This window comes from Mesorhizobium sp. WSM4976, from assembly GCF_029625685.1.
In the GTDB taxonomy this organism is placed as follows: Bacteria; Pseudomonadota; Alphaproteobacteria; order Rhizobiales; family Rhizobiaceae; genus Mesorhizobium.
The window spans coordinates 112,275-165,545 of sequence record NZ_JARTVT010000011.1 but is presented as its reverse complement, the minus strand read 5'-3'; the positions used below and the strand labels follow the sequence as shown (position 1 = coordinate 165,545).

Here is a 53,271-nt window from a genome sequence, read left to right as displayed (position 1 = left end):
TCAGGCGTCCGGTCATGGCATGGCCAGGCGCGCTGATGCCACAGTGGCTGAATTTGTGGCGGAGGCAAGGCGGCACGACCAACTGCCTGTGATAAGATCGGCGGCAGCGAGGGACTTTGGAATGCATCTTTTTCCATTGGCGGCGACCGCATATCTGGCCTGTGCCGCGGCTGCGCTTGCCGCGGACAAGACTGTTCACGACAAGACCGTTCACGATAAGGAACACGGCTTTTCGCTGACATATCCCGAGGAATGGGCGAGCGAAACCGCCTTTGACAATACCATTCCGGCTCAAGATCAAATCCGGCGAAAAAGGCCTGACCTGCAGGGTATCGCAAAATGCCTACGACCCGACCGCCCCGGACAATCCGCCTGATGTCAGGGCGTTCATGGAGAAAGACTGGCAGATTAGCAACTGGCAGACCACGGTAGGCGTGGCTTATCGATCGGCCAGCTTCAGCCAGGACAGGCTGGCGCATTTCCCGGACGGCTACCCGGTGCGGATCGCCGACATGGACTTCCACTATGCCGATAAGAACGTCAGCTTCTACGGCCATTCCCGCATCGCGCTGACGCTGCGCAGCTCGCATTACGGCTTCATCGATTGCGGGGTCACGGGCGACAGCGCCGACGAGGCGGCGCGCACATGGGCGCCGCTTGCGGATCAGGCCGACAAGATCGTGAACTCGTTCGTGCTCGACGCGGATTAGACGAAAAGACCGCGTTCCCGCTCCACCGCCTTGGTGATGAAGTTGGCGACCAGCTGGACGCGGCGCAGCGGCCGCACCGATTCGTGATAGACCAGCCAGTAGGCGCGCCGGATGGGCGCGACGATGTCGACCGGCACCAGCTCCGGCATCGAACGGGCGACGAAAGTGTGCAGGATGCCGATCCCGGCTCCGGAGCGCACCGCTTCGGCCTGGCCGAGCGCCGAGGAGATCGCGAAGCTGGTGCGCCATTCGGGGCTGAACTCGGCGGCATAGTCGAGCGAGGGGCTGACGATGAGGTCCGGCACATAGCCAATCAGGGTGTGCCGGGAGAGTTCCGCCGGCGTTCTGGGCAGGCCGTTGGCCTCCGCATAGGCGCGGGACGCGAAGAGGCCGAGCGTATAGTCGACCAGCTTGCCCGCCACCAGCCGGCCTTCAGTCGGCCGTTCGACGGTGATCGCGATATCGGCTTCGCGCCTGGACAGCGAGAAGGAGCGCGGCACCGGCACCAGCTGGATGGTGAGCTCGCGGTGAAGCGCGGTGATCTCTCCCAGGCGCTTTGCCAGGAAGGCGACGCCAAATCCGTCGGGCGCGCCGATGCGAACGGTTCCCGAAACATCGTCGCCCTCGCCGGCAATGGTCGCGCGCGCGGCGATCATATCGCCTTCCATGCGCTCGGCGATGTCTAGGAAGCGCTCGCCGGCCGGCGTCAACTCGCTGCCGGTGGTCAGACGGCGGAAGAGTTTTGTGCGCAGCGCCTCCTCGAGCGCGGCGATGCGGCGAGAGACGGTCGCGTGGTTGAGCTCCAGGCGCTTGGCCGCGCCGAGGATCTGGCCGGCACGCGCCACGGCGAGGAAGATGCGGACGTCATCCCAGTTCATAGGAAATCCCCCGGCGACAGGCGCACCTGCCATTTGCGACAATTAATGCACGCTCCGCTGTTGCTGTCTATTTTCCGCACAACGGTTGCGTTTTGGCTCGCGTTGCCATCGCCGCCACAAAGGCGGACAATGGCATCATCACCAAGATCAGGGAGAGAAACATGATCGAATACGGTCATTTCATCGGCGGCAAGCGCGTCGCCGGCACCAGCGGGCGCAAGCAGGATGTGATGCAGCCGATGGACGGCTCCGTGCGCGGCACGGTGGCGCTCGCCTCGCAGGCGGAACTGCGCGCCGCGGTCGAGAACGCCAAGGCCGCGCAGCCGAAATGGGCAGCCACCAACCCGCAGCGCCGCGTGCGCGTGCTGATGAAGTTCCTCGAACTGGTCCAGCGCGACTATGACGAGCTGGCCGACATCCTGGCGCGCGAGCACGGCAAGACCATCGCCGATGCGCGCGGCGACATCCAGCGCGGCCTTGAAGTGGTCGAGGTCTGCATCGGCGCGCCACATATGATGAAGGGCGAGTTCACCGACGGCGCCGGCCCCGGTATCGATGTCTATTCGATGCGCCAGCCGCTCGGCGTCGTCGCCGGCATCACCCCGTTCAACTTCCCGGCCATGATCCCGCTGTGGAAGATCGCCCCGGCCATCGCCTGCGGCAACGCCTTCGTCCTGAAGCCCTCGGAACGTGATCCGGGCGTGCCGATCCGCATCGCCGAGCTCTTCATCGAGGCCGGCCTTCCAGCCGGTATCCTCAACGTCGTCAACGGCGACAAGGAAGTGGTCGACGCCATCCTCGACGATCCGGACATCAAGGCCATCGGCTTCGTCGGCTCGACGCCGATCGCGCACTACATCTATTCGCGCGGCACGGCATCGGGCAAGCGTGTGCAGTGCTTCGGCGGTGCCAAGAACCACATGATCATCATGCCCGACGCCGACATGGACCAGACAGTCGATGCCCTCATCGGCGCTGGCTACGGCTCGGCCGGCGAACGCTGCATGGCGATCTCGGTGGCGGTCCCGGTCGGCAACGAAACCACCAACCGGCTGATGGAAAAGCTGGTGCCGCGTGTGGAAAGCCTGAAGGTCGGCCCGTCGACGGATTCTTCCGCCGACTTCGGCCCGCTGGTGACTGCACAGGCGCTGGAGCGCGTGAAGGGTTACGTCGATATCGGCGTCAAGGAAGGCGCCAAGCTCGTCGTCGACGGCCGCGGCTTCAAGATGCAGGGGTATGAGAACGGCTACTATATGGGCGGCTGCCTGTTCGACAACGTCACCGCCGACATGCGCATCTACAAGGAAGAAATCTTCGGGCCGGTGCTCTCGGTGGTGCGCGCGCCCCGCTACGAGGATGCCATCAAGCTCGCCAATGATCACGAAATGGGCAACGGCGTCGCCATCTTCACCCGCGACGGCGACGCGGCGCGTGACTTCGCCAGCCGTGTTCAGGTCGGCATGGTCGGCGTCAACGTGCCGATCCCGGTTCCGATCGCCTATTACACCTTCGGCGGCTGGAAGGCGTCGTCCTTCGGCGACCTCAACCAGCACGGCCCGGACGCGTTCCGCTTCTACACCAAGACCAAGACGGTCACCTCGCGCTGGCCGTCCGGCATCAAGGATGGCGCGGAATTCGTCATTCCGACGATGAACTAGCCGGACGGTTTCCTGTTTGCGCGTCCTCGCCTTCGGCTGCGGGCGCGCGGCAGGCATCAAGGATGGCGCGGAATTCGTCATTCCGACGATGAACTAGCCGGACATCTCGGACCGGCATTGAGAAAGCGCGGGCGCCAACCGCGCTTTCCTTTTATGCTGCGTCGGCCTCTCACTTGTCGGTTCCGTGTCCAACCCCAGGTGCATTTCAAGAACGGCAGGTCGAGTGCGTATCCGCATCTTCTAAAATTCCATTGCCGTGTGATGGAACCAACAGACCGGTATCCGCCTTAGGCTGTATTCCTGCCATTCGTGCAGGCAACCGAACAGCGCCGGTTCAAGCCGGGGTTCTCGTCTGGCGCGAGGAGGTGTCAGATGACACGATTTGTTGTGGCGACACTGTTGGCGGCGGCGGCGATCACCCTTGGAGCCGCCCCGGCGAGCGCGGCGGCGCAATGCGCGCCGCGCGCGGACATCATCAAAGCGCTCGGAGACAAATTCCACGAAAGCGAGGCCGGGCGCGGGCTGATCAATCCGAACGTCGTGCTCGAGATCTTCGTCTCCGATCAGGGCAGCTGGACGGTGCTGGCCTCCGACACCAAAGGCCAGAGCTGTGTGCTTTCGGTCGGCGAAGGCTGGGACAGCCGGTCAATTACCGCGGCGATGCCGGGCGCTTGAGCCATCCGGAGATATCAGACAGCGCGCTAGGAAGTCATCGCCTGGAGGGGACTTACCGCATCGCGGCCACCTCGGCGTGGGAGCGCAGCAGCGCGATCAATTTCTTGGCGTCCTTGGCGGCCGCCTCCTCGTCGCCGTCGAGGATGGAACGGATCAGCGCGACATGATGCTCGGCTGATTCGGCGAGGCCGGTGTCGGCTTTATAGCGGAACCAGAAGCGGCGGCTGTGGCTCTGCAGGGGGGCGGCGACACGCGCCGCGAAGGGGTTGTCGGCGGCGATGGCCAGCGCCTCATCGAGCGCCTTGTCGGCCTGGATGAAGGCAAGCACGTTGCTCGAGATCACCGCCTTCTGCATGGCCAAAGCCGCCTCGTGAAACAGGTCGGCGGCCTCGCGGGTGACGAAGCGGGCGGCCGAGCGCGCGAGCACGACCTCGATGCCGCGCCTGGCATCGAGGACCCGCAGCCAGTCGCCGGCGTGAAGCGGCGCGACCGCGATGCCGGCGCGGGGCCTGATGTCGAGAAGTCCCTCCCAGGCCAGCCTCTGGATTGCCTCGCGCACAGGGGTGCGTCCGAGACCTAGGCGATCGATCAGGGCGCCTTCGGTGACGAAGCTCGACGGCGGCAGCTCGAGCGTGACGATCATGTGCTCCAGCGCGCGATAGGCCTTGGTCGCGGCCGGCTCGAAAGCGGCATTCGTGTCGGCGGATATCAGCGGGGAGATCAAAAGCAGGCTCCTGATATATTTTTCATATATCATAGCGGATTCAACGTTGACACGCCAATTCTTAATAGATATACGCCTGATATATCAGAGGAGAAAGAACCATGTGGACCGGAGTTTTCCCAGCAGTCACGACCAAATTCACCGCCGACGACCGCCTCGATCATGCCGAGATGGAGCGCTGCTACGGGCTGCAGATGGAGGCCGGCTGCGACGGCATCATCGTGTGCGGATCGCTGGGCGAAGGCCCCATGCTGTCGCCTGACGAGAAGATCGAGGTGCTGAAGACGGCGCAGAAAGTCGCCGGCAAGAAGCCGGTGCTTTTGACCGTCAACGAGCCCGCCACCCGCGAGGCGGCGAGCATCGCGCGCCGCGCCGCCAAGGAAGGCGCCGACGGTCTGATGGTGGTGCCGAGCCCGATCTATCACACCAATCCGCAAGAAACGGTCGGCGCCCTTCGGGCGGTCGCTGAGGCGGGCAACCTGCCGGTGATGATCTACTCCAACCGGCTCGCCTATCGCGTCGACGTCACCGTCGATCTGATGGAGGAGCTGGCGGCCGACAAACGCTTCGTCGCCATCAAGGAATCGTCTGACGACATCCGCCGCTCGACCGAGATCATCAACCGCTTCGGCGACCGCTACGACCTCTTCACCGGCGTCGACAATCTCGCCTTCGAGGCGCTGTCGGTCGGCGCCACCGGCTGGGTCGCCGGCCTCGTCACCGCCTTCCCGCGCGAGACCGTCGCGATCTACCAGCTGATGCGGCAGGGTCGCCGCGATGAGGCGCTGGCGATCTACCGCTGGTTCCGGCCCTTGCTCGACCTCGATGTCTCGACCTATCTGGTCCAAAACATCAAGCTTGCCGAAGTGCTGGCGATCGGTACGAATGACCGGGTGCGCATGCCGCGCCAGCCGCTCTCCGGCGAACGCCGCAAGGCGGTCGAGAAGATCGTCCGGGACGCGCTGGCGATGCGGCCGACGCTGCCGCCGCTCCAGACGTCTTCTCGGTCGTCGGAAAGATTGGTGGCGGCCGAATAAGAGGTAGCATTCGCGTGCCGGGAAATTCCGAGGAGGGGCACCGCCCATCATCCGCCCTTCGGGCACCTTCTTCCCGCCAACGGGGAGAAGGTGAAGACATCGCCATCATCGGTGGCGGCATCATCGGCATCTGCGCGGCGGCCCTGCTCTCGGAGGCGGGGCGCAGCGTCACCGTCTTCGACCGTACCGGCGTCTGCGAGGAGACGAGCTCCGGCAACGCAGCCGCCTTCGCCTTCTCCGATGTGCTGCCGCTGGCGCATAAGGGGATGATCCGGCAATTGCCGAAATGGCTCGCCGATCCGCTCGGGCCGTTGGCCATTCCGCCGGCCTATCTGCCGAAACTACTGCCCTGGCTGATCCGCTTCTGGCGGGCGGGCGCGGCGAAGCATTACGAGGCGAGCCTGGCAACGCAGGCCGGCATGATGAAGCTCGCCGAGGCCGAATGGCTGGGCCTGCTCGATCGCTCCGGCACGCGGCCGATGCTGCGCGAGGACGGCTCGCTGGAATTCTACGAGAGCGAGGCGGAATTCCGCGCCTCGCTGCCGGGCTGGGCCGAGCGCCAGCGGTTCGGCATCGGCTTCCGCCATGTCGAGAGCGAAGAGATGGCCGCGCTTCAACCAGGTCTTTCGCCGCGCTTCGTCAAGGGCACCTTCGTGCCGGGCTGGAAGACGGTCGCCGACCCCAAACTGCTCGGTAAGGCGGTCTGGGCCTATGCGGAAAAACTCGGCGCCCGTTTCGAGCATGCGCAGGTCGAACGCGTGGAGGCGGGCGCGAACGGTGCGACGATCGTGCTGGCCGATGGCACACGGCGAAAGGCAAGCAAGCTTGTGATCGCCGCCGGAGCCTGGTCGCATCTCCTGGCGAAGAACCTCGGCGACCGCATCCCGCTCGAAACCGAGCGCGGCTACAACACGACGCTGCCGGCGTCGGCCTTCGACGTGAAGCGGCAGCTGATCTTCTCGGGGCATGGCTTCGTCATCACGCCACTGGAAACGGGCCTGCGCGTGGGCGGCGCCGTCGAGCTGGGCGGCATCGAGCGGCCTCCAAATTTCGCGCGATCCAGGGCCATGCTGGAAAAAGCAAAACGTTTCCTGCCGGGGCTCGACCCGTCAGGCGGCCGCGAGTGGATGGGCTATCGCCCGTCGCTGCCGGATTCGCTGCCGGTGATCGGCGCAGCGCGCGCGCCAAATGTCTATTACGCTTTCGGCCACGGCCATCTCGGCCTGACCCAATCGGCCGCGACCGGCCGCTTGATCCGCGATCTCGTTCTCGGGCAGACTCCGCCGCTCGATCTCACCCCGTTCCGCGCGCAACGGTTCTGAAAGTCAGGAACAGTCCATGGCCAAGAAATCCTTCTTCTGCATCGACGGCCACACCTGCGGCAATCCGGTGCGTCTTGTCGCCGGCGGCGGGCCGTTGCTCGAGGGCTCGACGATGATGGAGCGGCGGGCGCATTTCCTCGCCGAATATGACTGGATCCGCACCGGCCTGATGTTCGAGCCGCGCGGCCATGACGTGATGTCGGGCTCGATCCTCTACCCGCCGACGCGCGAGGATTGCGACATCGCAATCCTGTTCATCGAGACATCGGGCTGCCTGCCGATGTGCGGTCACGGCACCATCGGCACGGTTACCATGGCGATCGAGCACGGGCTGGTGAAGCCGAAGACGCCGGGCGTGCTCAGGCTCGATACGCCGGCCGGCCTCGTCATTGCCGAATACAAGCAGGTTGGCGAATATGTCGAGGAGGTGCGCATCACCAATGTGCCGTCCTTCCTCTATGCCGAAGGCCTCACCGTCGAGTGTCCGGTGCTCGGCGAGATCAGCGTCGACGTCGCCTATGGCGGCAATTTCTACGCCATCGTCGAGCCGCAGAAGAACTACCGGGACATGGCCGACTATACGGCGGGCGACCTCATCGCCTGGAGCCCGGTCGTGCGCCAGCGCCTCAATGAGAAATATTCCTTCGTGCATCCGGAGAATCCCGGCATCAACCGGCTCTCGCACATGCTGTGGACGGGCAAGCCGAGGAACGCGGAGGCCGATGCGCGCAACGCCGTCTTCTATGGCGACAAGGCGATCGACCGCTCGCCCTGCGGCACCGGTACCTCGGCGCGCATGGCGCAGCTTCATGCCAAGGGCAAGCTCAAGGAAGGCAACAGTTTTGTCCACGAATCGATCATCGGCTCGCTGTTCAAGGGCAGGGTCGAAAAAGAGGTCAGCGTGGCGGGCAAGCCGGCGATCATTCCCTCGATCGGTGGCTGGGCACGGATGACCGGGCTCAACACCATCTTCATCGACGACCGCGATCCGTTCGCGCATGGCTTCATCGTGACGTGATCGTCAGCAGACTATCCAACCGCCTTGCGGTCAGGCCTCGGCTTTGACCGAAACCTGATCGCGGAACCATTCGGCGAACTTGGCCTCGGCAGACGAGGGCTGCGCCGACATCGTCAGGAAATATCCCTTGTCGTCGTCGGTCGAAATATCGGAGAGGACCACGAGATCGCCGCGCCTGAGCTCTTCGCGAAAAACCTCGACCGGGCATAATGCCACGCCGTGCCCGGCGATGACCGCGGTCGCCAGTATGTTGAAATCGGCAAACACTGGGCCGCTCCCGACATCGCGCCCTTCGACCCCGGCCTTGGAAAGCCATTCCTGCCAGCCCTGGCGCGTCTCGTCGTGCAACAGGTCCGCCGCCGCGATGGCCGCCGCCGTTTCCAGCCGCCCCTTGCGCGCAAGATAGTGCGGACTGCAGGCAGGCCGGCTTATGCGGGAAAACAGCTTGAGGCTCGTGACATGCGGCGAGGGATCGGCGCCGAGGGTGATCAGGATGTCGTTCTCGTCCTCCAGCCGATCCTCGGCCTTGGCGTAGGCCACACGGATCGCGATCTCGGGATGGCGCGCCGTGAAATCCGATAGGCGCGGCACCAGCCAGCGGCTGGCGATCGAGGGAATGCAACCCACCGACAGCGATGCCTGGGCGGCGTTTCTGCGAATACGGCGGCAGGTCGCGCCCAACTCCGTCAGCGCCGCGCTCGAGGATGCCTGCAGGATCAGCCCGGCTTCCGTCAGGCGCACCTTGCGGGCGTCGCGATGGAACAATGCGGCGCCTAGCCATTCCTCCAAGCGCCTTATCTGATGGCTGATGGCAGGGTGGGTGACATGCAGTTCCTCGCCGGCGGCGGAGAAACTGAGATGGCGAGCGGTCGCCTCGAAGGCTCGGATCGCATTCAGCGGCAGATAATCCATCTGTAAAATTCTCTAACAGAAGAAGCCAAAATCCGTCATTTGAAGCACGGCGCAACCTGCGTCATTGATCTGGATGGCGGCGCAAAATCTAACCGGGCGGGACCAAAAAGTCGATGCCTGCTGCCGAATTCGAGGCGCACTGCCGCTTCTCAATCCTGGTTTCGTGGAAAGACAACAATGTTCACCAGACAATTGGCCGATGTAGAAAAAACTGACTTCTTCGTCGATTGGGGCAACGGCACCAGCCATCGGCTGCTGACACAGCAGGACGGCATGGGCTTCACCATATGTCACACGGTGGTGCGCGCCGGCAGCGAATCGCGACTGCAGTACCGGCGGCACCTGGAGGCCTGCTACTGCATCTCCGGCAGCGGCGAGGTCGAGGACATGACCGGCACCGTCCACCGCGTCGAGCCGGGCACCGTCTACGTGCTCGATGCCCATGACGACCATTTCCTGCGCGCCGACGGTGCCGGCGACATGGTGCTGGTGAGCGTCTTCAATCCGCCGCTCAAAGGCACTGAAAAGCACAGTCTCCATGGAGAAGGAGGCTCTGCTTACTGAGACGTCGCTTCGACGTTTCCTGTTGTGGCGCGGCGCCCTGGCCGAAGGGCGCCGCATCGTCACATGCCCGTCACAGATGACTGAATCCTGACCCAGCGGAAGGTGCGATGGCGGGAAACGGAGTGCTTCGGTTGACGCAAGGATTCTCCTCATCAACTTATTTTGACGCCGATTTCTTCGACGAGAGGCCCATCATAAGGTTGAATCGTCAAAGACATTGCGTTGTGCCAATGCTAGGGTCCGCGATAGTCCAGGGGTCGGGTGCGAAAAAGCGGGCAATCGGACGGCGTGCTTCCAAACCACGCAGAGCGATTGAAAAATCACGTTGCAATCCGGGCTCGAAACTTTACGACTAGGGGAAATACGAAAAGGAGTGCGATCCGGAAACGGGCGACATTCCAGGGGAGCCGCATAAATATGCAGTACTTCGTCCAGCAGCTTATCAATGGGCTGACGCTGGGATCTATCTATGGGCTGATCGCGATCGGCTACACGATGGTCTACGGCATCATCGGCATGATCAATTTCGCCCATGGCGACATTTTCATGGTCGGCGCCTTCACCGCGCTCATCGTCTTCCTCATCCTCGGCGCATTGTTCTATTCGGTGCCGGTCGTGGTGGCGCTTCTGATCATGATGATCGTGGCGATGCTTCTGACCAGCCTCTACAACTGGACGATCGAGAAGGTGGCCTACCGGCCGCTGCGCGGTTCGTTCCGGCTGGCGCCTCTGATCACCGCCATCGGCATGTCGATCGCGCTCTCCAACTTCGTGCAGGTCACGCAGGGTCCGCGCAACAAGCCGATCCCGCCGCTGGTCAGCCAGGTCTATACGATCGACGGCATCAGCATCTCGCTGAAGCAGATCATCATCGTGATCGTAACCATCGCGCTGCTCGCGGTCTTCTGGTACCTGGTCAACAGGACTGCGCTCGGCCGCGCCCAGCGCGCCTGTGAGCAGGATCGCAAGATGGCGGCGCTGCTCGGCATCGACGTCGACCGCACCATCTCCATCACCTTTATCATGGGCGCCGCCCTTGCCGCCGTCGCGGGCACGCTGTTCCTGATGTATTACGGCGTCGTGGTGTTCTCGGACGGCTTCGTGCCGGGCGTGAAGGCCTTCACGGCGGCCGTGCTCGGCGGCATCGGCTCGCTGCCCGGCGCGGTGCTAGGCGGGCTCTTGATCGGCTTCATCGAAAGCATGTGGTCGGCCTATTTCTCGATCGACTACAAGGACGTCGCCGCGTTCTCGATCCTGGCGATCGTGCTGATCTTCCTGCCCTCCGGCATCCTCGGCCGGCCTGAAGTCGAAAAGGTCTGATCCTCATGGCCGCTACCGTGTCATCGGAGCGCGACACCGTCGCTACTCCCGTCCAGCGTGCTTTTCGCGAAGCGTTCTATGCAGGCGCCATCTCGCTTGGCCTGTTCGTGCTGTTCATCGGCCTCAGGACCGACCAGAACATCAGCAACGAGCTCATCCTGGTGCAGCGTTGGTTGCTGCTGGCCATCGTCGTCATTGCCGTTACCGTCGGCCGGTTCCTCTATGTCGCTTACGCGGTCCCGGCGATGGAGCGGTCGAAGGCCGAGAAGGGCGCGGCACCGGCGGTCGTCGCCCAGCCGGGCTTCATCAAGCAGAACTTCAACAGGATCGGTCTAGTCATCCTGCTCCTGTATCCCGTGGCGATGGTCCTTCTGTTCGGCTTCCAGGGGTCGCTGAAGTGGGTCGACAATTTCGGCATCCAGATCCTGATCTATGTGATGCTGGCCTGGGGCCTCAACATCGTGGTTGGGCTGGCGGGTCTGCTTGATCTGGGCTACGTCGCCTTCTATGCCGTGGGCGCCTATGCCTACGCGCTGCTCGGCACGCATTTCGGCCTGTCGTTCTGGATCCTGTTGCCGGCCGCCGGCTGCATGGCGGCTTTCTGGGGCGTCATGCTCGGCTTCCCGGTTCTGAGGTTGCGCGGCGATTATCTGGCCATCGTGACCCTTGCCTTCGGCGAGATCATCCGTCTTGTGCTTATCAACTGGCGCGAGGTGACCAACGGCTCGGCCGGTATCTCGGGCATTCCGAAGGTCTCTTTCTTCGGGTTGATGTCGTTCAACGTCTCGGACCCTAACTACATCGCCAAGGTTCTGCACATTGCCCAATCGGGAGCCTACTACAAGATCTTTCTCTACTATCTCGCCCTGGCGCTCTGCCTGCTCACCGCCTTCGTCACCATAAGGCTTCGCCGCCTGCCGGTGGGACGCGCCTGGGAAGCGTTGCGCGAAGACGAGATCGCCTGCCGCTCTCTCGGCATCAACACCACCACCACCAAGCTGACGGCGTTCGCCACGGGCGCCATGTTCGGCGGTTTCGCCGGCTCGTTCTTTGCTGCAAGGCAGGGCTTCGTCAGCCCCGAATCCTTCGTCTTCCTGGAATCGGCGATCATCCTTGCTATCGTCGTGCTCGGCGGCATGGGCTCGCTCGGGGGCATTGCGGTGGCGGCGCTGGTGATGATCGGCGGCACCGAGATCCTGCGCGAGCTCGACTTCCTCAAGGCGGTGTTCGGCCCTGATTTCACGCCGGAACTCTATCGCATGCTTTTGTTCGGCATGGCCATGGTGATCGTCATGCTGTGGAAGCCGCGCGGTTTCGTCGGCAGCCGCGAGCCGACAGCTTTCCTCAAGGAGCGAAGAGCGGTCTCAGCCTCCTTCACGAAGGAGGGCCACGGCTGATGAACGCGGAAGCTTCCATGAATAACGTCATCCTGCAGGTCGACCATCTTTCGATGAAGTTCGGCGGCCTGGTCGCCATCGGCGATCTGTCATTCCAGGCCAAGCGCGGCGAGATCACCGCGCTGATCGGTCCCAACGGCGCCGGCAAGACAACGGTGTTCAACTGCATCACCGGTTTCTACAAGCCTACCGAAGGCATGATCACGCTCAACAAACGTGACGGCTCGACCTATCTGCTCGAGCGCCTGCCCAATCACGAGATTCCGGCGCGCGCCAACGTGGCGCGCACTTTCCAGAACATCCGCCTGTTCTCCGGCATGACGCTCTTGGAGAACCTTCTGGTCGCGCAGCACAATAAGCTGATGAAGGCCTCGGGTTATACCTTCCTCGGCTTGTTCGGCTTCCCGAGCTATCGCCAGGCATCGGCCGAATCGATCGAGCTCGCCAGGCACTGGCTGGAAAAGGCCGACCTCGTCGATCGCGCCGACGATCCGGCCGGCGATCTGCCCTATGGCGCGCAGCGACGCCTGGAAATCGCGCGCGCCATGTGCACGGGGCCGGAGCTGTTGTGCCTGGACGAGCCGGCAGCCGGCCTCAACCCGAAGGAATCGGCGGCGCTCAACGACCTGCTGATGGACATCAAGAACAACACCGGCACGTCCATCCTGCTCATCGAGCACGACATGTCGGTTGTCATGCAGATTTCCGATCATGTCGTGGTGCTCGAATACGGCCGCAAGATTTCCGACGGCAATCCGCAATCGGTCCGCACCGATCCGCGCGTCATCGCCGCCTATCTCGGCGTCGATGACGAAGAGGTCGAGACGGTGCTGACCGAAGTCGGCGACGAGGATGTCATCGAGCAGCTCGATACGGGTCCCGACTCCGCGCATGGCCCGGGCAACTCCGCTTCGATGATGGCGGGGCCGGTTTCCGACAGTGTCGAACATGCCGACGAGGGCGAGCGGGTCACCGTGTCCAAGGGGGCGTCGAAAGCGGCGCAGGTCGATGCCCGCGCCGCGTCAATCGGCAGCAAGCCCCAATCGGCAGCCAAGCCGGCCGCGAAATCCAGCGCAGCGAAAGCGTCGCCTAAAAAGCCGGCCCCCAAGGCTTCAGCCGCGAAAGCCGGCAGCGCTTCGAAGGGTAAGGAAACAGCGGCCAAGCCCACAGCGGGCAAGCCTGGAGGGCGCAAATAATGGCCGGCACAACGCTGCTCGACATCAAGGGCGTCGAGACCTACTACGGCAACATCCGGGCGCTGAACGGCGTCGATGTCAGCGTCAACCAGGGTGAGATCGTGGCGCTGATCGGCGCCAACGGCGCCGGCAAGTCGACGTTGATGATGACGATCTTCGGGGCACCACGCGCCCGCGCCGGCACCATCACCTTCGCCGGCACCGAGATCACCAAGATGCCGACGCATGAGATCGCGCGGCTGCGCATCGCGCAATCCCCTGAAGGCAGACGCATCTTCCCGCGCATGACGGTGATGGAAAATCTGCAGATGGGCGCCAGCCTCGACAATCTCAGGCATTACGACGAGGACGTCGAGAAGGTGTTCACGCTATTCCCGCGGCTGAAGGAGCGCATCGGCCAGCGCGGCGGCACGCTATCGGGCGGCGAGCAGCAGATGCTGTCGATCGGTCGCGCTTTGATGGCGCGGCCGAAGCTCTTGCTGCTCGACGAGCCGTCGCTTGGTCTCGCGCCGCTGATCGTCAAGCAGATCTTCGATGCCATCCGCGAGCTCAACAAGACGCAGGGGCTGACCGTGTTCCTCGTCGAGCAGAATGCCTTCGGCGCCCTGAAGCTCGCCGACCGCGGCTATGTCATGGTCAACGGCAATGTGACGATGAGCGGCAGCGGCAAGGAGCTGCTCGCCAATCCGGAAGTGCGCGCCGCCTATCTCGAAGGCGGTCATCACTAAGAAGAGGTCTTCATCATGCAAGGTATTATCTACGAAGAAGCCTCGATCTGGCAGTTCCTCTTCGTCACCTGCCTGCTTGGCGGCTGGGCGGCATGGATGACGGGCAAGGCGGCGGCTCAGACCTGGAGCAGCCACGTTCAGCTGTTCTTCTACATGCTCGGTCTCGGTATCGGCATCCGGTTCATCCATCATGCGCTGTTCGACGGCACGATGTTCTCGCTGCATTACTACATCGTCGACACCATCGTGCTGATGATCCTTGGCTTCCTGGGCTATCAATACACGCGCACCAACCAAATGGTCACACAGTATAACTGGCTCTACGAAAGAGCTTCCTTGTTAAGCTGGAAGCCGAAAGGTTGACGTTGACCATTGCGACGCTTCGAGGACGAATCGGCGTGACAAGTGCCTGAAAATCGGCATTCTATGCTTTCTGCGATAAGGGTGGGCATCGCATGAAAGTATCATCCACGCCCACTCCGTAAATGGGAGCGTTTCAATGAAAAAATCACTCTTGTCCGCCGTTGCGCTGACCGCGTTCATCGCGTTCAGCGGCAGCGCGTGGGCCGACATCCTGATCGGCGTCGCCGGTCCGATCACCGGCCCGAACGCCGCCTTCGGCGCACAGCTGCAGAAGGGCGCGGAACAGGCTGTCGCCGACATCAACGCGGCGGGCGGCATCAATGGCCAGCAGCTCAAGCTCGAGATCGGCGACGACGTCTCCGATCCCAAGCAGGGCATCTCGGTCGCCAACAAGTTCGTCGCCGACGGCGTCAAGTTCGTCGACGGCCACTTCAACTCGGGCGTGACCATCCCCGCGTCGGAAGTCTATGCCGAGAACGGCATCCTCGTCATGACCCCGGCCGCGACCAATCCGAAGCTCACCGAGCGTGGCCTGTGGAACACCTTCCGTACCTGCGGTCGCGACGACCAGCAGGGCAAGGTTGCGGGCGACTACATCGCCAAGAACTTCAAGGATGCCAAGATCGCAATCATCCACGACAAGACGCCTTACGGCCAGGGCCTCGCGGATGAGACCAAGAAGAACCTCAACGCCAACGGCATCAAGGAAGTGATGTATGAAGGCGTGAATGTCGGCGACAAGGACTTCTCGGCCCTCATCGCCAAGATGAAGGAAAACAACGTCACCCTGATCTACTGGGGCGGCCTGCACACGGAAGCCGGCCTGATCATCCGTCAGTCGGCCGACCAGGGCCTGAAGGCGCCGCTGTTCTCGGGCGACGGCATCGTCTCCAACGAACTGGCTTCGATCGCTGGTGACGCGGTTGCCGGCACGCTCAACACCTTCGCTCCGGATCCGCGCAAGAATCCGGCCGCCAAGGAAGTGGTGGAGAAGTTCCGTGCCGCCGGCTTCGAGCCGGAGGCTTACACGCTCTACTCCTACGCCGCCGTGCAGATCATCTCGCAGGCCATCGCCAAGGCCGGCTCGGCTGACGATGCGCAGAAGGTTGCCGAGATCATCAAGTCCGGCGGTCCGTGGAAGACGGCCATCGGCGAGATCGGCTACGACGCCAAGGGCGACATCACCCGTCCCGACTATGTCATCTACGAATGGAAGAAGGGTGACGACGGCAAGTACAGCTACTTCGAGAAATAAGCCGGCAAATAGAAGCCGACTTGGAATGGATGCCCGGCGCTCGCGCCGGGCATTTTTTGTCTGCGCGGCCGTGGCAGCCGGAAGCTCCGCCCCGGCGCCCCGAAATGCGCTCTCGCGGCGCCCTGCGGGCAGGGGACTGAACAACAACGGAGCGCTTGCCGCAAACAAACGATTTAAATCGTTTTAGGTGTCGCGCAAATTCGTTTGCACTGCAGCATTTTCACGCTAATCATTGCGCCGGTTCATCTCCCTTACGCTGCTGGAGCCCAGTCCTTGGCAATCACGAAGATCCTCGTCGCCAACCGGTCCGAAATCGCCATCCGCGTGTTCCGCGCGGCCAATGAGCTCGGCCTCAAAACCGTGGCGATCTGGGCGGAGGAGGACAAGTATTCGCTGCACCGCTTCAAGGCCGATGAAAGCTACCAGGTCGGACGCGGGCCGCATCTCGCCAAGGACATGGGCCCGATCGAGAGCTACCTGTCCATCGAGGAGGTGATCCGGGTCGCCAGGCTGTCGGGCGCCGATGCCATCCACCCCGGTTACGGCCTGCTGTCGGAAAGCCCGGAGTTCGCCGAAGCCTGCGCCGGCGCCGGCATCACCTTCATCGGCCCGAAGCCGGAAACGATGCGCCGGCTGGGCAACAAGGTCGCCGCGCGTAACCTCGCGATCGAGGTCGGCGTGCCCGTCGTGCCGGCAACCGATCCGCTTCCCGATGACATGGACGAGGTCAAGAAGCTCGCCGCGCAGATCGGTTATCCGGTGATGCTCAAAGCCTCATGGGGCGGCGGGGGCCGCGGCATGCGCGCCATCCGATCCGAAGTCGACCTTGCGCGCGATGTGATGGAAGGCAAGCGCGAGGCCAAGGCCGCCTTTGGCAAGGACGAGGTCTATCTCGAAAAGCTGATCGAGCGTGCTCGCCATGTCGAGGTCCAGGTGCTGGGCGATATACACGGGAACGCGGTGCACCTCTTCGAGCGCGACTGCTCGATCCAGCGCCGCAACCAGAAGGTCGTGGAGCGCGCGCCGGCGCCCTATCTCAGCGAGGAACTGCGCCAGGAGCTCTGTGGCTACGCGCTCAAGATCGCACGCGAGACCAGCTATATCGGCGCCGGAACGGTCGAGTTCCTGCAAGACGCCGACACCGGCAAATTCTACTTCATCGAGGTCAATCCGCGCATCCAGGTCGAGCACACCGTCACCGAGCAGGTGACCGGCATCGACATCGTCAAGGCGCAGATCCATATCCTCGACGGTTTCGCCATCGGCACGAAGGAATCGGGCGTGCCGGCGCAGAAGGACATCAGGCTCAACGGCCATGCGCTGCAGTGCCGCATCACCACCGAGGATCCGGAACAGAATTTCATTCCCGACTATGGCCGCATCACCGCCTACCGCGAGGCGGCCGGCTTCGGCATCCGGCTCGACGGCGGCACCGCCTATTCGGGCGCGGTCATCACCCGGTTCTACGATCCGCTGCTCGAGAAGGTGACGGCCTGGGCGCCGACGCCCGGCGAGGCGATTTCGCGCATGAACCGGGCCTTGCGGGAGTTCCGCATCCGGGGCGTCGCCACCAACCTCACCTTCCTCGAGGCGATCATCAATCACCCTCGCTTCGCCGACAATTCCTACACAACCAAGTTCATCGACACGACGCCGGAACTGTTCGAGCAGGTGAAGCGGCAGGATCGCGCCACCAAGCTGCTGAACTATCTGGCCGATGTCAGTGTCAACGGCCATCCCGAGACGCGCGGCCGGCCGATGCCGAAGGCGAATGCGGCCGCGCCCGTGGTGCCCTATCTCAACGGCCATATCCCGGACGGCAGCAAGCAGAGGCTCGATGCGCTCGGCCCGGAGAAATTCGCGGCCTGGATGCGGGAGCAGCGCCAGGTGCTGGTCACCGACACGACGATGCGCGACGGCCATCAGTCGCTGCTCGCCACGCGGATGCGCACCTATGACATCGTCGGCATCGCCGGCACCTATGCGCGGGCATTGCCGCAGCTCTTGTCGCTGGAATGCTGGGGCGGAGCCACCTTTGACGTCGCCATGCGCTTCCTCACCGAGGATCCGTGGGAGCGGCTGAGCAAGGTGCGCGCGGCTGCGCCCAATCTTCTGCTGCAGATGCTTTTGCGCGGCGCCAACGGCGTCGGCTACACCAACTATCCCGACAATGTCGTCCAGCATTTCGTCAAGCAGGCAGCGAGCGGCGGCGTCGACCTGTTCCGCGTCTTCGACTGCCTGAACTGGGTGGAGAACATGCGCGTCGCCATGGACGCGGTCGGCGCCGAAGGCAAGCTGGTCGAAGCGGCGATGTGCTATACCGGCGACATTCTCGATCCGGCCCGCGCGAAATACGACCTCAAATACTATGTCGGACTGGCCAAGGAACTGGAAGCGGCCGGCGCCCACATCATCGCCGTCAAGGACATGGCCGGATTGTTGAAACCGGCCGCGGCGCGCGTGCTGTTCAAGGCGCTGCGCGAGGCGACCGACCTGCCGATCCATTTCCACACGCATGACACATCGGGCCTCTCGGCGGCGACGGTGCTGGCGGCGGTGGAGAGCGGCGTCGACGCGGTCGACGCGGCGATGGATTCCTTCTCCGGCAACACCTCTCAGCCCTGCCTCGGCTCGATCGTCGAGGCGCTGAAGGGTACCGAGCGCGATCCCGGTTTCGACCCGCAATGGATCCGTCACATCTCGTTCTACTGGGAGGCGGTGCGCAACCAGTACGCCGCCTTCGAGAGCGATCTCAAGGGGCCGGCCTCGGAAGTCTATCTGCACGAGATGCCGGGCGGCCAGTTCACCAACCTCAAGGAGCAAGCCCGCTCGCTTGGCCTCGAGACTCGCTGGCACGAGGTGGCGCAGGCCTATCACGACGTCAACCTGATGTTCGGCGACATCGTCAAGGTGACGCCTTCCTCAAAGGTCGTCGGCGACATGGCGCTGATGATGGTAAGCCAGGATCTCACCGTCGCCGATGTCGAGAACCCGGCCAAGGACATCGCCTTCCCGGATTCGGTCGTGTCGATGCTGCGCGGCGACCTCGGCCAGTCGCCCGGCGGCTGGCCCCCGGCGCTGCAGAAGAAGGCGCTGAAGGGCGAGAAGTCGATCACTGTCAGGCCCGGCTCGCTGTTGAAGCCGGCCGACCTCAAGGCCAGCCGCAAGGATATCGAGACCAAGCTCGAGCGCAAGCTCTCGGAGTATGAGTTCGCTTCCTGGCTGATGTATCCGAAGGTGTTCACCGACTTCGCCGCCGCGCAGGAGACCTACGGGCCGGTGAGCGTGCTGCCGACGCCGACCTATTTCTACGGCATGAAGTCGGAAGACGAGATCTTCCTCGACATCGAGAAAGGCAAGACCCTGGTGGTTCGCTGCCAGGCGTTCGGCGATGTCGATGACAAGGGCATGGTCACGGTCTTCTTCGAACTCAACGGCCAGCCGCGCCGCGTCAAGGTGCCGGACCGGGCGCATGGCGCTTCCGCCGCCAAGGTGCGCCGCAAGGCCGAGCCCGGCAATGAGGGCCATGTCGGCGCGCCGATGCCGGGCGTGGTGTCGACGCTTGCCGTGGCGCCTGGACAGGCGGTCAAGGCAGGCGACGTGCTCTTGTCGATCGAGGCGATGAAAATGGAAACCGCGCTGCATGCCGAACGCGACGGCGAGATCGCCGAGGTGCTGGTCAAGGCCGGCGACCAGATCGATGCCAAGGATCTGCTGATCGCTTTCAAATGACGGTTGAAGCGTGATGCCTCAGGGCGACTGACAACAGCCGTCCACAGCCGCTCGACAAGTGTCTTGACCCGCCGCGCCCGCTCGGGCAGGGAACCCGCTCCAATTCGCCGTGGTGGGAATCGCCATGGCTCCAGAAGACGCGGAGAGAAAAATGGCCGACGAAATCACCGAGACCAGCCAGACTGTAGCCGCCGGCCAGCTGCGCACCATCATCGAGCGCATCGAGCGGCTCGAGGAAGAGAAGAAGACGATCTCCGACGACATCAAGGATGTCTATGCCGAAGCCAAGGGCACGGGCTTCGACACCAAGGCGATCCGCACCATCGTTCGGCTGCGCAAGAAGGACCAGGCGGAGCGCCAGGAAGAGGAGTCCATCCTCGATCTCTACAAGGCCGCTCTCGGCATGGTGTGAGCCTCATGGCCGGGAGCCGGTCATGACCGAATTCGACTTCGGCGGCCGCCGCGCCTCGGAGTTCCGCCATCGCGGCTTCTGGGCGCTGTTCGCCGAACGGCACCCGGAAGAAAGAGTCACGCTGGCGCGACGCGGGCCTTGGTTTTGGCAGCGCGGGCTGCCGGATTTCGCCTTTGTCCTTTCGATGTATGTCGCGCCGGCGCAGAACCATGTTGGTGTCTTCTTCGGTCGCAACGAGAAGTTCGGCGCCACGGAATCCTGGTCTCGGCTGAACCCGTTCCGGCCGGCGATCGAGGCGAGGCTGAAGCTCAGGCCTGAGCAGAGCGCGCCAGGTCTCGGCATCAATTCACTTTGGCATGTGAACTGCTATGCCGAGGACAACTGGCCGGCCATGACCGACTGGCTGGTGACGGAGTGCTCGCGCTTCGAAGAAGCCGTGACTGACGTCCTGGGACAGAAATAGGTCGCAGGCGATGACGGACTTTTTCCGTACGCGCTGGAGGGGTGAAGCGCCGCTCGACCGGCTGTTCTGGCGCGACATGCTGCTGGTCGGCACGATCTTGAACGTCGCTTCTTCGGTGCTGGCGCTGATCCTGCTCGGGTTGAAGCTGCCGCTCTGGCTGGTGCTGGTGGTGCATTTCCTGCCCGTTACATACAACATCTTCCTGACCATCGCCGTCTGGCGGACGGCGGAGAAGCGCGGCGGCTTGAAGGCGCGGTTGATGATGCTTGGTTCGGCGTTCTGGCTGATCGCGACAGTCGTGGTTTGAGGATCTTCTTCGGAGCAATTCCGGGCGGAAAACTTTTCCTGGAATTGCTCCATACGAAAAAGGACGGCCGAAGCCGTCCTTTGGGAAGTCATTTCCGACCGATCAAGCCGCCGGCTCGAAGCGCAGCGCCACGCCGTTGATGCAATAGCGCAGGCCGGTCGGCGGCGGGCCGTCCTCGAAGACATGGCCGAGATGGCTGCCGCAGCGCGAGCAATGGCATTCGGTGCGGACCATGCCGTAGCTGCGGTCGACGGTGGTCTCGATCGAGCCCGGCACCGGATCGTTGAAGCTCGGCCAGCCGGTGCCGCTCTCGAACTTCAGCTTGGACTCGAACAGCGGCTGGTCACAGCCGACGCAAAAGAAAGTGCCGGCGCGCTTTTCATAGAGCAGGGCGCAACTGCCCGGGCGCTCGGTGCCGTGGTTGCGCATGACGGCATACTGCTCCGGCGTCAGCCGGGCGCGCCACTCGGCATCGGTGCGGGTGACGGGATAGGCGTGGGTGTCCATGAAATCTCCTCGGCCTTGGCGGCTCGTTGTTGCTTGCAACGGGTATTCGTCGGAAGACAGGCGTTTGTTACAGATATATTCAGGTGAGGCCGGTCTGCAAATGCCAGCATCCTGCGCTTCCGGTGCTTACGTACTTTAAGTACGCTCCGCTCCGGTTCTCGGATGCCACCATTTTGGTCGCTTCGCGCCCGTCTTCGACTCCGACGGCCTGACCTGAGTTTCAACGTTGTACCCACCAGATCAGTGCTTGCGCGACAGCTGCCTGGTTGCCGCTTCGAGCCCGGCCAGTGTCAGCGGGAACATACGGCCGCCGAAGATGTCGCTGATCATGGCGATCGAGTGGGTGTAGCGCCAGTTCTTCTCGGCTTCGGGATTGAGCCATATCGCGTTCGGCCATTGCTGCAGCAGGCGCGCGAGCCACACACTTCCGGCCTCCGGGTTCCAATGCTCCACCGAGCCGCCCGGATGGGCGATCTCATAAGGGCTCATCGAGGCGTCGCCGACGACGATCACCTTGTAGTCAGGCCCGTATTTGTGGATGAGGTCGAAGGTCGGGATCACCTCGGCAAGCCGGCGGCGATTGTCCTTCCAGACGCGCTCATAGAGGCAATTGTGGAAGTAGACATATTCGAGCTGGCGGAACTCGGCGCGCGCGGCCGAGAACAGCTCCTCGACGACGCGGATGTGGTCGTCCATCGAGCCGCCGACATCGAAGAACATCAAGAGCTTCACCGCATTGCGCCGCTCGGGACGGGTCTTGACGTCGAGATAGCCGTGCTCGGCGGTGGCGTGGATGGTGCCGGGCAGGTCGAACTCCTCCTCTGCGCCTTCCCGCACCCAGCGGCGCAGCCGCTTCAGCGCCACCTTGATGTTGCGGGTGCCGAGCTCGACGGTGTCGTCGAAATTCTTGAATTCGCGCTTGTCCCAGACCTTCACCGCGCGGCGATGGCGGCTCTCATGCTGGCCGATGCGCACCCCTTCCGGGTTGTAGCCATAGGCGCCGAAGGGCGAGGTGCCGCCGGTGCCGATCCATTTCGAGCCGCCCTGGTGCCGGCCTTTCTGTTCCTCGAGCCGCTGCTTCAAGGTTTCCATCAGCTTGTCGAAGCCGCCCAGCGCCTCGACCAGCTTCTTTTCCTCCTCGGTCAGGTGTTTTTCGGCCAGCCGGCGGAGCCATTCCTCGGGGATGTTGGCGACGTCGAGGGCATCCGGGCCGCCCAGCGCCTCGACGCCCTTGAAGACATGAGCGAAGACCTGGTCGAAACGGTCGATATGGCGCTCGTCCTTCACCAGCGCCGAGCGCGCGAGGTAGTAGAAAGCCTCGACGTCATAATCGACCAGACCGGCCTCAAGCCCTTCCAGCAGCGACAGATATTCCCTGAGCGAAACGGGAACCCGCGCGGCCTTCAGTTCGAGGAAGAAGGGGATGAACATCAATCCCTTATAGCAGATCGTATTCGATGAAGCCTGTCCGCCTTGCTACGCGATCATAGAGCCGGCGCGCCGTGGCGTTGGTCTCGTGCGTCATCCAGTAGACGTTCTTCACACCGATCTTGCCGGCCTCGTCCTGCACGGCTTTGATCAGCGCCGCGCCCACGCCCTTGCCGCGTACTTCCGGGTCGGCGAACAGGTCCTGCAGGTAGCAGTTGTTGACCAAAGACCAGCAGGAGCGATGATAGAGGTAGTGGGTCAGGCCGACGGCCTTGCCGTCGAGCGTGGCGATAAAACCTTTCGGCTCGAACTCGCCGTCGGTGAGCAGCCGCTTCCAGGTGATGGCGTAGACCTCTTCCGGCAGCTTGGTTTCATAGAAGGTGAGATAGGCCGTCCACAACCGGCGCCAGTCGGCGTGATCGGACTGCGCGAGGGGGCGGATGGTGATCTCGGACATTTTTTCCTCCAGCATTCTGGCTCGAAGCTGCGGCAGCCGGCACGCGCCGGCAACGGTCCACGGACGGGAAAGCGCTATTGCTGCCGGCTTAACCCTGCCGCCTGGCCATGAAGGCCAGGCGCTCGAACAGGTGCACGTCCTGCTCGTTCTTCAGCAGCGCGCCGTGCAGTTTCGGCAACATGTTCTTCGGGTCGGCGCGCAAGTCCTCGGGCGCGATGTCGTCGGCGACCAGCAGGCGGATCCAATCGAGCGCCTCGGAAGTCGAGGGCTTCTTCTTCAGGCCCGGCACCTCACGGATTTCGTAGAATTGGGTGAGGGCCGCCCGCACCAGGTTCTGCTTGATGCCGGGATAATGCACCTCGACGATGCGGTGCAGCGTGTCGATATCGGGAAAGCGGATGTAGTGGAAGAAGCAGCGGCGCAGGAAGGCGTCGGGCAGTTCCTTCTCATTGTTCGAGGTGATGATGACGATGGGCCGGAACTCGGCGCGGATCGTCTCGCCGGTCTCGTAGACGAAGAACTCCATCCGGTCGAGCTCCTGCAGGAGGTCGTTGGGGAATTCGATGTCGGCCTTGTCGATCTCGTCGATCAAAAGCACGACCTTCTTTTGCGCCGCGAAGGCGTCCCACAGCTTGCCGCGCTTGATATAGTTGGCGATGTCGTTGAAGCGCTCGTCGCCGAGCTGGCTGTCGCGCAGCCGCGACACCGCGTCATATTCGTAGAGCCCCTGCTGCGCCTTGGTGGTCGACTTGACGTGCCATTCGATGAATTCGAGCCCGAGCGCCGACGCCACCTGGCGGGCGAGCTCGGTCTTGCCGGTGCCGGGCTCGCCCTTGACGAGCAACGGCCGCTCCAGCGCGATCGCGGCGTTGACCGCGACCATCAGATCCTTGTCGGCGACATAGGCCGCTGTGCCTTCGAAACGCATTTTTTCTCCTGGCAAGTTTGCGGCGACCGTAAGGAGGTGGCCTGGAGCGCGCAAGGCCGAGATATCGCGGATGCGAATATCGTCGGTGCCTGTGTCCGTTTCACTGGCGCTGGGCTAGCCATCGGCCTATATTTGCTTTCGGCGGTCTGCGCTTCCCGGCAGGAGAAACTTATCCCCGGGGCCTTATCGATCCTTAGGGAGCTGTCCCTGGGAAGACCCGTGGGTTTTCTCACACGGCGCCCACCTACTTTGTAGGCACCCGGGATCGACCTCTCCACCGGTTGTGTGGATCGTCACTTTACCGATTTCGGCTGGCCTTTGGCGATGGCGTGCATGGCAGCTTCGCGCATGCATTGTCCAAGTAGCGCTGGTCGACCCCACTCCGTCTCGGCTTCGCCGAGCCACCTCTCCCCCGATCGACGGGGTAGAGGAAAGGCGCCAAGCCTTTCCAGCAAGGCTCCCTTCCTTTCCCTCCGGAGGGGGGAAAGGTGGCGCTGCGAAGCAGCGACGGATTGGGGGAACCACCTGGCAATCAAGCCTCCGTCCGATCAATCACGCCAGTCACAGAAAATGCGTGCATAGCGTAGCCGATTTCGGAAGACTTGCTCCTGCTCGACGCAATCGCGGACGGAATAGTGCTGCGCACTTTCCTGGAATTACGCTAGAAGACGTCGTTCCTAAGACTCCATACAGTTCCGACCCTTTCTACCGTTCGCGCATGACCTCGTCCAAAGACCTGAAAAAACAGCTTCGCAAGGAAGCGCTGGCGCGCCGCGATGCGCTCGACGAATTCTGGCGCGTCGAGATTGCGCTCGAAATGGCGGAGACGGCGAAGGAGAAAATCGACTTCGAGCCGGGCGGGATCGTCTCCGGCTTCTGGCCGATGCGCTCGGAGGTCGATGTGCGGCCGCTGATGTTCGCGCTGCGCGAGAAGGGCGCCAGGCTGTGCCTGCCGGCGATCCTCGACAAGACCACGATGGTCTTTCGCGAGCTGGTGCGCGGCGCGCCGATGGTCGAGATGGGCTTCGGCACGGTCGGCCCGCATGAAGAGGCGGAAGTGCTCGACCCGACGTTGATGCTGGTGCCGCTCGCCGCCTTCGACGCCCGCGGCCACCGTATCGGCTACGGCGCCGGCTATTACGACCGCGCGATCGCCAAACTGGCCGAAAAGGGCATTGCGCCCAGGCTGATCGGCATCGCCTTCGACTGCCAGGAAGTCGGGCGGGTGCCGGAAGAGAACCATGACGTCATCATTCCGGAAATACTGACCGAGAGCGGGTTGCGCCGGTTCACGCCGGAATTGTAGAAATGCGTTTGAAAAACGCATGATCTTTTGCGGAGAGTCATGCAGCTTTTGCTTGGCGGACTTTCGACATAGGATCGTATGAGACTTCTCTTTCTCGGCGACATGGTTGGCAAAACAGGGCGCACGGCGGTGTGGGAACAGCTGCCGGGGCTGATTTCCGACTTCAGGCTCGATTTCGTCATCGTCAATGGCGAGAACGCCGCCGGTGGCTTCGGCATCACCGAAGAGATCTTTCGCGAGACGCTCGCGGCGGGCGCGGATGTGGTCACCACCGGCAACCATGTCTGGGACCAGCGCGACGCGCTGATCTTCGCGCCGCGCGAGGAGCGTTTCCTGCGGCCCTCCAATTTTCCGAAGGGTACGCCGGGGCGCGGCTCTGGCGTCTACATCGCCCGCAACGGCGCGCGCGTGCTGGTCGCCAACATCATGGGCCGCGTCTTCATGCACCCGGAGCTGGACGATCCGTTCCAGGCCGGCGAGCGGGAGCTTGCCGCCTGCCCGCTCGGCGAGCAGGCCGATGCGGCGATCGTCGATTTCCATGCCGAGGCGACCTCGGAGAAAATGTGCTTCGCGCATTTCGTCGACGGTCGCGCCAGCCTTGTCGTCGGAACGCATACGCACCAGCCGACCGCCGATCATCAGATCCTCAATGGCGGCACCGCCTATATCTCGGATGCCGGCATGTGCGGCGATTACGATTCCTCGCTTGGCATGGACAAGGAAGAGCCGCTCAATCGGTTTCTTTCCAAGGTGCCGAAAGGCCGCTTCGAAGCGGCGACTGGACCGGCGACTCTCTGCGGGGTCGGTGTCGATATTTCCGACCGCACCGGGCTTGCCGAGAAAATCGCGCCGTTTCGTCGCGGGCCTCGGTTGGAAGAAACGGCGCCGTCTTTCTGGTCCTGACATTGATATAGCCAAGGTCAGTACCTAACTGGCCACGAAACCCGCGAAAACTGCTCTAGATCGTAGAGGGGACGACCTTCATGCAGCTCATCGAGTTCTTGGCGCCGCATTTTCACTTTGTTTCCGACCCGACCGCTTGGGTCGCGCTTTTGACGCTGGTGGTGCTCGAGATCGTGCTCGGCATCGACAATCTGATCTTCATCTCGATCCTGACCAACAAGCTGCCGGAAGCGCAGCGCGCCCGCGCCCGCCGGCTGGGCATCTCGGCGGCGCTGGTGATGCGCCTCATCCTGCTCGCCACGATCTCGATCATAGTGCAGCTGACGACGCCGGTGTTCACCGCCTTCGGCCACGGCTTTTCCTGGCGAGACCTGATCCTGATCGCCGGCGGCCTGTTCCTGGTCTGGAAGGCGACCAAGGAAATCCATCACACGGTCGACCCGCAGGATCACCAGGACACGATGGTGGGTACTTTGCAGATGAGCCTTGCCGGCGCCATCTTTCAGATCCTGCTGCTCGACCTCGTCTTCTCGATCGATTCCATCATCACCGCCGTCGGCATGACCGACGAGATCGCCATCATGTATATCGCGGTGATCGTGGCGGTGAGCGTGATGATGCTGGCGGCGACGCCGCTGGCCAATTTCATCGCCAGGAACCCCTCAATCGTCATGCTGGCGCTGGGCTTCCTGTTGATGATCGGCATGACGCTGATCGCCGACGGCATGGGCTATCACGTGCCGAAGGGCTACATCTACGCCGCGATGGGCTTCTCGGCGCTGGTCGAGGGCCTCAACATGCTGGCGCGGAATCGCAAGAAGCAGGGGTCGGGCGGCGGCCATTGATGATCGCAACGTGGCCGGCAGCGTGGGCTGTCGCTCCCGGCGCAGGATCATTTGGTTTCCGATGTCGGCAGTTCACCGCGCATTTCGCTGGGGTAGAACCCTTCGCGCAGGTTGATGCCATACTCGACGTAAGCCTTCATGCAAGACAGCATCTGCGACCAGCCCTCGCAATTGCCGTAGGATGATTTGCGGCCGGCCTCGTCCTCGCGCCATCCGCTTTCGGCAATGGTGACGAAGGTGCCGCCGTCATCCAGGGCTTCGAAGCTCATTTCGACCGTGGTCTTGTAAGCTGGCACTACGCCGGGGCCGCTGCCATCCCAGCGCAGCACGATGCGCTTGTTGGGAACCACTTCGTCGACCTCGACGGGCACGGTCTTCCACCATGTGACCGTAGTGCCGGCGGCCAGCGGCGCCGAGGCGCCACCAAGCGTCGTAAAATAACCGCTGAGTTTCGTCGGGTTGACGACGGCGTCGAAGACCTCGGCGACCGGTTTGCCGATGCGCCCGGAAACCCTGAATCCAAGGGACATATCCACAGTTCCTTCCTTGCTGCCTAAAACGATATGTTATAGAAATATAACATGTCAAGCCAAACTGCGGACGACCATGTTTTCAAGGCCTTGGCGCATCCGCGCCGTCGCGAATTGCTGGATCGTCTGAAGGATCGGCCGCAGACCACCGGCATGCTGTGCGAGGCTTTCCCGGACATGGACCGTTGCACGGTGATGATGCATCTGAAAGTGCTGGAGGAGGCCGATCTGGTGGTGGCGAAGCGCGAGGGGCGCGAGCGCTGGAACCATCTCAACGCGCTGCCGATCAAGCAGATCCACGACCGATGGATCAGCCAGTATGCCGGCCACGCGATCAGCATTCTCGACAAGCTCAGGTCAGACCTCGAGGGGTGAGTTTGTGCGGCGAAGCCGGCGCCTCAGCCCAGCCATAACGGTCCGTCTGGACGAATTGAGCCGATTTATCTATAAGCCGGCCATTCCGACAGAGAGCGCCGTGTGCCTTCGCAGACATGCTTGGAGCGTTCTGAAAATTTGAATTCGAGCATTTTGCGGATGGCGAGGTGATCTCATTTCGCTCCGCAATGCTCTAGCCGAACACGACAGGGGTGCCATGGCTGGCCATTCGCAGTTTAAGAACATCATGCACCGCAAGGGCCGCCAGGACGCGGTGCGGTCGAAAATGTTTTCCAAGCTGGCGCGCGAAATCACTGTCGCCGCCAAGACCGGCACGCCGGACCCGGCGATGAATCCGCGCCTGCGCCTTGCGGTGCAAAACGCCAAGGCCGTGTCGATGCCGAAGGACAACATCCAGCGCGCCATCAACAAGGCGTCCGCGGGCGACGGCGAGAACTACGAGGCCGTGCGCTACGAAGGCTACGGCCCGGGCGGCGTGGCGCTGATCGTCGAGGCGCTGACCGACAACCGCAACCGCTCCGCCTCCAATGTGCGCGCCGCCTTCACCAAGGCCGGCGGAGCGCTCGGCGAAACCGGCTCGGTGTCCTTCATGTGGAACCGTGTCGGCGAGATCTATTACCCGGCCTCGGCCGGCAGCGCCGACAAGGTGATGGAAGCCGCGATCGAGGCCGGCGCCGACGATGTCGAGTCCGATGAGGAAGGTCACACCATCTATTGCAGCTTCGAAAATCTCGGTGAAGTGTCGAAGTCGCTCGAAGCCGCGCTTGGCGAGGCGGAATCGGTGAAGCCGATCTGGCGGCCGCAGAACAACGTCCCGGTCGACGAAGAGCGGGCGCAGTCGCTGATGAAGCTGGTCGCTACCCTCGAGGACGACGACGACGTGCAGAGCGTGTACGCCAATTTCGAGGTCGACGAGGAGACGATGGCCAAGCTCAGCGCGGCCTGACCGGCGACGCGATCCGATATGAGCGAGAAGCCGCTGCCCCTCATCCGCATCACCTACTGCACGCAATGCCAGTGGCTGCTGCGTGCCGGCTGGATGGCGCAGGAGCTGCTTTCCACCTTCGGCACCGATCTCGGCGAGGTGGTGCTGGTGCCGGGCACCGGCGGCATCTTCACCATTTCCTGCAACGATCAGCTGATTTGGGACCGTAAGCGCGACGGCGGCTTTCCGGATGCGGCGAAGCTGAAGCAGCTGGTCCGCGACGTCATCGATCCGGATCGGGATCTCGGCCATGCTGACCGCAAAACCCACAAGAAGGCCGACCCCGCCTGAGGCGAGGTCTTTTGCATTCGCCTGCTGCTTACCCTCAAATCAGCGTCATGATGAAGCAGGCCATCGCCATGATGGCGGTGACGGTGCGGACGTGGTTCCACATCACCCATTGGCTCAGATGGTTTGCCCACACGGCGGCGCCGTTGGCGCTGACAGGATCGACGGCGGCTAAAGCATCGTTGAGCGGCACGTTGAAGACCATGGTCACGATGGGGTTGCCGACGAAATAGATCACGGCACCGGCAAGCAGCCAGTATGAGCCGGACTGGCTCCAGCTGAAGAACACGGCGGCTATCAACACCAGGCAGATGAGGCCGGTGCCGAAGAGCGCCGTCATGAAGGTCGGCGTGATCACCGTGACGTTGATCGAATTCATCGCCGCGATGCCGCTCGGGACCGGCAGACGGGCAAGTGCTGCCATGACGAAATTGGAAAAAGCGAAGAACACGCCGCCGACGACGCCGGAGCCGACCGCGGCGATGAAGGTGAGGGTGGGAAGAAGTTTCATCATCTCAGTTGCTCCAGAGGCCAAGTTTCGTTCGAAATATGAGTAATCCTCACATTGCAAAACGTGATAAATCCTCGTATTTTGCGAGTCAAGCCGGTTTCGGAAAATCGTCCGGAGAGAGCCATGGATGAGAGAACTGCCGCCAAGCTGGACCAGGCCGCTATCGCTTCACCTCGGCGAGCGCCAACGCAGCAGCGCAGCCGGGAGCGGGTCGAGCGCATGCTTGCCGCCGCCTCGGCGCTGATTGCCGAGCAGGGCAGCGATGCGATGCGCATGGGCGAGGTTGCGGAACGGGCAGGGGTGTCGATCGGCTCGCTCTATCAGTTCTTTCCGGACAAGCGGGCGATCGTCTGGGCGCTGGCCGAGCGCTACACGGCGGAAAGCCAGGCCTGCATTTCGGCGGCGCTGAAGGACGTCGGTGACGCAGATGGTTTCAAGAGCGCGTTCTCGGAACTGGTCGACATCTACTACCAGCTGTTCTTGGCCGAGCCGGTGATACGCGACGTCTGGTCCGGCACGCAGGCCGACAAGGCGCTACGCGACCTCGAGCTCGCCGACAGCCGCGCCAATGCCCAATTTTTGGTCGCGGTGCTGAAGCGGCTGAGGCCCGATGCCGATCCGGTCGAGTTGGAGACGACGGCATTCCTCGTCTGGCAGATGGGCGAGGCGGCCGTGCGACTGGCGATCTCGGTCGACCGGGAGGAGGGCGACAGGCTGGTTGAGGTCTACAAGCGCATGGCGCTGAGGGAGTTGGTGGGCGGGTAGGAAGCCCACCCTCCCCCTTGTGGGGAGTGTCACTGCGCAGCTGCGGGGAGGGGGCGGGGCAAGTCCCCCACCCGGACCTTCGGTCCTACCGCCCCACAAGGGGGAGGTAGGGGAAGGCGCAGCCAACAAAAAACCCGCCTCGAAGGCGGGTTTTCAAAATCTGCTGGTGTATCCGGCTTAGAGGCCGAAACCCTCGAAACGCTTCTTGAACTTCGACAGGCGGCCGCCGCGGTCGAGCAGGGTCTGCTGGCCGCCGGTCCAGGCCGGGTGCGTGGTCGGGTCGATGTCGAGGTTCATCGTGTCGCCTTCCTTGCCCCAGGTCGAGCGGGTCAGATATTCGGTGCCGTCGGTCATGACGACCTTGATGGTGTGGTAGTCGGGATGGATATCGGCCTTCATTGTCTTATGTCCTGGCTTGCCGGCGCCGGTGACGGGCCAAAGGCCTGCGTCGATGCGCCCCTTTTTAAAACTCGAAGCCGCAGCTAATGAAAAGCCACGGCTTCTAAAACGGTCGGCGAGCCTATACATCAGCCGGAATTGAATCACAAGGCCGCGGCGAGCGCATATTGAAGCGCGGTATTGACCAGCGGCCAGAGGAAATGCTCATGGCGGATATCGGTGCCAGTGGAGACCAGCGCAGGCGCTCGGTCCGGCCGCTGAGAAACCTTTTCCCCTATATCACGCGCTACCGGAAACTGGCGGTCGGCTCCATCATCTCGCTGATCGTGGCGGCGATGACCACGCTCGCCTTGCCGATGGCCGTGCGGCGCATGATCGACCATGGCTTCCAGGCATCGGGCTCCACCTTGATCGCCGAATATTTCGCGGCCCTGGTGGCGATGGCGGCGCTGCTCGCCGCGGCTTCGGCCAGCCGCTATTATTTCGTCATCACGCTTGGCGAGCGGGTCGTGGCCGACATCCGCCGCGACGTTTTCTCCCATGTCACGACGCTGTCGTCCGCCTTTTTCGATCGCGCGCATTCGGGTGAGATCGTATCGCGGCTGGCCGCCGACACCACGCAGGTGAAGTCGGCCGTCGGCGCCACCGCATCCGTCGCGCTACGCAACCTCATCCTCGGCCTCGGCGCGGTGGCGATGATGGTCGTCACCAGCCCAAAGCTTTCCGGACTGGTGATCGCGGCCATTCCGGTGATCGTGCTGCCGCTGGTCGCCTTCGGCCGTTCGGTGCGCCGCAAGTCCCGGCTAGCGCAGGATACGCTTGCCGAAGCCACCGCCTATGCCAGCGAGCAGATCAGCGCCGTTCGCACGCTGCAGGCCTTCACCAACGAGAAGCTGGTTACCGGCCGTTTTGCGGACGCCGTCGACGCCGCCTTCGAAGCAGCACGGGCCTCGGTGTTCGCGCGCTCGTTCCTGACCTTCTTCGCCATCTTCATGATTTTTTCCTCGGTTGTGGCGGTGCTGTGGTTCGGCTCGCGCGACGTGCTTGCCGGCACGCTATCGCCCGGCACGCTCAGCCAGTTCCTGCTTTATTCGGTGTTCGCCGCCGGCGCGCTCGGCGCGCTGTCGGAGGTCTGGAGCGAACTGTCGCAGGCCGCCGGCGCCGCCGAGCGGCTGACGGAGATCCTGGCCGAGACGCCAACGATCCAGCGGCCGGTCGATCCTGTTGCCTTGCCGGCCACCGCCAAGGGCGCGATCAGCTTCGACGACGTCTCCTTTTCCTATCCGGCACGGCCGGACCGCGCCGCCGTGCACGGCCTGAGCTTCCAGGTGAAGCCCGGCGAGACGGTGGCGATCGTCGGGCCTTCGGGCGCCGGCAAAAGCACCGTCTTCTCGCTGATCCTGCGCTTCTACGATCCCGAGAGCGGCTGCGTCGCCATCGACGGCATCGATTTGCGCAAGGCTGATCCGGCCGCCATCCGCCAGCGCATCGCGATCGTGCCGCAAGACGTCACCGTCTTCGCGGCAAGCGTCCGCGACAATATCGGCTTCGGCCGGCAGGGCGCCAGCGACGCCGAGATCGAGGCCGCGGCCAGTGCGGCCCTGGCCAACGAATTCATCGTCAGGCTGGGCAACGGCTATGACAGCCAGGTCGGCGAGCGCGGCGTGACGCTGTCGGGCGGCCAGCGCCAGCGCATTGCGATTGCCCGCGCCATCCTGCGCGACGCGCCGATCCTGCTGCTCGACGAAGCGACCTCGGCGCTCGACGCCGAAAGCGAAACCCTGGTGCAACGGGCGCTGGAGCGGCTGATGCGCGGCCGCACGACCATCGTCATCGCGCACCGTCTGGCGACGGTGCTCAAGGCCGACCGCATCCTCGTGATGGAAGGCGGGCGCATCGTCGAGGAAGGCACGCATCAGAGCCTTGTCGCCAAGGGCGGCACCTATGCGCGCCTCGCCAAGCTGCAGTTCGAGGCTGGCGCCGGCGCCTTCAAAGGCGCGGCGGAGTAGCCGCACCCGGCTGGTTTCGAACCGTCTCGCGTCAGCCGCCGTAGCGCTTGCGCAGATGCTCCGTGAAGTAAGCGGCGTTCAGCTTCTCGCCGGTGGCGCGCTCGAGCAGGTCCGGCGTCGACCAGCGCGAGCCCTGCGACCAGATTTTTGCGCGACGCCACTCGTTGATGGCGCTGAAATCGCCCTTGGCGAGGTCCTCGTCGGCCGACGGATGCTCCTTGGTCAGCGCCGCCCATTGCTGCGCCGCCATCATGGCGCCTAGCGTGTAGGAGGGGAAATAGCCGAAGGCGGCGCCCGGCCAATGCACATCCTGCATCGGGCCGTCTGCCGGATTGTCGATGGTCGAAAGCCCGAGATAGTCGCGCATCTTGGCGTCCCATGCTTCCGGCAGGTCGGCGACCTCCAGCCGGCCGGACACGAGCTCCTGCTCGAGCTCGTAGCGCAGGATGACATGCAGCGGATAGGTGACCTCATCGGCGTCGACGCGGATCAGGCCGCGCTCGACGTGGTGGACATGCGGCAGGATGTCGTCGAGCGCCCAGGCTTCGCCGAGATGTCTTTCGACCACCGGCAGCGCCCAGCGCCAGAAAGCCGGGTTGCGGCCGATCTGCTTCTCGACGAACAGGCTCTGGCTCTCATGCACAGCCATGCCGCGCGCCTTGCCGAGCGGCCAGTGCGACCAGGCCTTCGGCAGGTTCTGCTCGTAGAGCGCATGACCGGTCTCGTGCAGCACGCCCATCAGCGCCGACAGGAAATCGGAGGTCTTGTAGCGGGTGGTGATGCGCACGTCGGTCGGCACGCCGCCGCAGAAGGGATGATGCGACACCGACAGCGAACCATGGGTGAGATCGAAGCCGACCGCCGCCATCATGGCAAGGCCGAGTTCGCGCTGTTTCTCGACGGCGTAGCTGCCGGAGAGCGGCTTCAGCGGATGCTTCGCCAGGCGTGCATCCTGCACGACCAGCGCATGCGGCAGGAAATCCTTGAGAAAGGTCTTCAGCTCGGCAAACACCGGCGTGATGTCCGCAGCGCGGTTGCCGGGATCATACTGTTCCATCAGCGCGTCATAGGGGGCGAGGCCGAGCGCGTCGGCACGCAGCGCAGCTTCCTCGCGCACCAGCGCCACAACGCCTTCCAGCGCCGGCAGGAAGCCCGCCCAGTCGTTCCTGGCGCGCAAACTCCGCCAAAGCTGCTCGGAACGCATGCGCGCCACCGTCTGGCGCTCGACGAATTCGGCCGGCAGGCAGGTGAGATTGGTATATTGCCGGCGCAGTTCCCTGACAGCCGCCTGCTGCTCTTCGCTCAGGCGCTCGGCCTCAGCGGCTGAAATCCAGTCGCCGATCTCCGGCGCGGTCGCCTGGCGATGCAGCATGCCGGCAAGCGAGGACATCGCCTCGGCGCGCTTTTCGCCGCCGCCGACCGCCATATGTGTCGCCTCATCGGCGCCGAGAATGGCCAAAGCGTGCTCGAGTGCTTCGAGCTTATGACCGAGTTCGTCGAGTTTCTGGAAGGACATGGATATACCCGGCTGTGAGTTGCCTGGCGCGAAAAGATACCATGGCGCCGGGCTTGGCAACCCTGACCGGCTGGATAAGCGTCAACCGGTCTTGCCTAAGGGCGGCGGCGCGTGATCAATGCCGGGAGCAAACTGCTGGAGGGGACAGTGATCGGCAATATCCTGGTCGGGCTGGTGGCGCTGATCCACTTCTATATCGTCTATCTTGAGATGGTCTTGTGGGATACGCCGCGCGCCCGCAAGGCGTTCGGACTGACGCCGGAATTCGCCAGCGCCTCGAAGGTGCTCGCCGCCAATCAGGGCCTCTATAACGGCTTCCTCGCCGCCGGGCTGTTCTGGGGGCTCTACCTCGGCGCCGCAGGCTTTCAGGTCAAAATGTTCTTCCTGCTCTGCGTCGCGATAGCCGGCCTCTACGGCGCGGCGACCGTTGGCCGCAAGATCCTCTTCATTCAGACGGTGCCAGCGGTGCTCGCCATCGTCGCGCTTTGGCTCGCCCTGTAGTCAAAACAGACGAAAAAGGACGCCCTCGGGGGGCAGCTCCCGCGGGCGCCAAGTGGTCCCTTTCGTTTCCTCCGGAAGACGTCAGCCGTTCGGATAGTTTCCGCCATCGGAACCATCGCCTATCATGGTGCCGCTGCCGGTATCGTTCATCAGCCTCTGGTCGACATTGTCGAGCTTGCGCAGCAGGTCATGATATTGCACCGACGGTATCCTGCCATGGTCCGAGGCCGCGACATGCTCGGCGGCCTGGCTGATGCGCGCGGCGCGCATGTGCAGTTGCTGCGCTTCCGAGGCCGAGATGCTGTTCGCTTCTCGGGCCTGGGCGATGCCTTGTTCCACACCCTGGATCTGATCGATCAGACCGGTCACGCGCGGGCCCGTGAAATCGGTTGAAGCGGTCGCGTCGAGAACCCCCTTGTGGTGCCCGGCCGCATAGGCGCCGGCGAATGGGGCCGCGATCAGTGCGGCACCAGAGTTACAGTCTTGAGAGATGTTGAAGCGCGCATGGCGGCGCATCCTCCTGCCAAGGAAGGAAGCGGTCGCGCCGCCAGCCTTCCGACTTCCCGGGCCGTCCAGTTCCGTCGCGTCGCGATGGGAGGCATCGCCGGCGGTCCTCGGCCCTGCGCGGCAAATTAGGTGCGTCGATCTGCAATGCGTAATTAAAAAAAAATAATATTTTCAGGTCTTGCCGCCGGAACTTGTCGCTCTAAGTATTCAGCGGAAAAACAACTTCCCGTGACTTTTCGTGACAATAGTTCACCGTTCGGTGAGCTTCAGTTCAATGCGGCGGTTCTTGCTGCGCGCCTCGTCGGTGTCGGCCGGGTCGAGCGGCTGGAATTCGCCGAAACCGGCGGCGACCAGCCGGTTGGGCGGCACGCCGTTCTCGATGAGGAACTTCACCACCGAGGTGGCGCGCGCGGTCGACAGCTCCCAGTTGTCGCGATAACGGCCGGTGCCGGACAGCGGCTTGTTGTCGGTGTGGCCGTCGACGCGCAACACCCAGCTGATTTCCGGCGGGATTTCCTTCTGCAATTCGATGATGGCGTCGGCGAGCTTCTTCATCTCGACCTTGCCGGCATCGTTGATCTCATCGGAGCCGGTCGGGAACAGCACCTCCGACTGGAAAACGAAGCGGTCGCCGACGATACGGATGTTCTCGCGATCGGCCAGGATCTCGCGCAGGCGGCCGAAGAAGTCGGAACGGTAGCGGTTGAGCTCCTGCACGCGCTGCGCCAGCGCCACGTTCAGGCGGCGGCCGAGATCGGCGATCTTGGTGTTGGAGTCGCGGTCGCGCTGCTCGGAGACGTTGAGCGCGTCTTCCAGCGCGCCGATCTGCTTGCGAAGCGCTGCGATCTGCTGGTTGAGGATCTCGACCTGGCTCAGCGCCTGCTGGCTGATCTGGCGCTGGTTGCTGAGCTCTCCCGAGAGCTCGTCCGCCCGCTTGTTGGCTGCGTCGCCGGCGCCGGCGCCCTGCGCCAGCAGCTGTTCGAGGCGGTTCTTTTCGGCCTGCGCCGCCGACAGCGACGCCTGCAGGTTAGCGAGCGAATCCTCCTTGTCCTGGCTGTTCGTGCGCTCCAGCGCAAGCAACTGGGTCAGCTCGTTGATCTGCGAGTTGAGGCGGTTCAGCACCGCGTCCTTGCCGGAAATCTCTCGGCTGAGCAGGAACTGCGCCAGCACGAAGACTGTGAGCAGGAACATGATGGCGAGCAGCAGCGTCGACAGCGCGTCGACGAAGCCCGGCCAATAGTCGATGCGGCGGTCGGCGCGCCGTCTTGCCAGCGCCACGTCAGTGGACCCCTTGCTTCTTCAGCGCGTCGGCGATCTTTTCCAGCGTGTTGCGCATGGCCTTCTGCTCATCGGACTGGGCCTCGACCCAGTCTCGCATGATCTGCTGCTCCGAGCGCATGTTCTTCACCAGCCCCGAAATGCCGTCGGCGAGGTTGGCCATGGCGGTGGCGACACGCGGATTGGAGCCGCCGCCATTCTCCTGCAGGCTGCGCAGCCGTTCCGACAGCAGCCGGATGTCCTCGGAGGATTCGGTCTTGGCCGCGTCGGAGACGACGATGTCCGACGACAGGTCGGTGACCGACGACAGCCAGTTCTCGAGCTCGGTGTAGAAGCGGGTCTGGGCGCGGCCGGCCTGCAAGTCGAGGAAGCCGAGCACGAGCGAGCCGGAAAGGCCGAACAGCGAGGACGAAAACGCGGTGCCCATGCCGGCGAGCGGCGCCGACAGGCCCTGCTTCAGCGCATCCAAGACAGCCGCGGCATCGCCGGTGCCGGGGTCCAGCGCCTCGATCGTCTCGCGGATCGAGGCGATGGTGTTGAGCAGGCCCCAGAAGGTGCCGAGCAGGCCAAGGAACACCAGCAGGCCGACCAGATAGCGCGAGGTGTCCCGGCTCTCGTCGAGGCGGGTGGCGATGGAATCGAGCATCGTGCGCATCGATGAGGTCGAGAAGGCGATCGTCGACGAGCGGCCGATCATCGCCTTCATCGGCGCCAGAAGCACCGGCTCGGTGGTCTCGGAGCCGGCGCGGAAGGAATTGACCCAGCGCACCTCGCGGAACAGCCGCCCGACCTGGACGAAGGCAAGCAGGATGCCTACCGCCAACACGCCGACGATCAACCCGTTGAGGCCCGGATTGCTCGAGAAGGCGGTCGAGATCTGGCGGGTGAGGATGGCTGCGATGAAGGCAACGATGATCAGGAAGATCACCATGGTGAGCAGGAAGACCTGCGGGCTCGACAGCTTATGCGGATCGTAGACCAGGACATCCGAGCGCCTGCCGAAGGATCTGAGAAAAGCCATCCGTGCCCCGTTTCCGATGCCACCGCCGCAGAATTGCCGCGACTCTAAACGGAATTGTGACCAAATTGAATGGTGCTTGGCAATATGGCCGGCGCCTGCCTATTTTGGCGCGAATTCCGGACGCAAGGCCATGGCGAAGGCGCGGCGGATCTGACTGCTTCACGCTCTCGCTGAAATTGCGCTCAGCTTTCAGAACCGGTTGATGACCAGGCAGTCGACCATGGCGGCCAGATGCAGTCCGGCGCCGGTGACGACGAAGCCGTGCCAGACGGCGTTGTGAAAGCGCAGGCCCTTCCAGGCGAAGAAGATGACGCCGCAGGAATAGACGATGCCGCCGGCCACGAGTAGCGCCACGGAGGTCGTCGGCAGCGCCTGGACCAGCGGTCCGGCCAGCACCACGCCGCTCCAGCCGATGGCCAGGTAGAAGACGATGGCCAGCCGATCGTACCGGCCGGGCAGGAACATCTTGATGGCGATGCCGGCCAGTGCGGCGCCCCACACGACGACGATCATGGGCAGCGCCAGCGGCGTGTTGTTGAGCTGGGCGAGGAAGGGCGTGTAGGTGGCGGCGATCAGGAGATAGATCGCGGCATGGTCGAAGCGACGCAGGATCCATTTCGCCGGCCAGGACACCGGCCACAGATTATAGGCCAGCGAAACCGAGAGCACGGTGAGCAGCGACACCACATAGAACACCGCGGCCACATATTCGCCCGGGCCGGAATGGAAGGCGGCCAAAGCCAGGAAAGCCGAGCCCGCAGCGATCGCCAGCACGATGCCCACCGCGTGAACGATGCCGTCGGCGATCATCTCGGCGCGCGAATAGTGCCAGCGCCCCACAAAGGGGATCTCAAGCCTCGTATCTGCGCGCGCGTCGTTCATGAATGATCCTGCATTGCCTAATCTGGGCGCTCGCGGACCACTATTTCAAGCTTCGGTTGCGGTTTTGCGACTAAAGGCGCGCGTCCTTTCGACGCGTAAAGGACGGCCTTGAAGCACGTCGCGCTGAGCCGGATCCAGGCGACACGCTTCAAGTCTTTGCCGCTGCACACTTCTGGGCCACATGCATTGGTCAGCGAGGAGCCAATGGCTTCTTCACGGTCTTGAGCAGCGCGCGCTGGATGATCTCGTTGCCGGCGACGACCTCGCCATTGTCCAGCATACCTTGCGCGCCATCCATGTCGGAGACGAAGCCGCCGGCTTCGCGCACCAGAAGGATGCCGGCGGCGATGTCCCAGGACGACAGACCGGTTTCCCAGAAACCGTCCATGCGTCCGGCTGCGACATAGGCGAGATCGAGCGCCGCGGAGCCGAGGCGGCGAACGCCGGAGACCTCCGCCATGACATTGCGCAGCTCGATCAGGAAATTGCCGTGCTGGCCGCGGCCGAGATGCGGCACGCCGCAGCCGATGACCGCGTCGGTCAGCTTGGAGCGCCCGGCAACGCGCAGCCGACGGTCGTTCATGAAGGCGCCGCCGCCGCGCTCGGCCGTGTAGAGCTCGTCCATCGCCGGATTGTAGACGACGCCGGCGACGATCTGGCCCTGGCGCTCAAGCGCGATCGACACCGAGAAGAGCGGAATGCCGTGCAGGAAATTGGTGGTGCCGTCGAGCGGGTCGACGATCCAGCGATGCTGGGCGTCCTCGCCCTCAACGGCGCCACGCTCCTCCATCTGAAAGGCGTAGCCCGGCCGCGCCTTCGAAAGCTCGGCGAAGACGATCTCTTCGGCCTTGCGGTCGGCCTGGCTGACATAGTCGCCCGGTCCCTTCATCGAGACCTGCAGGTTCTGCACCTCGCCGAAGTCGCGCGACAGCGAGCGGCCGGCCTTCATCGCGGCCTGGACCATGACGTTGAGGATAGCGGAACGCGCCATTGTTTCTTCCTGCTTTCGGCCGGTTAATCTGCGCGGCGCATATAGGTGATTTCGTTGGTATCGACGATGATGCGCTCGCCGGCCGAGATGAAGGGCGGCACCAGCACGCGGATGCCGTTTTCCAGCACGGCCGGCTTGTAAGAGGAAGCAGCCGTTTGGCCGCGCACCACCGGATCGGCCTCGGTGACGGTCAGCGTCACCTGGTCGGGCAGCGAGATGCCGATCGGCCGCTCTTCATAGAGCTGCACCGTCACCATCATGCCGTCCTGCAGGAAGGCGGCGCGTTCGCCGACGAAGTCCTTGGCCAGTTCTAGCTGCTCGTAGCTTTCGGTGTCCATGAACACCAGCGCGTCGCCTTGTTCGTAGAGGAACGAGAAATCCTTAAGATCGAGCCGGATCTGCTCGACGGTCTCGGCCGAGCGGAAGCGCTCGTTGAGCTTGGTGCCGTTGATCAGGTTCTTCAGCTCGACCTGGTTGTAGGCGCCGCCCTTGCCAGGCTTGACGGTGTTGGTCTTGACCGCCACCCAAAGCCCGCCATCGTGCTCGATGACGTAGCCGGGACGGATTTCGCTGCCACTGATCTTGGCCATGATGAACTGATCCGAGTGAGATTTTTCACGCGCGGGTCGCGCTTTGGCGCCTCCAAGACCACAAATCGCGCATAGTGGCAAGGGAGAGGACCCAAGGCGGGCCGGACATGCCGTCCAGGCTCCGCGCCTCAAGGCAGGCGATTTGCCTTTTGCAACGCCTGCTTGGTCTGGGCGTCATCGAGGCCTTGCAGGAAGTCGTCCATCTGTGGATCGATCAGGCCGGCGCGGCGGGCGACGATATACCAGGCGCCGGCGAGGATCAGGTCGGGGTCCGTGCCGATGCCGCCCATATAGAGCTTGGCGAGGCGGTTCTGGGCGGCGACATTGCCGCCTTGCGCCGCCCGCTTCATCCAGGCAAAGCCAGATTTCAGGTCGCGCTCGCCGCCGCGTCCGTCGATCATCCAGGTGGCGAGGTCGATCTGCGCGGTGTCGTAGTTCTGCCTTGCTGCCTGCGCCAGCAGCATGCGTGCCTGGGCATCGTCATGCGGCTTGCCGCCGGCACCGTTGGCGTAGAGCTGCGCCATCGCGTATTGGGCATCGGCAAGGCCGGTCGCGGCCGCGCGTTCGTAGTAGACGGCGGCCTTCACAAGTCCGGCATCGCCGGGATCCTCCTGGACAAGCAACTGCGCGAAGTTGAATTGCGCAAGCCGGTTGCCGGCCTCAGCCGAGGCCTGCATCAGCGCGAAAGCGCCCTTTTCGTCCTTCTTCACGTAACGGCCATCGAGCAGCATCAGCGCATATTGGAACTGCGCCTCCGGCACGCCCTGCTCGGCTGCCAGCCCATACCATTTTGCGGCCTCGGCGGGATTGAGCGGCACGCCCAGCCCGCGCGACAGGATTTCGGCCACCAGCGTCTCGGCCGCCGGATCGCCGTTCTTGGCGCGCTCCATGGCAAGATTGTAGGCGGTCTTGTAGAGGCCGCGCTGGAAGGCGCCATAGGCGGCGTCCGGCTGCTTGGCGCCGAAACGGTCGGGATTGACGGTGTCGGCCGATGGCGGCGTCATGGTAGCCGGCTGCGGCAAGGTGTTCTGGATCGGCTTGTCGATATGTGGATCGCCCCCGAACCGGCTCGCATCCGGCGCGGTGCCCGGCGTGGCTGTATCCGGTTTGCCCTTGTCCGGCGCACTCGTCTCCGGGCGGGGCTGGGGCAAAGGCACGGTCTCGGTCGCGCTCGCCGCTCCGCTCAGCCAGCAAGCCGGAACCAGCAAGCCGGCCAGGACGGCCACCGGAAGCACACGCAAGCGCATGTCAGTCCTCGAAACGCGGCGCGGTTGCATCGAGCAGCGCGTTGGCGGCTGCGATCGCCGCCGCGGGATCGCGGCCATCAGCGAAGACGGCGCTCGACAGCGCGACGAACTCGGCTCCGGTGGCGGCCACCGTCTCGACGGAAGCAAGCTCGGAGCCGCCCATGACGATGCAGGGGATCGAGATCATCTCCGCCCACCATTCGCCGAGGGCGAGGTTGCGGTGATGCGGCTCCGGCTTGTTGTCATAGCCGAAGCGGCCGAAGAACATATAGTCGGGCCGCTCCTCGCCGAGTTCCAGCGCCTCGTCGCGGGTTTTGGCGCCGCCGGCGCCGACCATCATCTTGCCGGCAAGGCGCTCGATTGTCTCGGCGAGCTCCCGTGGCTTTGTCTCGACATGGATGCCGTCCGCCTGGACACGCCCGGCGATGCGGCTGTCACCGGCGATGATCACGGCGATGCCGGCAGCTTGAGCGATCGGCACGATCCGTTCGGCGAAGGCCTGGAAAGAAGCGTCGTCCATGCCATTGTCGGGCAGGATAAGCGAGGCGATGTCGCCGCCCTCGAAGGCCGCGCAGATATGCTCCACCGGTACAAGCGGCGGCGCGATCAGCACGATGCGGCAGCGATTGGGCGGGGTTAAATCGTTCATTGGCCTTAGATCCCGGTTTCGCCTATGCCGGGCGAAGATGGTTGCATTGCGGCATAGAGCAAAGGGAGCGGCTTGAACAGTCGGCCGTGGGACCGCGGCCAAAATGCTTAATCAGCGCTGCGGCTCGCGTCGCCCTTTCGGGTTCGCGGATGGCGTTGGAAGCCAAGGGGAGGTCCGCTAGATATGCCGGCAAAGCAGGAACAGGTACATGGCGCAAAATATCTACGACCGTCCGGAATTCTTCGAAGGCTATAGCCGGCTGGGCCGTTCGGTCGAGGGCCTGGACGGCGCGCCCGAATGGCCAGCGCTACGCGCCATGCTGCCCAATGTCGAAGGCTTGAGCATCGTCGATCTCGGCTGCGGCTTCGGCTGGTTCTGCCGCTGGGCGCGCTCGCATGGCGCGAGCGAAGTCCTCGGCCTGGACCTGTCGGAAAAGATGCTTGAGCGAGCGCGAGCCGCCGGCTCCGATAACGCCATCACCTATCAGCGCGCCGATCTCGATAAGCTCAGCCTGCCGAACGGGCGTTTCGATCTCGCCTACAGCTCGCTTGCCTTGCATTATGTCGGCGATGCCGCGCGCCTGTTCGCGACCGTCCACCAGGCCCTGGCTCCCAGCGGGGCCTTCGTCTTCTCGACGGAACATCCGATCTATATGGCGCCGAGCAATCCGGGCTGGTCCGTCGATGCGGCGGGCAGGAAGACATGGCCGGTCGATCGGTACCTGGTCGAGGGACCGCGCACCACCGACTGGTTCACCAAGGGCGTGGTCAAACACCACCGGACCATCGGCACGACGCTCAATTTGCTGATCCAGGCCGGGTTCAGCATCGGGCATGTCGAGGAATTCCGCCCGACTGACGAGCAGATCGCCGCCCGGCCGGACCTTGCCGAAGAGCTTGAGCGGCCGATGTTCCTCCTGGTCCAGGCGCGGCGGTGAACGGCCGAAATTGGCCCCTTCTAAAGCTCCAGCTTGTAGCCGATATGGCTGGCCTTGAAGCCAAGGCGCTCATAGAAGCGGTGCGCGTCGAGCCGGCTCTTGTTCGTCGTCAGCTGCACGATCCGGCAGCCGCGCTCGCGGCATTTGTCGATCGCCCATTCCAACAGGCGCTGTCCCAAGCCTTCGCCGCGCCGGCTGGACGCGACGCGTACGGCCTCGATCTGGCCGCGCCACGTGCCGCGCTGCGATAGTCCGGCGAGAAAGGTGATCTGCAGCGTCCCGATAACCTCGTCGCCATCGGTCATCACCGCGAGCAACTGGTTCGGATCGCCGTCTATCGCCGCGAAGGCGTCCAGATAGGGTTGCGCTAGCGGAAGGCTTGCGTCTTCACGGGCTCGACCCAGCGCATCGTCGGCAAGCATCGCGACGATGGCCGCAACGTCCGCTTCGATCGCCCGGCGAATATTGATGGCGTCCATTTCCACACCTCGAGATAGTGGGCCGACCGACTGCGTACCTTGGCGGAGCGGCCGGTCGTCCGTATTGGGCGGCAATAGCGGATGCCCGCATTAATGACTATCCCGGCGGCGCCGTTCTGCGCTATGGCTTGGTTCCCCGCCTTCTCCAATCTTCTCTTGCCGATGTCAGGCCTGCTCAGCGATCCGTGGTTCTATGCCGCCGCCATTCCGGCGGTGATCCTTGTCGGCCTGTCGAAAGGCGGTTTCGGCGGCGCCGTCGGCTTCGTCGGCGTGCCGTTGATGGCGCTAATCATCCCGCCGGTTCAGGCGGCCGCCATCCTGCTGCCGATCCTGTGCCTGATGGACATCGTTTCGGTGTGGACGTGGTGGGGCGTCTATGACCGCAAGATGCTGGTCGACATGATGCCTGGCGCCGTCATCGGCATCGGGCTCGGCTGGCTGACCGCGGCGTTGGTGACCGAGGAGATGGTGCGGCTGATCGTCGGCGCCGTCGCGCTGGTCTTCGTGCTGCGCTGGATCTACCTGCAGTTCCGCCACGGCGCCGATCATGCGGCTGAGCCGAACCGATTTGCCGCCGCCTTCTGGGGCACCGTCGCCGGCTTCACCAGCTTCGTCGCCCATGTCGGCGGTCCGCCTTTCCAGGTCTACGCGCTGCCGATCCGGCTCGATCCGAAAGTGCTGTCGGGAACCGCGGCGATCTTCTTTGCCGCCACCAATGCGCTGAAGCTCATCCCCTATTTCGCGCTCGGCCAGTTCGACACCGCCAACCTCTCGGCCTCGGCGGTGCTGATGCCGCTGGCGCCGCTGTCCACCATCGCCGGCGCCTGGCTGGTGCGCCGCATGCGGCCGGAGATCTTTTATCCGTTCACCTACGCCACCGTCGCGGTGGTCGCCGTCAAGCTGCTGTGGGATAGCATAGTCGGCCTCATGTGAGGCACGTCCATATTCAGGTCAGGCTGGCCTGACCTGAATTTCAACGCGCCCTGGAGACGCGCCTTGATGTCAAGCGGCGCTCGGCACCATCTGGCGGCCGCCGCCGAAGGCGAGCGCGGTGCCCAGCGCAACCACCATCGCCATGCCGGCAAGGATGCCGATGTCGTGCAAAGTGGGCTTCAGCACCATGTCGGCGATGATCACCAGCATCACCGCATAATCGAGGCGCGCCCATTTCATCATGCGCTGGCCGATGGCGAGGACGGCTGGCGTCACACCCTGCTCGGCGATCATGGCGCCCATGCGCTCGCCAGTCGGCTTGAAGACCAGCATGCCGATCGAGAAGGTCGTGGCATAGCCGACGAGGCCGATGACGATCCACAACTCGGCAAAGCCGACCCAGAAGCCGCACATGACGAGACCGAAGATCAGCGTCAGCATCGACATCGGCGCAAAGAACTTGCCGCCGAGTTGTCCGCTGGCGCGCATTGCGTGCAGCTTGTCCTCGACGTTGCCGGCGCGCTCGGCCAGCACGCCGAGCAGGAACAGCACGAAGCCGCCGCCGACCCACAAAATAGCCGAAACGACGTGAAGGAATTTGACGATCGAATACCAGTCCATGGTTTGCTCCCGGATATCCTGCCTGGTTTCAAGCGGCGAGGATTTGCGCGCCGCTTCAGAGGAGCGGCCTTTTGCGTGGCGCGTGTATCGGAACGATGCCGCGGCAGCGGCCAACATGTTACCGGCGGTCAGAATCGGCGCTTGAAAATCCGTTTTCAGACGATCCCGGGCGGCGAAGCTCATGTCCTGTTCCGGCACAGGAAAGCGCGTTCGCTTAAAAAATCGCCGCCTCATTAAGGGTTCGTTAAGCTTTACGAGCGTTTACTATGCACATCCAGTTTTGCTGGATTCTTACCGAGTGGTTGGAGCCACTTTGTTTGACGCCTCCCTGTTAAACTCCTGAGAGCCGCCTTATCCGCGGCTCTTTTTTTGTCCGCACGCGCAGGCCGTCGGCATCCGCCGGCGGATGGCTGGAAGGCCCGGCGTTAACCGTTTGTTAAACATGCGCTTGCCTTCATGGGCGTCGAAGCGCATTTTCAAGCCTCAGTCATTTAAGGGTGCGGCCATGTCGGCAAGGATGCCGAATCGGCTTGCGGCAGTGCAGGGGCGTATCGATGAAAGAGCCTTCGAGGGGCAGCGCGAAAACCATCAAACTGGCGGAGCGCCGGGTTTTCTCCCAATCCTTCAAGCCGCTCTACCAGGAAGGCATGGGGCTGGTCGAGCAGGCCGCCGAATATCTCGATGGCAAGGGCAGGCTCGAGGCCAAGAAATTGTCGCGCACGGCGGCGACGCTCTACGCGGCGGAATCGATGCGGCTGACCACAAGGCTGATGCAGGTCGCCTCCTGGCTTCTGCTGCAGCGTGCGGCGAATTCCGGCGAGATGACGCGGGACCAGGTGGCCTCGGAAAAATCCAAGGTGCGGCTCGATACCGCCTCGGCGCATGACGAGGCGCTCGGCTGGAACGAACTGCCGACGGAATTTCTCGATCTGGTGACGCGCTCGCTGCGCCTGCAGGCGCTGGTGCGGCGCATGGACGAGGAAATCTATGGCGGCGTCATCGCCGAGACGCACGCCCCCAGCCGCCGGGCCAATCCGGTTTCCGACCAGATATCCCTGCTGAACACGGCTTTCGCCCGCGGCTGATCCGCCTGCTTGATCATTCTACTCCGATGAGGACCCGACGCCGTTTTCTGCGCTTCCGGCCTTCGCCGCCAGAAGCATTCGTGTGGCGTGGCAGTTAGACTACGGCCGGTGTAGGTCCATGCTCGCGTCCTGAAGTAGCTCGGGTTCTCGAAAACAGCGTCATCTGCCTCGCCAGAGCGAATGCTGAAGAGCCGGGAGCATATGGCGAGCCGCCGTTTCTGATTTGTTCACATTTCGCTGGCATCAGCATGCGTCACCGCTAAACTTGGCGCATGGGGGAAGCGATTCGCATCATCGGCATCGATCCGGGCCTAAGGCGCACCGGATGGGGCATCATCGATAGCCTCGGCAATTCGCTGCGCTTCATCGCGTCCGGCACCGTGCGCTCGGATGACAAGGCGCCGCTCGCAACGCGGCTCTGCCAGCTGCATGACGGGCTGGCCGAGGTGCTGCATGATGCCATGCCGCATGAGGCGGCGGTCGAACAGACCTTCGTCAACAAGGATGCGACGGCGACGCTGAAGCTCGGCCAGGCGCGCGGCATCGCCATGCTGGTGCCTGCACGCGCGGGACTGGTCGTCGCCGAATACGCACCCAATGCTGTCAAGAAGGCGGTGATCGGCGTCGGCCACGGCGACAAGAAGCAGATCCATATGATGGTGAAGGTGCTGATGCCGAAGGCGATCTTCGACACGGACGACGCCGCGGACGCTCTTGCCATCGCCATCTGCCATGCGCATCACCGCCCGAGCGTCGCCTATCGGATGGCGATTGCCGGATAACGATGTTCTTGACTTGTTCCGTTAGTTGGAATATTTCTTACTTGTAAGAAAGGATATTTCAATGCGCGTGACCAGCAAGGGCCAAGTGACCATTCCTCGTGATCTGCGCGAGACATTCGGCATTGTCGCCAACAGCGAAGTCATTTTCGGCATTGAGGGCGGAAAAATCACGATCACGCCCCGGCACGACAAGGGACGGCAGGCAGATCGCGAACGGCTGGCCAGTTTTCTCGCCGCGCTGGATCGGCTGGAGGGTAGCGGCGATCAGACGATGAATGCCGATGACGTCATGGCCTTGACGAGGGATCGCTGATCTTGGCGACGCTTGTCGATACCAATGTGCTCATCGATGTGGCGGTTCGCGATCCTGTCTGGCTGAAATGGTCGCGGCCGAAAATAGAGGCTGCCCGCAAGCGTGGCAGCCTCGTCATCAATCAGATCATCTATGCAGAGTTCTCGATACGCTACGAGACGATCGAAGATGTCGACGATGTGCTGTCCGAAGATGAATACCGACGTGAGGGGTTGCCGTTCGAAGCTGCCTTCGCGGCGTCGCGGGCATTCTTGCTTTATCGTCGGCAAGGTGGGGCGCGCGAGAAGGTCATGCCCGATTTTTTGATCGGTGCTCATGCCGTCATCAGAGGCTATCCCATCCTCACGCGCGACCCGACCGGTTTCAGAAAATACTTTCCCGATGTCGAGCTCATTGCGCCCGACACCCACCCGTAAGAGAGCTCATCCATGATCGGCAAGCTGAAAGGCACGCTGGACGAGATCGACGAGGATAGCTGCATCATCGACGTGCATGGCGTCGGCTATGTCGCGCATTGCTCGGCGCGCACGCTTGCCGCGCTGCCCTCGCCGGGGGAGGCGGTGGTGCTGTTCATCGAGACCTATGTCCGCGAGGACATGATCCGGCTCTACGGCTTCCAGAGCGGACTGGAGCGCGAGTGGTTCCGGCTCTTGATGAACAATGTGCAGGGCGTCGGCGCCAAGGTGGCGTTGGCGGTGCTGTCGACGCTGGCGCCGGCTGACCTCGCCAACGCGATCGCGTTGCGCGACATCGCCATGGTTTCCCGCGCGCCAGGCGTCGGCAAGAAAGTGGCCGAGCGTATCATCACCGAATTGCGCAGCAAGGCGCCGGCCTATGCGGGCGCGGCGACCGGCACGATCGGCCTCAAGCAAGAGCTCGGCGAAGGCGTCGCGGCCGCGCCGATCACGGATGCGGTCTCGGCGCTCGTCAATCTCGGCTATTCGCGCGACATCGCGGCGAACGCGGTCGCGGCGGCGCTGAAGTCGGCCGGCGAGGGAGCTGATGCGTCCAAGCTGATCCGCTTCGGCCTGAAGGAACTGGCGCGGTGAGGCGGCGCTTGTCCCGCCACCGGTCCTATGCAAGGAAGGCGGCATGAGCCTTTCGCCCCGCCTCATTGCCCCCGACAAGCGCGGCGAGGATGCCGACCAGACGTTGCGGCCGCAGTCGCTCGACGAGTTCGTCGGCCAGGCGGCGGTGCGCGCCAATCTCAAGGTCTTCGTCGACGCCGCCAAGGGTCGCGGCGAGGCGCTCGACCATGTGCTGTTCGTAGGCCCGCCGGGGCTAGGAAAGACGACGCTGGCGCAGATCATGGCGCGCGAGCTCGGCGTCAACTTCCGCTCGACCTCCGGCCCGGTCATCGCCAAGGCAGGCGACCTTGCGGCGCTGCTCACCAATCTGGAGGAGCGCGACGTCCTCTTCATCGATGAGATCCATCGCCTCAATCCGGCGGTCGAGGAAATCCTCTATCCGGCGATGGAGGATTTCCAGCTCGACCTGATCATCGGCGAGGGCCCGGCGGCGCGCTCCGTCAAGATCGACCTTGCCCGTTTCACCCTGGTAGCGGCGACGACGAGGCTTGGGCTGCTGACCAATCCGCTGCGCGACCGCTTCGGCATCCCGGTGCGGCTCAATTTCTACACGGTCGAGGAGCTGGAGCAGATCGTGCGCCGCGGCGCCCGGATCCTCTCGATGCCGCTCGGCGACGACGGCGCGGTCGAGATCGCACGCCGCGCGCGCGGCACGCCGCGCATCGCCGGCCGGCTGTTGCGCCGCGTGCGCGACTTCGCCAGCGTCGCCGGCGCCGCGCATGTCGACAGGAAGATCGCCGACGAGGCGCTGACCAGGCTGGAGGTCGACGCGCTCGGCCTCGACGCGCTCGACCGCCGCTATCTGTCGATGATCGCGCGCAATTTCGGCGGCGGGCCGGTCGGCATCGAGACGATCGCGGCGGGGCTTTCCGAGCCGCGCGACGCGATCGAGGACATCATCGAGCCCTATCTCATCCAGCAGGGCTTCATCCAGCGCACGCCGCGCGGCCGCGTGCTGACCGCCAATGCCTGGCGGCATCTGGGGCTCGATCCGCCAAAGGATATCGCGCAGCAGCAGATCAGCCTGTTTCAGGAAGAGTAACGCAGATTTGTTCGCCTTCTGCCGCGTGCGGGCCGATCTGCGCGGAATCTGCGCGCTTCGGCCTAGCTCAGGGCGCAATTGCCGCCTTTAAGGCAGCTTCCTGATAGAATCCCAAAGGGCTTGGGCCGATCCATGATCACCAGACGCGCCTTCCTGCGCCTTGTCGGCGGCTCTGCCTTCGCCATGGTGTCGCTCGGCGCCTATGCGGTCGGCATCGAGCCGATGCTGCTCACCCATGTGAAGCGCTATGCGCTGACGCCGCCGCATTGGCCGGCCGGCCTCAAGCTGAGGGTCGTCGCGCTCGCCGACATCCATGCCTGCCGTCCATGGATGACGCCGGAGCGTATCGCCTCGCTGGCCGAACAGGCCAATGCGCTGCAGCCGGACGTCATCGTCATGCTTGGCGACTACACCGCTGGAACCAGGATCGTTACCGGCCCGGTGCGCGTTGAGGAATGGGCCGAGGCTTTGTCCGGGCTGAAGGCACCGCTCGGCGTGCTATCCATCCTCGGCAATCACGACTGGTGGACCGATTTCTTTGCGCAGCGTGCCGAAGCCGGCCCGACCCAGTCGCGCAAGGCGCTCGAGCGTGTCGGAATCCCAGTGCTGGAAAACGACGTCGTGCGGCTGCAAAAGGACGGGCACGGTTTCTGGGTCGCCGGGCTTGCCGATCAGCTCGCGCTGTTGCCGAACAAGGCCAAGGGACGCGAGAGTTTCCAGGGCTTCGACGATCTCCCCGGCACCTTGTCCAAGATCCGAGGGAGCGAACCGATCATCCTGCTCGCGCATGAGCCCGACATTTTTCCAAAAGTGCCATGGCGAGTTTCGTTGACGCTGTCTGGGCACACGCATGGCGGGCAGGTACGGCTGTTCGGCTATTCACCAGTGGTGCCCTCGGACTACGGCAACCGCTTTGCCTATGGCCATGTCGTGGAGAACGACCGCAACCTGATCGTTTCCGGCGGGCTCGGTTTCAGCATCCTGCCGGTACGTCTTGGTGTGCGGCCGGAGATTCTGCAGATCGATCTCGGCTGAGATGCGTCGGCACACCTCGCTGCTTTATCCAGCGACCTGATCATGTTCATCACATCAGGCTCGGCCTTGTCGCCATCGAGCACATCAGCGATGCCGAGGCGCCGTCATCGCTCCACACTGACCAGGAGAACCCATGCGCCTCGGCGCGGGCGATCATGTCGCGCACATAGGCCGCGGTACGCGGCCGGCATGACGAAGCTGCACCCCTGGCATAGAGGTCGTCGAAAGCCCGCGGTCCGGTCCAAAGGGCGACGGATCGACCGGCATGCGCAGGAAGTCGAGGCCGGCATCCTTGAGCGCCTCGAGGTCGTCCTGCTTGAGGAATTGGCGCCACTTCGGATAGGGCAGGATCGCCTGGCCTTCGCCCCATTTGTCCTCGGTCGGCCAGGTGACCCATTGGTCGAGATTGGGGCCGCGCTTCATCGAGAATGTCGCCGACTCGGCCGGCAATGCCAGCGCGCCGAGCGCCAGCAGAAGGTCTTGATCATCGAGCCCAACAGTGCCATCCCGTTCCCGCGCGAGAACACCTGCCTGTTCAGGCCAGAAAAGGAAAGCGCGATGGACGATCACGGTAAATCGGCGGCGCTCAGTGCCGGGCTTTCCGGCGCACTGACGGATTTCGGCCACCGGCTGATGGCGAGGGTCTACTATGCCGACACCGATTTCTCCGGCGTCGTCTATCATGCGCGCTATCTCGAATTCCTCGAACGCGGCCGCTCCGACTATCTGAGGCTGACCGGCGTCCACCACACCGAGCTGCTGGATGGCAAGCATGGCGAGCGCATCGTCTGGGTGGTGCGGCGCATGGAGATCGACTTCCGCTCGCCCGCGCGCATGGACGATATCCTGACCATCGACACGCGCACCGACGACATTTCCGGTGCCCGCATCTTCATGGGGCAGCAACTGAAGCGCGGCGACGATGTGCTGGTCGAGGCAAAGGTCGAAGCGGCGATCGTCGGCGAAAGCGGCAGGCCGAAGCGGTTTCCCAAAGAGTGGATTGCCGCCTTCATGCCGAAAACGACCGCTTGATCTTCAGCGCCGGTCGATTCTAGCGCATTAATCCGACGGTTCGCGGCAGGCTCCGCTGATGGCCAAGCGCGGCAATGCGCCGCGCCTGACGTCCTAACCCATCCTTAACCATAACGGTTCATGAAGGAACTGGCGAAGATTGGCGCAATTCCTGCGCCTTCCTTTCACCAAGATTTGCCTCGAAAAGGCCGCGAAACGGTGCATTCGGGGCGTGTCCCGCAAGCTTCACGCTTCGCGCGATCGGACCAAAGGGATGCCCATGGGCCAGCCGCCAGCGATGCCCGGAAAATCTTAAGGACTTAAGTGATGGAAAATATCGCACTCGCCGATCCGGCAGCGCATTTGTCGATCTGGGCCCTGTTCATGCAGGCCGGCTGGGTGGTCAAGCTGGTGATGATCGGCCTGCTCTGCGCCTCGATCTGGACCTGGGCGATCATCATCGACAAGCTTGTCGCCTACAGCCGCATGCGGATGGCGCTCAACCGCTTCGAGCAGGTGTTCTGGTCCGGGCAGTCGCTTGAAGATCTCTACCGCACGCTGGCCGACCGCAAGACGACCGGCATGGGCGCGATCTTCGTCGCCGCCATGCGCGAATGGAAGAAGAGCTTCGAAAAGGGCGCGAAATCGCCGCTGGCGCTGCAGACCCGCATCGACAAGGCGATGGACCTGGCATTGACGCGTGAGATGGAAAGGCTGGAGGGACGCCTCGGCTTCCTCGCCACCACCGGCTCGGCCGCGCCCTTCATCGGCCTGTTCGGCACTGTCATCGGCATCATGACGTCGTTCCAGGCGATCGCCGCGTCGAAGAACACCAGCCTTTCGGTGGTGGCGCCCGGCATCGCGGAGGCGCTGCTGGCGACCGCGATCGGCCTGCTCGCGGCCATCCCCGCGGTCATCGCCTACAACAAGCTGTCATCGGACGCGAACAAGCTTGGCGTACGCATGGAAGGGTTCTCGGATGAGTTCTCCGCCATACTCTCGCGCCAAATCGATGAAAAAGTAGCGCAGAAGGCCTGAGGAACGATCATGGGGATGTCCGCTGCTGGCGCAGGTGGCTCGGGACGAGGCGGACGCGGTCACAGACGCCGTGGCCGTCATCACGGCCTGATGTCGGAAATCAACGTCACGCCGATGGTCGACGTGATGCTGGTGCTCTTGATCATCTTCATGGTCGCGGCGCCGCTTCTGACGGTCGGCGTGCCGATCGACCTGCCCGACACCCAAGCCAAGGCGATGAATGTCGATACGCAGCCGATCACCGTCTCGATCGACGCCGCCGGTAAGATTTTCCTGCAGGAAACCGAGATCCCGATTGAGGAACTGGTGGCCAAGCTGCAGGCGATCTCGAAGACCGGTTACGACGAGCGCATCTTTATCCGCGGTGACAAGTCGACCGACTACGGCACGGCTATGAAGGTCATGGCCCGCATTTCGGCGGCCGGCTACAAGAATATCGGGCTGGTCTCGCTGCAGGAACAGGATCAGTAGACACCAGATGCGCACGGGCCTCACCTCATCGGTGATCTTGCATGCGGTGGCGCTGGCCTTCGGGCTGTTCACGCTGTCGTCGCCGCCGGCCATGCCGACTGCCGACGTGGAGTCGGTGGCGGTCGATATCGTGCCGATGGAGGCCATCGCCCAGACGCTGCAGGGCGACAAGAAGGCCGTCATGCATGACAAGCCGGCGCCGGTTCCGACGAAGCGGCCAGATGCCGTTCCCAATGCTCAGAAGGTCGGCGAGAACACGGTCGACACGGACAAGCCGGTGACGGACGAAGCCAAGCCGAAGCCGATCGAGAAGACGGCGGCGCCGC

The 53,271-nt window shown here is 63.5% G+C and carries 60 protein-coding genes, 1 other RNA gene and 1 pseudogene (1 of these 62 cut by a window edge); 40 read left to right on the top strand and 22 right to left on the bottom strand.

Annotation, left to right across the window (positions count from 1 at the left end; all coding sequences use genetic code 11):
* Positions 1-272: 272 nt before the first annotated feature.
* Positions 273-710, top strand: coding sequence for a hypothetical protein (locus tag P9272_RS15640; protein ID WP_278161204.1), 438 nt, complete (start codon positions 273-275; stop codon positions 708-710).
* Here P9272_RS15640 and P9272_RS15635 read toward each other — a convergent pair.
* On the bottom strand, positions 707-1,588 hold the full coding sequence (locus tag P9272_RS15635; protein ID WP_128259498.1) for a LysR family transcriptional regulator: 882 nt from the start codon (positions 1,586-1,588) through the stop codon (positions 707-709). The genes P9272_RS15640 and P9272_RS15635 overlap by 4 nt on opposite strands.
* A 161-nt stretch (positions 1,589-1,749) precedes the next feature.
* Between P9272_RS15635 and P9272_RS15630 the strand changes: the two genes are divergently transcribed.
* Positions 1,750-3,246 (top strand): CoA-acylating methylmalonate-semialdehyde dehydrogenase, encoded by a 1,497-nt coding sequence (locus tag P9272_RS15630; protein WP_278161203.1) that lies wholly within the window; start codon positions 1,750-1,752, stop codon positions 3,244-3,246.
* A gap of 372 nt (positions 3,247-3,618) precedes the next feature.
* Positions 3,619-3,921 (top strand): hypothetical protein, encoded by a 303-nt coding sequence (locus tag P9272_RS15625; RefSeq protein ID WP_128259496.1) that lies wholly within the window; start codon positions 3,619-3,621, stop codon positions 3,919-3,921.
* 52 nt (positions 3,922-3,973) lie between these two features.
* Here P9272_RS15625 and P9272_RS15620 read toward each other — a convergent pair whose 3' ends face one another.
* Positions 3,974-4,678 carry a GntR family transcriptional regulator gene (locus P9272_RS15620; RefSeq protein WP_278161201.1) on the bottom strand — a complete coding sequence of 235 codons (705 nt, stop codon included), beginning with the start codon at positions 4,676-4,678 and terminating at the stop codon, positions 3,974-3,976.
* Between the two features lie 68 nt (positions 4,679-4,746).
* Here P9272_RS15620 and P9272_RS15615 point away from each other — a divergent pair, with 68 nt between their 5' ends.
* The 3 genes from P9272_RS15615 to P9272_RS15605 are packed head-to-tail and all read left to right on the top strand — an operon-like array spanning position 4,747 to position 8,022.
* On the top strand, positions 4,747-5,682 hold the full coding sequence (locus tag P9272_RS15615) for a dihydrodipicolinate synthase family protein (RefSeq protein ID WP_278161200.1): 936 nt from the start codon (positions 4,747-4,749) through the stop codon (positions 5,680-5,682).
* A 14-nt stretch (positions 5,683-5,696) separates the two neighbouring features.
* On the top strand, positions 5,697-7,004 hold the full coding sequence (locus tag P9272_RS15610) for an FAD-binding oxidoreductase (RefSeq protein ID WP_278161199.1): 1,308 nt from the start codon (positions 5,697-5,699) through the stop codon (positions 7,002-7,004).
* A 16-nt stretch (positions 7,005-7,020) separates the two neighbouring features.
* Positions 7,021-8,022: a 4-hydroxyproline epimerase gene (locus tag P9272_RS15605; RefSeq protein WP_278161198.1), complete on the top strand. Its 1,002-nt coding sequence runs from the start codon at positions 7,021-7,023 to the stop codon at positions 8,020-8,022.
* 30 nt (positions 8,023-8,052) lie between these two features.
* Here the strand turns inward: P9272_RS15605 and P9272_RS15600 are convergent, their stop codons facing one another.
* Positions 8,053-8,934 carry a LysR substrate-binding domain-containing protein gene (locus tag P9272_RS15600; RefSeq protein ID WP_278161197.1) on the bottom strand — a complete coding sequence of 294 codons (882 nt, stop codon included), beginning with the start codon at positions 8,932-8,934 and terminating at the stop codon, positions 8,053-8,055.
* Positions 8,935-9,111: 177 nt separating this feature from the next.
* Between P9272_RS15600 and P9272_RS15595 the strand changes: the two genes are divergently transcribed.
* From P9272_RS15595 to P9272_RS15545, 11 genes and pseudogenes are all read left to right on the top strand, one after another.
* Positions 9,112-9,498 carry an ectoine synthase gene (locus tag P9272_RS15595; RefSeq protein ID WP_128259491.1) on the top strand — a complete coding sequence of 129 codons (387 nt, stop codon included), beginning with the start codon at positions 9,112-9,114 and terminating at the stop codon, positions 9,496-9,498.
* Positions 9,499-9,915: 417 nt separating this feature from the next.
* Positions 9,916-10,818: a branched-chain amino acid ABC transporter permease gene (locus P9272_RS15590; RefSeq protein WP_042645691.1), complete on the top strand. Its 903-nt coding sequence runs from the start codon at positions 9,916-9,918 to the stop codon at positions 10,816-10,818.
* A 5-nt stretch (positions 10,819-10,823) separates the two neighbouring features.
* Positions 10,824-12,215, top strand: a complete 1,392-nt coding sequence (gene livM, locus P9272_RS15585) for a high-affinity branched-chain amino acid ABC transporter permease LivM (RefSeq protein ID WP_128259490.1) — start codon at positions 10,824-10,826, stop codon at positions 12,213-12,215.
* A pseudogene (locus P9272_RS15580) lies at positions 12,215-13,342 on the top strand (ABC transporter ATP-binding protein); the annotation flags it as partial. The gene livM and the pseudogene P9272_RS15580, both read left to right, overlap by 1 nt.
* Before the next feature lie 68 nt (positions 13,343-13,410).
* The gene (locus tag P9272_RS15575; protein WP_128259488.1) at positions 13,411-14,139 is read left to right on the top strand and encodes an ABC transporter ATP-binding protein; all 729 of its coding nucleotides are present in this window, start codon (positions 13,411-13,413) and stop codon (positions 14,137-14,139) included.
* A 15-nt stretch (positions 14,140-14,154) separates the two neighbouring features.
* A complete protein-coding gene (locus tag P9272_RS15570) occupies positions 14,155-14,502 on the top strand; it encodes a DUF6867 family protein (protein WP_128259487.1) in 348 nt (115 codons plus the stop codon).
* A 136-nt stretch (positions 14,503-14,638) separates the two neighbouring features.
* A complete protein-coding gene (locus P9272_RS15565) occupies positions 14,639-15,757 on the top strand; it encodes a branched-chain amino acid ABC transporter substrate-binding protein (RefSeq protein ID WP_128259486.1) in 1,119 nt (372 codons plus the stop codon).
* Positions 15,758-16,030: 273 nt separating this feature from the next.
* Positions 16,031-19,489 (top strand): pyruvate carboxylase, encoded by a 3,459-nt coding sequence (gene pyc / locus P9272_RS15560; protein ID WP_278161196.1) that lies wholly within the window; start codon positions 16,031-16,033, stop codon positions 19,487-19,489.
* A gap of 151 nt (positions 19,490-19,640) precedes the next feature.
* The gene (locus P9272_RS15555; RefSeq protein ID WP_040991643.1) at positions 19,641-19,901 is read left to right on the top strand and encodes a DUF2312 domain-containing protein; all 261 of its coding nucleotides are present in this window, start codon (positions 19,641-19,643) and stop codon (positions 19,899-19,901) included.
* A gap of 22 nt (positions 19,902-19,923) precedes the next feature.
* Complete coding sequence (locus P9272_RS15550) at positions 19,924-20,364, top strand: hypothetical protein (RefSeq protein ID WP_278161194.1); 441 nt, start codon at positions 19,924-19,926, stop codon at positions 20,362-20,364.
* 10 nt (positions 20,365-20,374) lie between these two features.
* Entirely contained in the window at positions 20,375-20,671 is a 297-nt protein-coding gene (locus P9272_RS15545) for a hypothetical protein (protein ID WP_128258724.1), read from the top strand.
* A 102-nt stretch (positions 20,672-20,773) separates the two neighbouring features.
* On the opposite strand, the gene msrB is transcribed toward P9272_RS15545, so the two are convergent.
* From msrB to P9272_RS15525, 4 genes are all read right to left on the bottom strand, one after another.
* Positions 20,774-21,178, bottom strand: coding sequence for a peptide-methionine (R)-S-oxide reductase MsrB (gene msrB / locus P9272_RS15540; protein ID WP_095809928.1), 405 nt, complete (start codon positions 21,176-21,178; stop codon positions 20,774-20,776).
* A gap of 240 nt (positions 21,179-21,418) precedes the next feature.
* Positions 21,419-22,609: a VWA domain-containing protein gene (locus P9272_RS15535; protein ID WP_278161193.1), complete on the bottom strand. Its 1,191-nt coding sequence runs from the start codon at positions 22,607-22,609 to the stop codon at positions 21,419-21,421.
* 7 nt (positions 22,610-22,616) lie between these two features.
* Positions 22,617-23,063 (bottom strand): GNAT family N-acetyltransferase, encoded by a 447-nt coding sequence (locus P9272_RS15530; protein ID WP_278161192.1) that lies wholly within the window; start codon positions 23,061-23,063, stop codon positions 22,617-22,619.
* A gap of 88 nt (positions 23,064-23,151) precedes the next feature.
* Positions 23,152-23,991 carry a MoxR family ATPase gene (locus P9272_RS15525; protein WP_278161191.1) on the bottom strand — a complete coding sequence of 280 codons (840 nt, stop codon included), beginning with the start codon at positions 23,989-23,991 and terminating at the stop codon, positions 23,152-23,154.
* 140 nt (positions 23,992-24,131) lie between these two features.
* On the opposite strand from P9272_RS15525, the gene ssrS reads away from it, so the two are divergent.
* From ssrS to P9272_RS15505, 4 genes are all read left to right on the top strand, one after another.
* A non-coding RNA gene (ssrS, locus tag P9272_RS15520) (6S RNA) lies at positions 24,132-24,287 on the top strand.
* Between the two features lie 422 nt (positions 24,288-24,709).
* Positions 24,710-25,297 carry a 5-formyltetrahydrofolate cyclo-ligase gene (locus P9272_RS15515; protein WP_278161190.1) on the top strand — a complete coding sequence of 196 codons (588 nt, stop codon included), beginning with the start codon at positions 24,710-24,712 and terminating at the stop codon, positions 25,295-25,297.
* Positions 25,298-25,375: 78 nt separating this feature from the next.
* Complete coding sequence (locus P9272_RS15510) at positions 25,376-26,200, top strand: YmdB family metallophosphoesterase (RefSeq protein ID WP_112129722.1); 825 nt, start codon at positions 25,376-25,378, stop codon at positions 26,198-26,200.
* Between the two features lie 80 nt (positions 26,201-26,280).
* Positions 26,281-27,045 (top strand): TerC family protein, encoded by a 765-nt coding sequence (locus P9272_RS15505; protein WP_128258729.1) that lies wholly within the window; start codon positions 26,281-26,283, stop codon positions 27,043-27,045.
* A gap of 47 nt (positions 27,046-27,092) precedes the next feature.
* Here the strand turns inward: P9272_RS15505 and P9272_RS15500 are convergent, their stop codons facing one another.
* The gene (locus tag P9272_RS15500) at positions 27,093-27,575 is read right to left on the bottom strand and encodes an SRPBCC domain-containing protein (RefSeq protein ID WP_278161188.1); all 483 of its coding nucleotides are present in this window, start codon (positions 27,573-27,575) and stop codon (positions 27,093-27,095) included.
* A gap of 51 nt (positions 27,576-27,626) precedes the next feature.
* Between P9272_RS15500 and P9272_RS15495 the strand changes: the two genes are divergently transcribed.
* From P9272_RS15495 to P9272_RS15485, 3 genes are all read left to right on the top strand, one after another.
* Positions 27,627-27,950 (top strand): helix-turn-helix domain-containing protein, encoded by a 324-nt coding sequence (locus P9272_RS15495; protein WP_278161187.1) that lies wholly within the window; start codon positions 27,627-27,629, stop codon positions 27,948-27,950.
* A 217-nt stretch (positions 27,951-28,167) separates the two neighbouring features.
* Positions 28,168-28,917, top strand: a complete 750-nt coding sequence (locus P9272_RS15490; RefSeq protein ID WP_128258732.1) for a YebC/PmpR family DNA-binding transcriptional regulator — start codon at positions 28,168-28,170, stop codon at positions 28,915-28,917.
* 18 nt (positions 28,918-28,935) lie between these two features.
* Complete coding sequence (locus P9272_RS15485; protein ID WP_278161185.1) at positions 28,936-29,247, top strand: SelT/SelW/SelH family protein; 312 nt, start codon at positions 28,936-28,938, stop codon at positions 29,245-29,247.
* A gap of 34 nt (positions 29,248-29,281) precedes the next feature.
* On the opposite strand, the gene P9272_RS15480 is transcribed toward P9272_RS15485, so the two are convergent.
* On the bottom strand, positions 29,282-29,758 hold the full coding sequence (locus P9272_RS15480) for an anthrone oxygenase family protein (RefSeq protein ID WP_128258734.1): 477 nt from the start codon (positions 29,756-29,758) through the stop codon (positions 29,282-29,284).
* A gap of 120 nt (positions 29,759-29,878) precedes the next feature.
* On the opposite strand from P9272_RS15480, the gene P9272_RS15475 reads away from it, so the two are divergent.
* Positions 29,879-30,520 (top strand): TetR/AcrR family transcriptional regulator, encoded by a 642-nt coding sequence (locus P9272_RS15475; protein WP_278161184.1) that lies wholly within the window; start codon positions 29,879-29,881, stop codon positions 30,518-30,520.
* Positions 30,521-30,697: 177 nt separating this feature from the next.
* On the opposite strand, the gene rpmE is transcribed toward P9272_RS15475, so the two are convergent.
* Entirely contained in the window at positions 30,698-30,919 is a 222-nt protein-coding gene (gene rpmE, locus P9272_RS15470; RefSeq protein ID WP_040974396.1) for a 50S ribosomal protein L31, read from the bottom strand.
* 206 nt (positions 30,920-31,125) lie between these two features.
* On the opposite strand from rpmE, the gene P9272_RS15465 reads away from it, so the two are divergent.
* Positions 31,126-32,928, top strand: coding sequence for an ABC transporter transmembrane domain-containing protein (locus tag P9272_RS15465; RefSeq protein WP_278161183.1), 1,803 nt, complete (start codon positions 31,126-31,128; stop codon positions 32,926-32,928).
* 31 nt (positions 32,929-32,959) lie between these two features.
* On the opposite strand, the gene P9272_RS15460 is transcribed toward P9272_RS15465, so the two are convergent.
* On the bottom strand, positions 32,960-34,444 hold the full coding sequence (locus P9272_RS15460; protein ID WP_278161182.1) for a carboxypeptidase M32: 1,485 nt from the start codon (positions 34,442-34,444) through the stop codon (positions 32,960-32,962).
* Between the two features lie 147 nt (positions 34,445-34,591).
* Here P9272_RS15460 and P9272_RS15455 point away from each other — a divergent pair, with 147 nt between their 5' ends.
* Entirely contained in the window at positions 34,592-34,945 is a 354-nt protein-coding gene (locus P9272_RS15455; protein ID WP_278161180.1) for a DUF1304 domain-containing protein, read from the top strand.
* Between the two features lie 81 nt (positions 34,946-35,026).
* Here P9272_RS15455 and P9272_RS15450 read toward each other — a convergent pair whose 3' ends face one another.
* The 8 genes from P9272_RS15450 to P9272_RS15415 form a co-directional block, all read right to left on the bottom strand.
* The gene (locus P9272_RS15450) at positions 35,027-35,461 is read right to left on the bottom strand and encodes a hypothetical protein (RefSeq protein ID WP_347404052.1); all 435 of its coding nucleotides are present in this window, start codon (positions 35,459-35,461) and stop codon (positions 35,027-35,029) included.
* Positions 35,462-35,701: 240 nt separating this feature from the next.
* On the bottom strand, positions 35,702-36,730 hold the full coding sequence (locus P9272_RS15445) for a peptidoglycan -binding protein (RefSeq protein ID WP_128258740.1): 1,029 nt from the start codon (positions 36,728-36,730) through the stop codon (positions 35,702-35,704).
* A 1-nt stretch (position 36,731) separates the two neighbouring features.
* Positions 36,732-37,751, bottom strand: coding sequence for a MotA/TolQ/ExbB proton channel family protein (locus tag P9272_RS15440; protein WP_128258741.1), 1,020 nt, complete (start codon positions 37,749-37,751; stop codon positions 36,732-36,734).
* A 189-nt stretch (positions 37,752-37,940) separates the two neighbouring features.
* Positions 37,941-38,633 (bottom strand): hemolysin III family protein, encoded by a 693-nt coding sequence (locus P9272_RS15435; protein WP_128258742.1) that lies wholly within the window; start codon positions 38,631-38,633, stop codon positions 37,941-37,943.
* A 190-nt stretch (positions 38,634-38,823) separates the two neighbouring features.
* The gene (locus P9272_RS15430; RefSeq protein WP_128258743.1) at positions 38,824-39,624 is read right to left on the bottom strand and encodes an inositol monophosphatase family protein; all 801 of its coding nucleotides are present in this window, start codon (positions 39,622-39,624) and stop codon (positions 38,824-38,826) included.
* 23 nt (positions 39,625-39,647) lie between these two features.
* Positions 39,648-40,214 carry an elongation factor P gene (efp, locus tag P9272_RS15425; RefSeq protein WP_126080741.1) on the bottom strand — a complete coding sequence of 189 codons (567 nt, stop codon included), beginning with the start codon at positions 40,212-40,214 and terminating at the stop codon, positions 39,648-39,650.
* Positions 40,215-40,342: 128 nt separating this feature from the next.
* Positions 40,343-41,461 carry a tetratricopeptide repeat protein gene (locus tag P9272_RS15420; RefSeq protein WP_278161178.1) on the bottom strand — a complete coding sequence of 373 codons (1,119 nt, stop codon included), beginning with the start codon at positions 41,459-41,461 and terminating at the stop codon, positions 40,343-40,345.
* Between the two features lies 1 nt (position 41,462).
* Positions 41,463-42,110, bottom strand: coding sequence for a thiamine phosphate synthase (locus tag P9272_RS15415; protein ID WP_128258745.1), 648 nt, complete (start codon positions 42,108-42,110; stop codon positions 41,463-41,465).
* Between the two features lie 208 nt (positions 42,111-42,318).
* On the opposite strand from P9272_RS15415, the gene P9272_RS15410 reads away from it, so the two are divergent.
* Positions 42,319-43,047 carry a class I SAM-dependent methyltransferase gene (locus tag P9272_RS15410; RefSeq protein WP_128258746.1) on the top strand — a complete coding sequence of 243 codons (729 nt, stop codon included), beginning with the start codon at positions 42,319-42,321 and terminating at the stop codon, positions 43,045-43,047.
* Between the two features lie 20 nt (positions 43,048-43,067).
* Here P9272_RS15410 and P9272_RS15405 read toward each other — a convergent pair whose 3' ends face one another.
* Entirely contained in the window at positions 43,068-43,526 is a 459-nt protein-coding gene (locus P9272_RS15405) for a GNAT family N-acetyltransferase (RefSeq protein ID WP_278161177.1), read from the bottom strand.
* 162 nt (positions 43,527-43,688) lie between these two features.
* Between P9272_RS15405 and P9272_RS15400 the strand changes: the two genes are divergently transcribed.
* On the top strand, positions 43,689-44,459 hold the full coding sequence (locus P9272_RS15400; RefSeq protein WP_278161224.1) for a sulfite exporter TauE/SafE family protein: 771 nt from the start codon (positions 43,689-43,691) through the stop codon (positions 44,457-44,459).
* Positions 44,460-44,528: 69 nt separating this feature from the next.
* On the opposite strand, the gene P9272_RS15395 is transcribed toward P9272_RS15400, so the two are convergent.
* On the bottom strand, positions 44,529-45,080 hold the full coding sequence (locus P9272_RS15395; protein ID WP_128258748.1) for a DUF2269 family protein: 552 nt from the start codon (positions 45,078-45,080) through the stop codon (positions 44,529-44,531).
* A gap of 554 nt (positions 45,081-45,634) precedes the next feature.
* Here P9272_RS15395 and P9272_RS15390 point away from each other — a divergent pair.
* From P9272_RS15390 to P9272_RS15360, 7 genes are all read left to right on the top strand, one after another.
* Positions 45,635-46,165: a DUF1465 family protein gene (locus P9272_RS15390; RefSeq protein ID WP_278161176.1), complete on the top strand. Its 531-nt coding sequence runs from the start codon at positions 45,635-45,637 to the stop codon at positions 46,163-46,165.
* Between the two features lie 272 nt (positions 46,166-46,437).
* Positions 46,438-46,947, top strand: coding sequence for a crossover junction endodeoxyribonuclease RuvC (gene ruvC / locus P9272_RS15385; RefSeq protein WP_278161175.1), 510 nt, complete (start codon positions 46,438-46,440; stop codon positions 46,945-46,947).
* A gap of 61 nt (positions 46,948-47,008) precedes the next feature.
* Complete coding sequence (locus P9272_RS15380; protein ID WP_128258751.1) at positions 47,009-47,260, top strand: AbrB/MazE/SpoVT family DNA-binding domain-containing protein; 252 nt, start codon at positions 47,009-47,011, stop codon at positions 47,258-47,260.
* A 2-nt stretch (positions 47,261-47,262) separates the two neighbouring features.
* Positions 47,263-47,676 (top strand): type II toxin-antitoxin system VapC family toxin, encoded by a 414-nt coding sequence (locus tag P9272_RS15375; protein WP_128258752.1) that lies wholly within the window; start codon positions 47,263-47,265, stop codon positions 47,674-47,676.
* A 12-nt stretch (positions 47,677-47,688) separates the two neighbouring features.
* Positions 47,689-48,309 (top strand): Holliday junction branch migration protein RuvA, encoded by a 621-nt coding sequence (gene ruvA, locus P9272_RS15370; RefSeq protein WP_278161174.1) that lies wholly within the window; start codon positions 47,689-47,691, stop codon positions 48,307-48,309.
* Positions 48,310-48,352: 43 nt separating this feature from the next.
* The gene (ruvB, locus tag P9272_RS15365) at positions 48,353-49,390 is read left to right on the top strand and encodes a Holliday junction branch migration DNA helicase RuvB (protein WP_278161173.1); all 1,038 of its coding nucleotides are present in this window, start codon (positions 48,353-48,355) and stop codon (positions 49,388-49,390) included.
* A 132-nt stretch (positions 49,391-49,522) separates the two neighbouring features.
* Positions 49,523-50,425, top strand: a complete 903-nt coding sequence (locus P9272_RS15360; RefSeq protein ID WP_278161171.1) for a metallophosphoesterase — start codon at positions 49,523-49,525, stop codon at positions 50,423-50,425.
* A 153-nt stretch (positions 50,426-50,578) separates the two neighbouring features.
* Here the strand turns inward: P9272_RS15360 and P9272_RS15355 are convergent, their stop codons facing one another.
* Positions 50,579-50,995 carry a hypothetical protein gene (locus tag P9272_RS15355; protein WP_278161170.1) on the bottom strand — a complete coding sequence of 139 codons (417 nt, stop codon included), beginning with the start codon at positions 50,993-50,995 and terminating at the stop codon, positions 50,579-50,581.
* Here P9272_RS15355 and ybgC point away from each other — a divergent pair.
* The 4 genes from ybgC to P9272_RS15335 form a co-directional block, all read left to right on the top strand.
* Positions 50,984-51,457, top strand: a complete 474-nt coding sequence (ybgC, locus tag P9272_RS15350; protein ID WP_128258756.1) for a tol-pal system-associated acyl-CoA thioesterase — start codon at positions 50,984-50,986, stop codon at positions 51,455-51,457. The genes P9272_RS15355 and ybgC overlap by 12 nt on opposite strands.
* A 306-nt stretch (positions 51,458-51,763) precedes the next feature.
* Positions 51,764-52,474, top strand: a complete 711-nt coding sequence (gene tolQ / locus P9272_RS15345) for a protein TolQ (RefSeq protein WP_128258757.1) — start codon at positions 51,764-51,766, stop codon at positions 52,472-52,474.
* Between the two features lie 9 nt (positions 52,475-52,483).
* Positions 52,484-52,945, top strand: coding sequence for a protein TolR (tolR, locus tag P9272_RS15340; protein ID WP_042645743.1), 462 nt, complete (start codon positions 52,484-52,486; stop codon positions 52,943-52,945).
* Between the two features lie 7 nt (positions 52,946-52,952).
* A protein-coding gene (locus P9272_RS15335) for an energy transducer TonB (protein WP_128258758.1) crosses the window boundary here: on the top strand, positions 52,953-53,271 show its 5' portion. The gene runs 836 nt beyond the window's last position; the window shows 319 of its 1,155 coding nt (coding positions 1-319); the start codon lies at positions 52,953-52,955; its stop codon lies beyond the right edge, outside the window.

What these genes read in the sequence shown, in the direction of transcription:
- P9272_RS15500 (WP_278161188.1), bottom strand. Translation starts at nt 27,575, where the DNA reads ATGTCCCTTGGATTCAGGGTTTCCGGGCGCATCGGCAAACCGGTCGCC.
- P9272_RS15555 (WP_040991643.1), top strand. Translation starts at nt 19,641, where the DNA reads ATGGCCGACGAAATCACCGAGACCAGCCAGACTGTAGCCGCCGGCCAG.
- P9272_RS15515 (WP_278161190.1), top strand. Translation starts at nt 24,710, where the DNA reads ATGACCTCGTCCAAAGACCTGAAAAAACAGCTTCGCAAGGAAGCGCTG.
- P9272_RS15485 (WP_278161185.1), top strand. Translation starts at nt 28,936, where the DNA reads ATGAGCGAGAAGCCGCTGCCCCTCATCCGCATCACCTACTGCACGCAA.
- livM (WP_128259490.1), top strand. Translation starts at nt 10,824, where the DNA reads ATGGCCGCTACCGTGTCATCGGAGCGCGACACCGTCGCTACTCCCGTC.
- P9272_RS15625 (WP_128259496.1), top strand. Translation starts at nt 3,619, where the DNA reads ATGACACGATTTGTTGTGGCGACACTGTTGGCGGCGGCGGCGATCACC.
- tolR (WP_042645743.1), top strand. Translation starts at nt 52,484, where the DNA reads ATGGGGATGTCCGCTGCTGGCGCAGGTGGCTCGGGACGAGGCGGACGC.
- P9272_RS15420 (WP_278161178.1), bottom strand. Translation starts at nt 41,461, where the DNA reads ATGCGCTTGCGTGTGCTTCCGGTGGCCGTCCTGGCCGGCTTGCTGGTT.
- P9272_RS15545 (WP_128258724.1), top strand. Translation starts at nt 20,375, where the DNA reads ATGACGGACTTTTTCCGTACGCGCTGGAGGGGTGAAGCGCCGCTCGAC.
- P9272_RS15630 (WP_278161203.1), top strand. Translation starts at nt 1,750, where the DNA reads ATGATCGAATACGGTCATTTCATCGGCGGCAAGCGCGTCGCCGGCACC.
- P9272_RS15440 (WP_128258741.1), bottom strand. Translation starts at nt 37,751, where the DNA reads ATGGCTTTTCTCAGATCCTTCGGCAGGCGCTCGGATGTCCTGGTCTAC.
- P9272_RS15415 (WP_128258745.1), bottom strand. Translation starts at nt 42,110, where the DNA reads ATGAACGATTTAACCCCGCCCAATCGCTGCCGCATCGTGCTGATCGCG.
- P9272_RS15450 (WP_347404052.1), bottom strand. Translation starts at nt 35,461, where the DNA reads ATGCGCCGCCATGCGCGCTTCAACATCTCTCAAGACTGTAACTCTGGT.
- msrB (WP_095809928.1), bottom strand. Translation starts at nt 21,178, where the DNA reads ATGGACACCCACGCCTATCCCGTCACCCGCACCGATGCCGAGTGGCGC.
- P9272_RS15460 (WP_278161182.1), bottom strand. Translation starts at nt 34,444, where the DNA reads ATGTCCTTCCAGAAACTCGACGAACTCGGTCATAAGCTCGAAGCACTC.
- ruvC (WP_278161175.1), top strand. Translation starts at nt 46,438, where the DNA reads ATGGGGGAAGCGATTCGCATCATCGGCATCGATCCGGGCCTAAGGCGC.
- P9272_RS15550 (WP_278161194.1), top strand. Translation starts at nt 19,924, where the DNA reads ATGACCGAATTCGACTTCGGCGGCCGCCGCGCCTCGGAGTTCCGCCAT.
- P9272_RS15390 (WP_278161176.1), top strand. Translation starts at nt 45,635, where the DNA reads ATGAAAGAGCCTTCGAGGGGCAGCGCGAAAACCATCAAACTGGCGGAG.
- ruvA (WP_278161174.1), top strand. Translation starts at nt 47,689, where the DNA reads ATGATCGGCAAGCTGAAAGGCACGCTGGACGAGATCGACGAGGATAGC.
- P9272_RS15435 (WP_128258742.1), bottom strand. Translation starts at nt 38,633, where the DNA reads ATGAACGACGCGCGCGCAGATACGAGGCTTGAGATCCCCTTTGTGGGG.
- P9272_RS15480 (WP_128258734.1), bottom strand. Translation starts at nt 29,758, where the DNA reads ATGATGAAACTTCTTCCCACCCTCACCTTCATCGCCGCGGTCGGCTCC.
- P9272_RS15620 (WP_278161201.1), bottom strand. Translation starts at nt 4,678, where the DNA reads ATGATATATGAAAAATATATCAGGAGCCTGCTTTTGATCTCCCCGCTG.
- P9272_RS15405 (WP_278161177.1), bottom strand. Translation starts at nt 43,526, where the DNA reads ATGGACGCCATCAATATTCGCCGGGCGATCGAAGCGGACGTTGCGGCC.
- P9272_RS15590 (WP_042645691.1), top strand. Translation starts at nt 9,916, where the DNA reads ATGCAGTACTTCGTCCAGCAGCTTATCAATGGGCTGACGCTGGGATCT.
- P9272_RS15525 (WP_278161191.1), bottom strand. Translation starts at nt 23,991, where the DNA reads ATGCGTTTCGAAGGCACAGCGGCCTATGTCGCCGACAAGGATCTGATG.
- P9272_RS15600 (WP_278161197.1), bottom strand. Translation starts at nt 8,934, where the DNA reads ATGGATTATCTGCCGCTGAATGCGATCCGAGCCTTCGAGGCGACCGCT.
- P9272_RS15605 (WP_278161198.1), top strand. Translation starts at nt 7,021, where the DNA reads ATGGCCAAGAAATCCTTCTTCTGCATCGACGGCCACACCTGCGGCAAT.
- P9272_RS15570 (WP_128259487.1), top strand. Translation starts at nt 14,155, where the DNA reads ATGCAAGGTATTATCTACGAAGAAGCCTCGATCTGGCAGTTCCTCTTC.
- P9272_RS15400 (WP_278161224.1), top strand. Translation starts at nt 43,689, where the DNA reads ATGTCAGGCCTGCTCAGCGATCCGTGGTTCTATGCCGCCGCCATTCCG.
- P9272_RS15475 (WP_278161184.1), top strand. Translation starts at nt 29,879, where the DNA reads ATGGATGAGAGAACTGCCGCCAAGCTGGACCAGGCCGCTATCGCTTCA.
- P9272_RS15615 (WP_278161200.1), top strand. Translation starts at nt 4,747, where the DNA reads ATGTGGACCGGAGTTTTCCCAGCAGTCACGACCAAATTCACCGCCGAC.
- P9272_RS15495 (WP_278161187.1), top strand. Translation starts at nt 27,627, where the DNA reads ATGTCAAGCCAAACTGCGGACGACCATGTTTTCAAGGCCTTGGCGCAT.
- rpmE (WP_040974396.1), bottom strand. Translation starts at nt 30,919, where the DNA reads ATGAAGGCCGATATCCATCCCGACTACCACACCATCAAGGTCGTCATG.
- ybgC (WP_128258756.1), top strand. Translation starts at nt 50,984, where the DNA reads ATGGACGATCACGGTAAATCGGCGGCGCTCAGTGCCGGGCTTTCCGGC.
- P9272_RS15465 (WP_278161183.1), top strand. Translation starts at nt 31,126, where the DNA reads ATGGCGGATATCGGTGCCAGTGGAGACCAGCGCAGGCGCTCGGTCCGG.
- P9272_RS15490 (WP_128258732.1), top strand. Translation starts at nt 28,168, where the DNA reads ATGGCTGGCCATTCGCAGTTTAAGAACATCATGCACCGCAAGGGCCGC.
- P9272_RS15535 (WP_278161193.1), bottom strand. Translation starts at nt 22,609, where the DNA reads ATGTTCATCCCCTTCTTCCTCGAACTGAAGGCCGCGCGGGTTCCCGTT.
- P9272_RS15575 (WP_128259488.1), top strand. Translation starts at nt 13,411, where the DNA reads ATGGCCGGCACAACGCTGCTCGACATCAAGGGCGTCGAGACCTACTAC.
- P9272_RS15430 (WP_128258743.1), bottom strand. Translation starts at nt 39,624, where the DNA reads ATGGCGCGTTCCGCTATCCTCAACGTCATGGTCCAGGCCGCGATGAAG.
- P9272_RS15360 (WP_278161171.1), top strand. Translation starts at nt 49,523, where the DNA reads ATGATCACCAGACGCGCCTTCCTGCGCCTTGTCGGCGGCTCTGCCTTC.
- P9272_RS15565 (WP_128259486.1), top strand. Translation starts at nt 14,639, where the DNA reads ATGAAAAAATCACTCTTGTCCGCCGTTGCGCTGACCGCGTTCATCGCG.
- efp (WP_126080741.1), bottom strand. Translation starts at nt 40,214, where the DNA reads ATGGCCAAGATCAGTGGCAGCGAAATCCGTCCCGGCTACGTCATCGAG.
- P9272_RS15505 (WP_128258729.1), top strand. Translation starts at nt 26,281, where the DNA reads ATGCAGCTCATCGAGTTCTTGGCGCCGCATTTTCACTTTGTTTCCGAC.
- P9272_RS15510 (WP_112129722.1), top strand. Translation starts at nt 25,376, where the DNA reads ATGAGACTTCTCTTTCTCGGCGACATGGTTGGCAAAACAGGGCGCACG.
- P9272_RS15530 (WP_278161192.1), bottom strand. Translation starts at nt 23,063, where the DNA reads ATGTCCGAGATCACCATCCGCCCCCTCGCGCAGTCCGATCACGCCGAC.
- P9272_RS15395 (WP_128258748.1), bottom strand. Translation starts at nt 45,080, where the DNA reads ATGGACTGGTATTCGATCGTCAAATTCCTTCACGTCGTTTCGGCTATT.
- P9272_RS15635 (WP_128259498.1), bottom strand. Translation starts at nt 1,588, where the DNA reads ATGAACTGGGATGACGTCCGCATCTTCCTCGCCGTGGCGCGTGCCGGC.
- tolQ (WP_128258757.1), top strand. Translation starts at nt 51,764, where the DNA reads ATGGAAAATATCGCACTCGCCGATCCGGCAGCGCATTTGTCGATCTGG.
- P9272_RS15595 (WP_128259491.1), top strand. Translation starts at nt 9,112, where the DNA reads ATGTTCACCAGACAATTGGCCGATGTAGAAAAAACTGACTTCTTCGTC.
- P9272_RS15380 (WP_128258751.1), top strand. Translation starts at nt 47,009, where the DNA reads ATGCGCGTGACCAGCAAGGGCCAAGTGACCATTCCTCGTGATCTGCGC.
- ruvB (WP_278161173.1), top strand. Translation starts at nt 48,353, where the DNA reads ATGAGCCTTTCGCCCCGCCTCATTGCCCCCGACAAGCGCGGCGAGGAT.
- P9272_RS15410 (WP_128258746.1), top strand. Translation starts at nt 42,319, where the DNA reads ATGGCGCAAAATATCTACGACCGTCCGGAATTCTTCGAAGGCTATAGC.